Origin of the sequence: Rahnella sp. PD4 (assembly GCF_049199325.1) — a bacterium.
In the GTDB taxonomy this organism is placed as follows: domain Bacteria; phylum Pseudomonadota; class Gammaproteobacteria; order Enterobacterales; family Enterobacteriaceae; genus Rahnella; species Rahnella perminowiae.
In genome coordinates, this window is the sequence record NZ_JBLZQF010000013.1 from 57672 (window position 1) to 115342 (window position 57671).

The 57671-nt window shown below is 51.7% G+C and carries 53 protein-coding genes and 1 riboswitch (2 of these 54 cut by a window edge); of the genes, 26 read left to right on the top strand and 27 right to left on the bottom strand.

Translation table 11 applies throughout. The annotated features are described in order from the left end of the window. Both kbl and tdh read left to right on the top strand, forming a co-directional pair. Nucleotides 1-935 carry the 3' portion of a glycine C-acetyltransferase gene (kbl, locus tag ACOZIO_RS22750; RefSeq protein ID WP_129955283.1) on the top strand. Its footprint begins 262 nt before the window's first position, so 935 of the gene's 1197 nt are visible here — the last part of the coding sequence; its start codon lies off the left edge, out of view; the stop codon is at nucleotides 933-935. 9 nt (nucleotides 936-944) lie between these two features. Then, the gene (tdh, locus tag ACOZIO_RS22755; protein WP_129955284.1) at nucleotides 945-1967 is read left to right on the top strand and encodes an L-threonine 3-dehydrogenase; all 1023 of its coding nucleotides are present in this window, start codon (nucleotides 945-947) and stop codon (nucleotides 1965-1967) included. 67 nt (nucleotides 1968-2034) lie between these two features. On the opposite strand, the gene ACOZIO_RS22760 is transcribed toward tdh, so the two are convergent. From ACOZIO_RS22760 to gpmM, 5 genes are all read right to left on the bottom strand, one after another. Further along, nucleotides 2035-2964: a hypothetical protein gene (locus ACOZIO_RS22760; RefSeq protein WP_129955285.1), complete on the bottom strand. Its 930-nt coding sequence runs from the start codon at nucleotides 2962-2964 to the stop codon at nucleotides 2035-2037. Between the two features lie 2 nt (nucleotides 2965-2966). Further along, nucleotides 2967-4190 carry a glycosyltransferase gene (locus ACOZIO_RS22765; protein ID WP_129955286.1) on the bottom strand — a complete coding sequence of 408 codons (1224 nt, stop codon included), beginning with the start codon at nucleotides 4188-4190 and terminating at the stop codon, nucleotides 2967-2969. Between the two features lie 181 nt (nucleotides 4191-4371). After that, complete coding sequence (locus ACOZIO_RS22770; RefSeq protein ID WP_129955287.1) at nucleotides 4372-5301, bottom strand: divergent polysaccharide deacetylase family protein; 930 nt, start codon at nucleotides 5299-5301, stop codon at nucleotides 4372-4374. Nucleotides 5302-5303: 2 nt separating this feature from the next. Further along, on the bottom strand, nucleotides 5304-6569 hold the full coding sequence (envC, locus tag ACOZIO_RS22775; protein WP_370278366.1) for a murein hydrolase activator EnvC: 1266 nt from the start codon (nucleotides 6567-6569) through the stop codon (nucleotides 5304-5306). A 172-nt stretch (nucleotides 6570-6741) separates the two neighbouring features. Next, nucleotides 6742-8286, bottom strand: a complete 1545-nt coding sequence (gpmM, locus tag ACOZIO_RS22780; protein WP_421595745.1) for a 2,3-bisphosphoglycerate-independent phosphoglycerate mutase — start codon at nucleotides 8284-8286, stop codon at nucleotides 6742-6744. Nucleotides 8287-8589: 303 nt separating this feature from the next. On the opposite strand from gpmM, the gene ACOZIO_RS22785 reads away from it, so the two are divergent. The 5 genes from ACOZIO_RS22785 (at nucleotide 8590) to cysE (ending at nucleotide 11789) form a co-directional block, all read left to right on the top strand. Continuing rightward, nucleotides 8590-9021: a rhodanese-like domain-containing protein gene (locus ACOZIO_RS22785; protein ID WP_013577604.1), complete on the top strand. Its 432-nt coding sequence runs from the start codon at nucleotides 8590-8592 to the stop codon at nucleotides 9019-9021. Between the two features lie 53 nt (nucleotides 9022-9074). Next, complete coding sequence (gene grxC, locus ACOZIO_RS22790; protein WP_013577603.1) at nucleotides 9075-9326, top strand: glutaredoxin 3; 252 nt, start codon at nucleotides 9075-9077, stop codon at nucleotides 9324-9326. Nucleotides 9327-9390: 64 nt separating this feature from the next. Continuing rightward, nucleotides 9391-9861: a protein-export chaperone SecB gene (gene secB, locus ACOZIO_RS22795; protein ID WP_129955290.1), complete on the top strand. Its 471-nt coding sequence runs from the start codon at nucleotides 9391-9393 to the stop codon at nucleotides 9859-9861. Then, nucleotides 9861-10880: an NAD(P)H-dependent glycerol-3-phosphate dehydrogenase gene (gene gpsA / locus ACOZIO_RS22800; protein WP_129955291.1), complete on the top strand. Its 1020-nt coding sequence runs from the start codon at nucleotides 9861-9863 to the stop codon at nucleotides 10878-10880. Before secB ends, gpsA begins: the two co-directional genes overlap by 1 nt. Nucleotides 10881-10967: 87 nt before the next feature. Next, on the top strand, nucleotides 10968-11789 hold the full coding sequence (gene cysE / locus ACOZIO_RS22805) for a serine O-acetyltransferase (RefSeq protein ID WP_120133124.1): 822 nt from the start codon (nucleotides 10968-10970) through the stop codon (nucleotides 11787-11789). Nucleotides 11790-11841: 52 nt separating this feature from the next. Here cysE and trmL read toward each other — a convergent pair whose 3' ends face one another. From trmL to cpxR, 3 genes are read right to left on the bottom strand one after another with little or no spacing between them, the layout of a single operon-like run. After that, nucleotides 11842-12315 carry a tRNA (uridine(34)/cytosine(34)/5-carboxymethylaminomethyluridine(34)-2'-O)-methyltransferase TrmL gene (gene trmL / locus ACOZIO_RS22810; protein WP_129955292.1) on the bottom strand — a complete coding sequence of 158 codons (474 nt, stop codon included), beginning with the start codon at nucleotides 12313-12315 and terminating at the stop codon, nucleotides 11842-11844. Nucleotides 12316-12352: 37 nt separating this feature from the next. Then, entirely contained in the window at nucleotides 12353-13723 is a 1371-nt protein-coding gene (cpxA, locus tag ACOZIO_RS22815) for an envelope stress sensor histidine kinase CpxA (RefSeq protein ID WP_129955293.1), read from the bottom strand. Beyond that, a complete protein-coding gene (cpxR, locus tag ACOZIO_RS22820) occupies nucleotides 13720-14421 on the bottom strand; it encodes an envelope stress response regulator transcription factor CpxR (RefSeq protein ID WP_129955294.1) in 702 nt (233 codons plus the stop codon). Before cpxR ends, cpxA begins: the two co-directional genes overlap by 4 nt. Before the next feature lie 152 nt (nucleotides 14422-14573). On the opposite strand from cpxR, the gene cpxP reads away from it, so the two are divergent. From cpxP to ACOZIO_RS22835, 3 genes are all read left to right on the top strand, one after another. Next, the gene (gene cpxP / locus ACOZIO_RS22825) at nucleotides 14574-15083 is read left to right on the top strand and encodes a cell-envelope stress modulator CpxP (RefSeq protein ID WP_421595747.1); all 510 of its coding nucleotides are present in this window, start codon (nucleotides 14574-14576) and stop codon (nucleotides 15081-15083) included. A gap of 346 nt (nucleotides 15084-15429) precedes the next feature. After that, nucleotides 15430-16416: a 6-phosphofructokinase gene (gene pfkA / locus ACOZIO_RS22830; protein WP_015699196.1), complete on the top strand. Its 987-nt coding sequence runs from the start codon at nucleotides 15430-15432 to the stop codon at nucleotides 16414-16416. Nucleotides 16417-16599: 183 nt separating this feature from the next. Further along, nucleotides 16600-17589 carry a sulfate ABC transporter substrate-binding protein gene (locus ACOZIO_RS22835; RefSeq protein WP_129955296.1) on the top strand — a complete coding sequence of 330 codons (990 nt, stop codon included), beginning with the start codon at nucleotides 16600-16602 and terminating at the stop codon, nucleotides 17587-17589. A gap of 66 nt (nucleotides 17590-17655) precedes the next feature. Here the strand turns inward: ACOZIO_RS22835 and tpiA are convergent, their stop codons facing one another. Both tpiA and ACOZIO_RS22845 read right to left on the bottom strand, forming a co-directional pair. After that, nucleotides 17656-18423, bottom strand: coding sequence for a triose-phosphate isomerase (gene tpiA / locus ACOZIO_RS22840; RefSeq protein WP_129955297.1), 768 nt, complete (start codon nucleotides 18421-18423; stop codon nucleotides 17656-17658). Between the two features lie 127 nt (nucleotides 18424-18550). Further along, a complete protein-coding gene (locus ACOZIO_RS22845; RefSeq protein ID WP_129955298.1) occupies nucleotides 18551-19159 on the bottom strand; it encodes a DUF1454 family protein in 609 nt (202 codons plus the stop codon). Between the two features lie 158 nt (nucleotides 19160-19317). On the opposite strand from ACOZIO_RS22845, the gene ACOZIO_RS22850 reads away from it, so the two are divergent. Next, nucleotides 19318-19740: a DUF805 domain-containing protein gene (locus ACOZIO_RS22850; RefSeq protein WP_129955299.1), complete on the top strand. Its 423-nt coding sequence runs from the start codon at nucleotides 19318-19320 to the stop codon at nucleotides 19738-19740. Between the two features lie 14 nt (nucleotides 19741-19754). On the opposite strand, the gene fpr is transcribed toward ACOZIO_RS22850, so the two are convergent. Beyond that, entirely contained in the window at nucleotides 19755-20501 is a 747-nt protein-coding gene (gene fpr, locus ACOZIO_RS22855; protein WP_421595749.1) for a ferredoxin--NADP(+) reductase, read from the bottom strand. A 309-nt stretch (nucleotides 20502-20810) separates the two neighbouring features. Here fpr and emrD point away from each other — a divergent pair, with 309 nt between their 5' ends. Beyond that, on the top strand, nucleotides 20811-22004 hold the full coding sequence (emrD, locus tag ACOZIO_RS22860) for a multidrug efflux MFS transporter EmrD (RefSeq protein ID WP_421595750.1): 1194 nt from the start codon (nucleotides 20811-20813) through the stop codon (nucleotides 22002-22004). Nucleotides 22005-22058: 54 nt separating this feature from the next. On the opposite strand, the gene glpX is transcribed toward emrD, so the two are convergent. The 3 genes from glpX to ACOZIO_RS22875 all read right to left on the bottom strand — a co-directional run bounded on the left by glpX (nucleotide 22059) and on the right by ACOZIO_RS22875 (nucleotide 25632). Further along, nucleotides 22059-23069, bottom strand: a complete 1011-nt coding sequence (glpX, locus tag ACOZIO_RS22865) for a class II fructose-bisphosphatase (protein ID WP_129955302.1) — start codon at nucleotides 23067-23069, stop codon at nucleotides 22059-22061. Between the two features lie 145 nt (nucleotides 23070-23214). Further along, entirely contained in the window at nucleotides 23215-24738 is a 1524-nt protein-coding gene (gene glpK, locus ACOZIO_RS22870; protein WP_129955303.1) for a glycerol kinase GlpK, read from the bottom strand. Between the two features lie 45 nt (nucleotides 24739-24783). Continuing rightward, nucleotides 24784-25632 (bottom strand): MIP/aquaporin family protein, encoded by an 849-nt coding sequence (locus tag ACOZIO_RS22875; RefSeq protein WP_129955304.1) that lies wholly within the window; start codon nucleotides 25630-25632, stop codon nucleotides 24784-24786. Between the two features lie 577 nt (nucleotides 25633-26209). On the opposite strand from ACOZIO_RS22875, the gene zapB reads away from it, so the two are divergent. Beyond that, nucleotides 26210-26449: a septal ring assembly protein ZapB gene (gene zapB, locus ACOZIO_RS22880; RefSeq protein WP_129955305.1), complete on the top strand. Its 240-nt coding sequence runs from the start codon at nucleotides 26210-26212 to the stop codon at nucleotides 26447-26449. A 64-nt stretch (nucleotides 26450-26513) separates the two neighbouring features. Here zapB and rraA read toward each other — a convergent pair whose 3' ends face one another. From rraA to priA, 7 genes are all read right to left on the bottom strand, one after another. Next, nucleotides 26514-26999, bottom strand: a complete 486-nt coding sequence (gene rraA, locus ACOZIO_RS22885; protein ID WP_129955306.1) for a ribonuclease E activity regulator RraA — start codon at nucleotides 26997-26999, stop codon at nucleotides 26514-26516. Between the two features lie 120 nt (nucleotides 27000-27119). Then, nucleotides 27120-28046, bottom strand: coding sequence for a 1,4-dihydroxy-2-naphthoate polyprenyltransferase (locus ACOZIO_RS22890; protein ID WP_421595752.1), 927 nt, complete (start codon nucleotides 28044-28046; stop codon nucleotides 27120-27122). Nucleotides 28047-28143: 97 nt separating this feature from the next. Beyond that, nucleotides 28144-29478 carry an HslU--HslV peptidase ATPase subunit gene (gene hslU / locus ACOZIO_RS22895; protein WP_129992182.1) on the bottom strand — a complete coding sequence of 445 codons (1335 nt, stop codon included), beginning with the start codon at nucleotides 29476-29478 and terminating at the stop codon, nucleotides 28144-28146. A gap of 11 nt (nucleotides 29479-29489) precedes the next feature. Continuing rightward, nucleotides 29490-30020, bottom strand: coding sequence for an ATP-dependent protease subunit HslV (gene hslV / locus ACOZIO_RS22900; protein WP_015699184.1), 531 nt, complete (start codon nucleotides 30018-30020; stop codon nucleotides 29490-29492). 115 nt (nucleotides 30021-30135) lie between these two features. Then, nucleotides 30136-31071, bottom strand: a complete 936-nt coding sequence (gene ftsN, locus ACOZIO_RS22905) for a cell division protein FtsN (RefSeq protein WP_421595754.1) — start codon at nucleotides 31069-31071, stop codon at nucleotides 30136-30138. Nucleotides 31072-31170: 99 nt separating this feature from the next. Further along, nucleotides 31171-32199, bottom strand: coding sequence for a DNA-binding transcriptional regulator CytR (gene cytR / locus ACOZIO_RS22910; protein WP_129955312.1), 1029 nt, complete (start codon nucleotides 32197-32199; stop codon nucleotides 31171-31173). Nucleotides 32200-32402: 203 nt separating this feature from the next. Further along, nucleotides 32403-34598, bottom strand: a complete 2196-nt coding sequence (priA, locus tag ACOZIO_RS22915) for a primosomal protein N' (RefSeq protein ID WP_129955314.1) — start codon at nucleotides 34596-34598, stop codon at nucleotides 32403-32405. A 201-nt stretch (nucleotides 34599-34799) separates the two neighbouring features. Here priA and rpmE point away from each other — a divergent pair, with 201 nt between their 5' ends. Next, nucleotides 34800-35012: a 50S ribosomal protein L31 gene (rpmE, locus tag ACOZIO_RS22920; protein WP_129955316.1), complete on the top strand. Its 213-nt coding sequence runs from the start codon at nucleotides 34800-34802 to the stop codon at nucleotides 35010-35012. A gap of 152 nt (nucleotides 35013-35164) precedes the next feature. On the opposite strand, the gene metJ is transcribed toward rpmE, so the two are convergent. Next, nucleotides 35165-35482 carry a met regulon transcriptional regulator MetJ gene (metJ, locus tag ACOZIO_RS22925; RefSeq protein ID WP_004392248.1) on the bottom strand — a complete coding sequence of 106 codons (318 nt, stop codon included), beginning with the start codon at nucleotides 35480-35482 and terminating at the stop codon, nucleotides 35165-35167. 329 nt (nucleotides 35483-35811) lie between these two features. Here metJ and metB point away from each other — a divergent pair, with 329 nt between their 5' ends. The 3 genes from metB (at nucleotide 35812) to metF (ending at nucleotide 40597) form a co-directional block, all read left to right on the top strand. Further along, on the top strand, nucleotides 35812-36972 hold the full coding sequence (gene metB / locus ACOZIO_RS22930) for a cystathionine gamma-synthase (RefSeq protein WP_421595757.1): 1161 nt from the start codon (nucleotides 35812-35814) through the stop codon (nucleotides 36970-36972). A gap of 2 nt (nucleotides 36973-36974) precedes the next feature. Then, nucleotides 36975-39410: a bifunctional aspartate kinase/homoserine dehydrogenase II gene (locus ACOZIO_RS22935; RefSeq protein WP_129955319.1), complete on the top strand. Its 2436-nt coding sequence runs from the start codon at nucleotides 36975-36977 to the stop codon at nucleotides 39408-39410. A 278-nt stretch (nucleotides 39411-39688) separates the two neighbouring features. After that, the gene (metF, locus tag ACOZIO_RS22940) at nucleotides 39689-40597 is read left to right on the top strand and encodes a methylenetetrahydrofolate reductase (protein ID WP_129955321.1); all 909 of its coding nucleotides are present in this window, start codon (nucleotides 39689-39691) and stop codon (nucleotides 40595-40597) included. Nucleotides 40598-40668: 71 nt separating this feature from the next. On the opposite strand, the gene ppc is transcribed toward metF, so the two are convergent. Together ppc and argE are read right to left on the bottom strand one after the other, a co-directional pair. Further along, the gene (gene ppc / locus ACOZIO_RS22945) at nucleotides 40669-43314 is read right to left on the bottom strand and encodes a phosphoenolpyruvate carboxylase (protein ID WP_129955323.1); all 2646 of its coding nucleotides are present in this window, start codon (nucleotides 43312-43314) and stop codon (nucleotides 40669-40671) included. A 305-nt stretch (nucleotides 43315-43619) separates the two neighbouring features. Next, nucleotides 43620-44771 carry an acetylornithine deacetylase gene (gene argE, locus ACOZIO_RS22950; RefSeq protein WP_421595759.1) on the bottom strand — a complete coding sequence of 384 codons (1152 nt, stop codon included), beginning with the start codon at nucleotides 44769-44771 and terminating at the stop codon, nucleotides 43620-43622. A 137-nt stretch (nucleotides 44772-44908) separates the two neighbouring features. Here argE and argC point away from each other — a divergent pair, with 137 nt between their 5' ends. The 3 genes from argC (at nucleotide 44909) to argH (ending at nucleotide 48296) form a co-directional block, all read left to right on the top strand. Next, nucleotides 44909-45913: an N-acetyl-gamma-glutamyl-phosphate reductase gene (gene argC, locus ACOZIO_RS22955; RefSeq protein WP_129955326.1), complete on the top strand. Its 1005-nt coding sequence runs from the start codon at nucleotides 44909-44911 to the stop codon at nucleotides 45911-45913. A gap of 131 nt (nucleotides 45914-46044) precedes the next feature. Next, complete coding sequence (gene argB / locus ACOZIO_RS22960) at nucleotides 46045-46818, top strand: acetylglutamate kinase (RefSeq protein WP_129955328.1); 774 nt, start codon at nucleotides 46045-46047, stop codon at nucleotides 46816-46818. Between the two features lie 104 nt (nucleotides 46819-46922). After that, nucleotides 46923-48296, top strand: coding sequence for an argininosuccinate lyase (argH, locus tag ACOZIO_RS22965; protein WP_129955330.1), 1374 nt, complete (start codon nucleotides 46923-46925; stop codon nucleotides 48294-48296). Between the two features lie 113 nt (nucleotides 48297-48409). Here argH and ACOZIO_RS22970 read toward each other — a convergent pair whose 3' ends face one another. Beyond that, entirely contained in the window at nucleotides 48410-49171 is a 762-nt protein-coding gene (locus ACOZIO_RS22970; RefSeq protein WP_129955332.1) for a glutathione peroxidase, read from the bottom strand. Between the two features lie 160 nt (nucleotides 49172-49331). Between ACOZIO_RS22970 and oxyR the strand changes: the two genes are divergently transcribed. After that, the gene (oxyR, locus tag ACOZIO_RS22975; RefSeq protein WP_129955334.1) at nucleotides 49332-50255 is read left to right on the top strand and encodes a DNA-binding transcriptional regulator OxyR; all 924 of its coding nucleotides are present in this window, start codon (nucleotides 49332-49334) and stop codon (nucleotides 50253-50255) included. Here oxyR and sthA read toward each other — a convergent pair. After that, nucleotides 50238-51638: a Si-specific NAD(P)(+) transhydrogenase gene (gene sthA, locus ACOZIO_RS22980; RefSeq protein WP_015699169.1), complete on the bottom strand. Its 1401-nt coding sequence runs from the start codon at nucleotides 51636-51638 to the stop codon at nucleotides 50238-50240. The two genes, oxyR and sthA, sit on opposite strands and share 18 nt — an antisense overlap. A 212-nt stretch (nucleotides 51639-51850) precedes the next feature. Between sthA and fabR the strand changes: the two genes are divergently transcribed. The 4 genes from fabR to ACOZIO_RS23000 all read left to right on the top strand — a co-directional run bounded on the left by fabR (nucleotide 51851) and on the right by ACOZIO_RS23000 (nucleotide 55891). Further along, the gene (gene fabR / locus ACOZIO_RS22985; protein ID WP_165383770.1) at nucleotides 51851-52486 is read left to right on the top strand and encodes an HTH-type transcriptional repressor FabR; all 636 of its coding nucleotides are present in this window, start codon (nucleotides 51851-51853) and stop codon (nucleotides 52484-52486) included. A 20-nt stretch (nucleotides 52487-52506) separates the two neighbouring features. Continuing rightward, nucleotides 52507-52866 carry a YijD family membrane protein gene (locus ACOZIO_RS22990; protein WP_129955338.1) on the top strand — a complete coding sequence of 120 codons (360 nt, stop codon included), beginning with the start codon at nucleotides 52507-52509 and terminating at the stop codon, nucleotides 52864-52866. Nucleotides 52867-53140: 274 nt separating this feature from the next. Beyond that, entirely contained in the window at nucleotides 53141-54727 is a 1587-nt protein-coding gene (locus tag ACOZIO_RS22995; RefSeq protein ID WP_129955340.1) for an MFS transporter, read from the top strand. Nucleotides 54728-54751: 24 nt separating this feature from the next. Further along, complete coding sequence (locus tag ACOZIO_RS23000; RefSeq protein ID WP_129955342.1) at nucleotides 54752-55891, top strand: glycoside hydrolase family 88/105 protein; 1140 nt, start codon at nucleotides 54752-54754, stop codon at nucleotides 55889-55891. A 70-nt stretch (nucleotides 55892-55961) separates the two neighbouring features. Here the strand turns inward: ACOZIO_RS23000 and trmA are convergent, their stop codons facing one another. Beyond that, nucleotides 55962-57062, bottom strand: coding sequence for a tRNA (uridine(54)-C5)-methyltransferase TrmA (trmA, locus tag ACOZIO_RS23005; RefSeq protein ID WP_421595763.1), 1101 nt, complete (start codon nucleotides 57060-57062; stop codon nucleotides 55962-55964). Between the two features lie 141 nt (nucleotides 57063-57203). Next, nucleotides 57204-57476, top strand: a riboswitch (cobalamin riboswitch). 71 nt (nucleotides 57477-57547) lie between these two features. On the opposite strand from trmA, the gene btuB reads away from it, so the two are divergent. Then, nucleotides 57548-57671 carry the 5' end (the start) of a TonB-dependent vitamin B12 receptor BtuB gene (gene btuB, locus ACOZIO_RS23010; RefSeq protein ID WP_129992178.1) on the top strand. Its footprint extends 1754 nt past the window's final position, so the window shows 124 of its 1878 coding nt (coding positions 1-124); the start codon lies at nucleotides 57548-57550; the stop codon falls past the right edge of the window.

Sequence of the window (57671 nt, forward strand, 5' to 3'; positions counted from 1 at the left end):
CGCACAAAGAGCTCGAACACCGTCTGGCTGACTTTCTCGGTATGGATGATGCCATCCTCTATTCCTCCTGTTTTGATGCCAACGGCGGGTTATTCGAAACATTACTGGGTGAAGAAGACGCCATCATTTCGGATGCGCTGAATCACGCCTCAATAATCGACGGCGTCCGGTTATGCAAAGCCAGGCGTTACCGGTATGCCAACAACAATATGGCTGAACTGGAAACCCGTTTGCAGCAGGCAAAAGACGACGGTGCCCGCCATATTCTGGTGGCAACCGACGGTGTATTTTCGATGGATGGTGTGATTGCTAATCTGAAAGGCGTGTGCGACCTGGCTGAACGATTTGACGCGCTGGTAATGGTCGATGATTCTCATGCGGTTGGTTTTGTCGGAGCCGAAGGGCGGGGAACGCACGAATATTGTGATGTGATGGGGCGTGTGGATATTATCACCGGCACGCTCGGCAAAGCGCTGGGCGGTGCTTCCGGCGGCTATACCGCAGCGCGTCAGGAAGTGATCGACTGGCTGCGCCAGCGTTCGCGGCCTTACCTCTTTTCTAATTCTCTGGCACCGTCGATTGTCTCCGCCTCGCTTAAAGTGCTTTCCATGCTCGAAGAAGGCAACGACCTTCGTGAACGTTTGCTCAGCAACGCCAGACTGTTCCGTGAAAAAATGACCGCCGCTGGTTTCACGCTGGCGGGTGCCGATCACGCGATTATCCCGGTGATGCTGGGCGAGGCCCGTCTGGCTCAGGAATTTGCATCGCTTTTGCAGCAGGAGGGGATTTACGTCACCGGTTTCTTTTATCCGGTGGTGCCTCAGGGACAGGCGCGCATTCGTACTCAAATGTCAGCGGCGCACAGCACGGAACAGATCGAAAAGGCCGTTGAAGCCTTCACCCGTATTGGCAAAAAACTTGGCGTGATCGCCTGAGGAATGTCGATGAAAGCCTTAGCAAAACTCAAACGAGAAGAAGGCATCTGGATGACGGATGCGCCGGTACCTGAATTAGGGCACAACGATTTGCTGATCAAAATCCGTAAAACGGCCATATGTGGCACTGATGTGCATATCTACAACTGGGATGAGTGGTCACAAAAAACGATTCCCGTGCCGATGGTTGTCGGACACGAATATGTCGGCGAAGTGGTGGGTATCGGCCAGGAAGTTAAAGGTTTCAGTATCGGCGACCGGGTGTCGGGTGAGGGGCATATTACCTGCGGACATTGCCGTAATTGTCGCGGAGGACGCACACATTTGTGCCGCAATGCGCAGGGCGTCGGGGTAAACCGTCCGGGTGCTTTTGCGGAATATCTGGTATTGCCTGCTTTTAATGCGTTTAAAATCCCGGACAATATTTCCGATGATCTGGCTGCGATTTTTGATCCCTTCGGGAATGCTGTGCATACCGCATTGTCGTTTGATCTGGTCGGTGAGGATGTGCTGATCAGCGGGGCCGGCCCGATTGGCATCATGGCCGCTGCGATTTGTAAACACGTTGGTGCCCGCCATGTTGTCATTACAGATATGAACGAATACCGTCTGGAACTGGCGCGTAAAATGGGCGTAACGCGGGCAGTGAACGTCAGTCAGCAAAGCTTGCAGAATGTGATGGATGAACTGGGTATGACGGAAGGGTTTGACGTCGGACTGGAGATGTCAGGTGCACCGTCCGCATTTCGCAGCATGCTCAACGCCATGAATCACGGAGGCCGGATTGCGATGCTGGGCATTCCCTCCACTGAGATGGCGATCGACTGGAATCAGGTGATTTTCAAAGGGCTGTTTATTAAAGGCATTTACGGAAGGGAAATGTTCGAAACCTGGTACAAAATGGCCGCCCTGATTCAGTCAGGATTAGATCTTACCCCTCTCATTACCCACCATTTTCCTATTGATGAATTCCAGAAAGGGTTTGATGCAATGCGCTCCGGGCATTCAGGCAAAGTGATACTCAACTGGTAATCCGGTACGCCGGGAACGAAAAAAGCCCGCTGAAATAGCGGGCTTTTTGCTGAAAATGGCGCAGTTGTTACGCCGCAGGATCGGCCGTTTTTTTCTCGGCATCCGTCAGATAACGTACTTTACGGGTGTAATCCTGCCCTTTGAATAACAGTTCATTATCCGGTGAAGCCAGATACTTTTGCCATTCTGTCAGCGGGAAGCCGCCATGAGCGCCAATCACTTCTTTCGGGATAACCGATGGCGTACCGCCAATTTTTTTCGATACCGGCCAGTTCATCCAGTCGCCCAGATTGACGCTTTTGATATCCAGTGTATCCAGCATGGCGGCCAGAGGTAGCTGATCAGTCGGTGGCTGATTGTCTGGCAGAAGGTTCCAGGTATCTCTGAAAAACATAATCCACAGCGGGCACAAACGCTCCCAGGTTTTACGGGTGGCGGCTAAGAAAGCGCCGTTGACATGATCAACAATATAAGGGCGCACGCTGTTTTTGTAATACGCCGGGATTATCTCAGGATCACAACCGTCCAGTTTGGCAATCATCTTTCCCTGGCGGAAACTTGAGTAAATGTGATTTTCATGCAACTGAATTTCAGGCATTTTGAGTAAATTCAGATCGGAATCGATCATCAAAATACCGTCAGTCTTGGCCTGCAAAGGTGCCATCAGTTTGATCAGGCGACTGAGATAAATTTGTTTATAGCGATAATCACCGGATTTGGTCTCAGGGTTAAGCGTGACGATGCGGACTTTCTCAGGCAACGGGCGGAAATGGCTGGCATCCTGATCGGTAACAATCACGATTTCCTGTAATGCGGTCGCGAATTTATCGGCAAATTCTGCACACAGACACGCCTCTTCAATATAGTCGGCCCCTGCAGAAGGGATCACTACTGACGTAACACTGTTTTTGGGTTTGTCTGGCGTGACGGTATCGGGATACGGCAAATTATGGCGCGAAAGTATGTGACGATATTTTGGATTTAGAAATTTGAACATATTCAGCCTTGTTTCTTTTTCACACTGCTTAAAACGGTTTCAACGCCTGAGACATATTTTTCAATTGCAAATTTTTCGCGAACAATCAGGTTTGCCTGCTCTGCGATTTCATTTCTCAGATGGGCATTGAGATACAGTGTTTTCATATGGTTAAAGAGCATTTCAATATCGCCATACTCAAATAACATGCCGGTTTCTGCATTTTTAATCAGTTCGGCCGTTCCGGTGACATTCGATCCAATCACAGGTGTTTTTAGCAGCATCGATTCCAACACGACCCGTGGCAGGCCCTCACTTTTTGAACCCAAAATAAAGGTATCAAACGCGGACAGGTATTCCAGCGCATTGCTCTGAAAGCCTGTGAATATGACTTTATCCATCATATTCAGAGCCGAAGCTTGCTGAATGAGGCGGCGTAAGTTCGGGCCTTCACCCACAAACACCATTTTCCATTTAGCTTCCGGAAATGCGCGGTTAAATTTGTCCAGCGCCAGTAACGTGAAGTGATGGGCTTTGCGGTTAATCAGAGAACCGATACTGCCAAAGATGAACGTATCGTTGTCGGCCGCTAATTCTTCCCGGATTTTATTGCCGTCAGGCAATGGCTGATGAATATCAATGCCATTAAAAACGGTAAAACATAACTCCTTGCGTACACCGCGTTTGAGCAGTTGTTCCTGCACACCCTGAGAAACAGAGATAATGCTGTGGCAGAACTGGTTAACGATTCGCACAATTTCCCGGCTGAGCACCGGCTCAATACGACAATGTTGTACGATTTCTGTGGGTAAACCGGCAGTAGAATAATAGCCTTCAACATTCGAGCTGGGCTGATTATTCATATACAGAATGTCAAACTGACCGAGTTCAAGCAGGGAGTGAATTTTGCGGATGTTGGGGTTAATACGCCAGATTTTGTCGATGGAATAAATGGCTTTCTGACGCAAGTTACTGTTAAAGAAAAACAGCGTTCTTAATACTTCTTTGACGATTTTTGCCCAGGCAGGTTGTTTAACCTGCGGAATAAAGAATACCGGAACATTCAGTGAGTTTAAAATCTGGCCGATAGTTTCGCCGTTGTCCCGGGCATAATCGTTATAAAAGCAACAGCTGATTTCAAATTTTTCACGATCGATTCTTTTCAGCAGTTCTAACATACTGTTAGTACCGCCTCCCCATTCCTTGCCACTATCCAGTAGCAGAATTTTAGATCGATCTTGTCCCATCGGTTAGCGCCCTTGCTCAGTCCGGTCAAAAAAATATACAGCGCCTATTATATGAGGCAAAACCCAGAAGCTCTACTTTTTAGTTTGGCTCGTAAACTCATCTATATCAATAAGTTAGTTAATGGTAACGGAGATATGCTTACCATCAATATAATCAGGAAATCGTCAATGTGTGCGATTCCTAGTTTTGCGTAAAAGTTGTCATCACAGAATATTGCCGTTCCACAAACTCCAAGGCAGGTAAAGATTTCAGGCTTTCTCCCAGAACTTTAAACATGCTGTCCGCATAAATCTGCGGGATGGGTTGCCTGAGGCGACAGACACTGATGCCTTTACGCGATGATTTTACTGGCCCGATCGTGGCTTTGCGGGTTGCTGCGCTGCGCTGGGGTTCGTTCAGCAGATCGCTTGGCCTGACCAGAACGATATCGGCAGGTAAGTTTGGCAACATTTGCTGCAGCACTTTCACCGTAGTGGGATGTGGGTGCCCGATCGCGATGGCATAGCCATTCTTGCGTGCGAGTTGAATTGCACGTTCAAATTGACGGCGGATTTCCGTTTCATTCTGCACATCATCTAAAAAGACATTGCGTTTAATCACTTTCACCCGGGTGCCCTGAGCCGCTTTGACTGACTGGGTGTTGCCGATGGTCATACTATCAAGGAAAAACAGGTTGTGAGCATTCATTGCCTGCATGACATTTTCCATGCCGGTCAGGCTGGAGGTCATAGCGCTACCCATATGGTTATTGATACCAATCGCGTAGGGAATATTGCTGATCGCCTGATCGACAATGCGTTTCACTTCTGCGGCACTCATGGAAGGCGTGAGCGTATCTTTTTCCAGAGGTTGCTTGCTGAGCGGTGCCATCGGCAGGTGGATCAGAATCTCACGTCCCTGCTGGTGCGCTTTGTTCATCATCATCTGCGAATCGGGTGCATTGGGGAAAATCGCGACGGATACCGCTTTTGGCATCTGAAGTACCTGGTTTTCCTCATGCTGGCGATAACCGAAGTCATCGATCAGGATGGATAATTTCGCTGCCTGAACCTGACAGGCAAAGAACGCAGTACCGCAAACGGCAGCTAAAACGGACTTGTTATATCGCAATGCTATCTTCCCAACCACGGCTGTGGATTAACTGCCTGGCCCTGACGACGAATTTCAAAATACAGCGATGGCTGGCCCTGTCCGCCGCTGTTCCCAACTTTAGCAATGGCCTGACCGGTTCTGACCTGGTCGCCTACGCTGACCAGCGCATCCTGATTGTAGCCGTACAGGCTCATATCGCCTTTACCGTGATCGATAACCACAACCAGCCCGTATCCCTGTAACCAGTCCGCCAGAATGACCCGTCCGTCAGCAATCGCACGGACATCACTGCCTTCCCTTGCTGAGATCACCATCCCTTTCCAGCGTAGTTCACCCTGTAGCTGTTCGCCGAAGCGATGTATCAACGAACCATTAACAGGCCAGATATTTTGACCTGATGGTCTGCCCAGACCGCCGGTACGGGCCATCAGGGATTGCTCGCTTTGGGTTGGTTTGTAGGTGGAGCCGGATTTCTTCGCCTGTTGCTCTTTCGCTCTGACTGCCGCAGCTTCACGCGCTTCTTTTTCTGCGCGTGCTTTGGCGGCACGTTCAGCGGCTGCAATTTTGTTTTGCAGGCTGGATTCGTTGGCGCGCAGTTCAGTCAGGCTCTGCTCATCTTTTTGCAATGAGGATTCGAGCGCGGTCAGTGTTTGTTTGCGTGCGGCGCGTGCCTGTTCGAGTTTCTGCTGCTGGGTTTGCTGTTCATCCAACAGGCTTTTTTGCCGGGCTTGTTTAGATTGCAAAGACACACGCTGTGCCGCCAGCGTAGTGCGGGTCTGTTTCAGATCTTCGATGGTTTTCTGTCGTGCTTCATTCAGATAACCAAAATAAGCCAGGATCCTCTCGCTGCGTTCGCTCTCTTCGCTGCTCAGCAGTAATTGCAGGCCCTTATGCTGCCCGATGCGGAAGGCGGCATCGAGCTGCTTTGCCAGAATAGTTTCCTGCGTCTTTTGTTGTTTTTGCAATTTATCGATGGACGCATTCAGCCCGGAAATGTCTTTTCCCAAAGTGGCGAGGGTTGACTGTGTACTGCGCAACTGACTGCTGGCTGAAGCGATGGTTTTTTCCTGCGCCTGCAGTTGCTGCAGTAAAGTGCCGCGTTGCTGTTTCTGCTGTTTTACGCTTTTCTCTTTTTCCGCAATGTTTTGCTGAATGGTTTTGAGCTGATCTTTATTGTCGTCAGCATGCACGCTCACAGAGAGAGACAGCAGAGATACGCACAGTAATAAGGCTGGAGATGGGAAGGCAGATACGGCCTTGTCCTGAGCGGAAAGGCGGGTTCTCATCAGGCTGAAATGAATGAATTTGCTCAAACTTTTTTCCGCTTGTCGACCGTGGATGATAGACAATATGGCTGTCCCTTATCGTATCGTAACACTAATCAACAGGCTGATGCACAAACAAAAAAGGCGTACCAACGGAGGTCAGTACACCTTTTTTAACACGCTTTAACAGCAATTAGCGGGCGATAAACAGCGGTTTGCCGGTCATTTCCGTCGGAATTTCCATGCCCATCAGTGAAAGCATGGTTGGCGCGATATCAGATAATTTACCGCCTTCAACAGCCTGTGCATTTCCACCGATATAGATGAGCGGTACCGGCAGGCTGGTATGTGCGGTATGCGCCTGGCCGGTGGCAGGATCACGCATCTGTTCCGCATTGCCGTGGTCGGCTGTAATCAACAACTGACCACCGGCGGCTTTCACTGCGTCCACGACCTGAGCAACACATTTATCGAGCGCTTCAACGGCACTGACAGCCGCATCGTAAACACCGGTATGGCCGACCATGTCGCCATTTGGATAGTTACAAATGATGGCGTCATATTTACCGCTGCTGATTGCGCCGAGCAATTTTTCCGTCAGTTCAGCAGAGCTCATTTCCGGTTGCAGGTCATAAGTCGCCACATTAGGTGATTTCACCAGGATACGATCTTCGCCTTCAAATGAGTCTTCCATGCCACCGTTAAAGAAGAAGGTGACATGGGCATATTTTTCGGTTTCAGAGATACGCAACTGCGTTTTCCCGTGCGCCATCAACCATTCGCCCAGCGTATTTTTCAGGGATGCCGGTGGATAGGCACAGGCTGCATTGATGTCTGCAGCATATTCGGTCAGCATGATAAAATCGCCGAAATTAATCACTTTTTCGCGGGTAAAGCCCTCAAAATCCGGGCTAATGAAAGCACGGGTGATTTCACGTGCACGGTCTGCACGGAAGTTCATAAAGACCAGCGCATCGCCATCATTGATTGCGGCAGTTTCTTCGCCAGCGGCTTGCAACACAGTCGGTTTGACGAACTCATCATTTTCGTCGCGGGCATAAGCGGCTTGCAGACCTGCAAGGGCGTTATCGGCAGTGAATGCGCCTTTTGCCTGTGACATTAAGTCATAGGCCTGTTGCACACGATCCCAGCGGTTGTCGCGATCCATGGCGTAATAACGCCCCACGATTGACGCGACACGGCCTGTACCTATCTGTGCAAATTTTTCTGAGAAGCGTTTCAGGGCTGCTTCAGCACTGCGCGGTGGGGTATCGCGGCCATCCAGGAAGGCATGCAGATAAATGGCTTTCGCACCACGGCGTTGCGCCAGCTCAATCATCGCCATAATGTGATCTTCGTGACTGTGAACGCCACCCGCAGACAGCAGACCCATAATATGAACCGATTTGCCGGCGGCGATTGCATGATCAACAGCGCCAGTCAGTACGCTATTATTAAAGAAATCACCTTCTTTAATTTCTTTGTCCAGACGGGTGAGATCCTGATACACGATGCGACCGGCACCTAAATTGACATGGCCGACTTCGGAGTTACCCATCTGCCCGTCGGGTAAACCGACGTCCAGCCCGGATGCGGCGATGAGGGTGTGCGGATGAGTGGCCCACAAATTATCCATGACGGGGGTTTTGGCGTTCAGAATTGCATTATCTTGTTGTTCTTCACGATGCCCGTAGCCATCAAGAATCACCAGAACCATCGGTTTTTTGTTGCTCGACATGTCAATTGACCTCAGTTTGAAAGATGAAATGCTCATTAGGCTCGCCAGCTGAAACAGTCTGAACAGGCGCGGCTAAGGGCATTTAAGGCGGCTGATTTTACCTCAGCGCGGTAAGTGAATAGCCGGAGGAGATCAAAGATGAGGTGAGGTGAGGGTTAACTTTCGCTATAAAGGCGTGTTAATTTTCCGAGACGTGCCGCAGATTGTGGCAATCGCCGCGCTTACTGGCTGTATTTGCTCCGACGCGCAGGTATACTCTGAAGCCTTGAATTTTCCCCCAACTGACGGGAGTTGCTACACCCCATGCAAGATATTATGCCATTCATCAGTGCGCATCCGGTTCTCAGCCTGGCGTGGGTTGCGTTACTGATTGCAGTAATTGTAACCACTTTTAAAACACGTTTTTCTAAAGTAAAAGAGATCACCCGTGGCGAAGCAACCCGCCTGATTAACAAAGAAGACGCCATTGTTGTCGATGTCCGCGCGCGTGAAGAATTCCGCAAAGGCCACATCGCTGAATCACAAAATGTGTTGTCTGCCGACATCAAGAACAACAACCTGGGTGAACTGACCAAACATAAAGCACAGCCTGTTATCGTGGTTTGTGCCACAGGCCAGACTTCCCGCACTGCGGCTGAAGGCCTTATTGCTGCGGGTTTTGAACGCGTCTTTACACTCAAAGAAGGTATCAGCGGCTGGAGCAGTGAAAATCTGCCATTAGTGCGCGGTAAATAAGACATTAAGCAAACTGCTACGGCAATAAATTTTACGACTCTGAGGTGGAACCCATGGCCAAAATTGAAATCTACACCAAGGCAACCTGCCCTTACTGCCATCGTGCGAAGGCTCTCCTTAATAGTAAAGGGGCTTCATTCGATGAAATCGCTATCGACGGTGACGCGGATAAACGTGAAAAAATGATCGCCCGTAGCGGTCGTTCAACCGTTCCTCAGATTTTTATCGATGGGCAACACGTAGGCGGTTGTGATGATTTACATGCACTTGATGCACGCGGTGGCCTTGACCCAATGCTGGGTTAATAAAGGCGGCGCCTGTTTTCCATTAAGTGTTTAAAAGGACTATTAACCCGAGGGTACTACTCACATGTCAGAACAAAATAACACCGAGATGGCTTTCCAGATCCAACGTATCTACACCAAAGACATCTCTTTTGAAGCGCCAAATGCGCCTCAGGTTTTCCAGCAAGACTGGCAGCCAGAAGTTAAACTGGATCTTGATACTGCTTCCAGCCAGCTGGCTGACGGCGTATATGAAGTCGTCTTGCGTGTGACCGTAACGTCTTCCCTGGGCGACGAAACTGCGTTCCTGTGCGAAGTTCAGCAAGGTGGTATCTTCACTATCTCCGGTATTGATGGCAACCAGATGGCACATTGCCTGGGGGCATATTGCCCGAACATTCTGTTCCCGTATGCCCGTGAGTGCATCACCAGCCTGGTTTCCCGCGGTACCTTCCCGCAACTGAATCTGGCACCTGTTAACTTTGACGCTCTGTTCATGAACTATCTGCAACAGCAAGCTGAAGGCGAAGGTGCTGAACCGCATCAGGATGCCTGATGAAAACCGTCAATGCGTCAATGACAGTGATCGGTGCCGGCTCGTACGGCACCGCTTTAGCGATTACTCTTGCCAGAAATGGTCATCCCGTTGTGCTGTGGGGACATAATCCCGACCACATCAATGCGTTACAGCGCGCCCGTTGTAATCAGGAATTTCTTCCTGATGTTCATTTCCCCGATAATCTGTTGCTCGAAACCAATCTTTCTATCGCGTTAGCTGCCAGTCGTAATGTACTGGTTGTAGTGCCAAGCCATGTATTTGGTGACGTATTACGCCAGCTGAAACCGCATCTGCGCCCTGATGCGCGCGTGGTGTGGGCGACGAAAGGTCTGGAAGCCGAAACCGGACGTTTGTTGCAAGATGTCGCGCGCGAAGAACTCGGCGATGCAATTCCATTAGCCGTCGTTTCCGGGCCGACATTTGCTAAAGAACTGGCGGCCGGCATGCCAACGGCAATCTCACTGGCCGCAACGGATACCCGTTTTGCCGAAGATTTGCAGCAATTGCTGCACTGTGGCAAAAGCTTCCGTGTTTACAGCAACCCCGATTTTATCGGTGTTCAGCTGGGCGGTGCGATTAAAAATGTTATCGCGATTGGTGCCGGGATGTCTGATGGTATCGGCTTTGGGGCTAATGCAAGAACCGCGCTGATTACCCGTGGTCTGGCAGAAATGACCCGCCTGGGTTCCGCTTTAGGCGCTGACCCAGCCACATTTATGGGCATGGCAGGCTTGGGTGATTTAGTGTTAACCTGCACAGACAACCAGTCCCGCAACCGTCGCTTCGGCATTATGCTGGGGCAAGGCAAAGATGTTCAGACTGCTCAGGACACCATCGGCCAGGTTGTTGAAGGCTATCGCAATACAAAAGAAGTGCGGGCTCTGGCGCAGCGAAATAATGTTGAAATGCCGATCACGGAACAGATTTACCAGGTGCTGTATTGCGGTAAAGATGCGCGTGAAGCAGCAATCAGTCTGCTTGCCCGTGCGAGCAAGGACGAAAAACACAGCCACTGAAAGGCATTTGCAGAATAGCCACCTTGTTGGTATTCCCCACAGGGCGGCTTTTTATTACCCGAACTTGCAAAGTCGTAAGGAAAAGTGATGTCGTTAGAAGAATTAGAACTGGTCTGGAATAACATTAAATCAGAGGCGAGAGCGCTGGCTGAGTGTGAACCGATGCTGGCCAGTTTTTTCCATGCGACGTTGCTAAAACATGAAACGCTGGGCGGCGCGTTGAGCTACATTCTGGCCAACAAACTGGGCAATCCGATTATGCCTGCGATGGCGATCCGTGAAGTTGTCGAAGAAGCCTATCGCAACGACGAACAAATGATCCTGTCCGCTGCCCGCGACATTTTGGCTGTGCATCAGCGTGATGCCGCGGTCGACAAATATTCCACACCGCTGCTTTATCTTAAAGGGTTCCACGCGCTGCAGGCTTACCGCATCGGTAACTGGCTATGGAAGCAGGATCGCAAAGCGCTGGCAATTTATTTCCAGAATCAGATTTCAGTGTCATTTGGGGTAGATATTCACCCGGCGGCACGCATTGGCTGTGGCATCATGTTTGACCACGCCACCGGCATTGTCATCGGTGAAACGGCCGTGGTGGAAAATGACGTGTCGATTCTGCAATCTGTGACACTGGGTGGTACAGGGAAAACCTGCGGTGACCGACACCCTAAAATTCGTGAAGGCGTCATGATTGGTGCCGGTGCGAAAATCCTCGGCAACATCGAAGTGGGTGCTGGCGCAAAAATCGGTGCGGGTTCAGTCGTATTACAATCAGTTCCTCCACATACCACGGCTGCAGGCGTTCCGGCGCGTATTGTCGGGCGGCCGGAAAGCGAGCGGCCTTCCATGGATATGGATCAGCATTTCAACGGTATTGTGCAGGGTTTTGAATTCGGCGACGGCATCTGACAGGCTTTCAGATGGCATGAATCTGCATGCCATCCTCTTCACTTCCAATACGCTATTCTTTCAGCAATGCGCCCGGATATCCCAACTGACGCCAGGCTTCATAAACCACAACGGACACAGCATTCGACAAGTTCATGCTGCGGCTTTCTGCGCGCATGGGAATGCGGATTTTCTGTTGTGCTGGCAGGTTATCCAGTATGGATGCCGGCAAGCCGCGAGTTTCTGGGCCGAAGAGCAGGAAATCATCCTCCTGATAGCTGACGGCGCTATGTGCTGGCGTGCCTTTGGTTGTCAGTGCAAACAGGCGCTGTGGGTTTTCACTACTGAGAAAGGCATCATAATTAGCGTGATGCTTGATATTGGCGAATTCATGGTAATCGAGCCCGGCGCGGCGCAGACGTTTATCGTCCCAGCCGAAACCCAAAGGTTCGATGAGGTGAAGCTGGCATCCGGTGTTGGCACACAGGCGGATAATGTTGCCGGTGTTGGGCGGGATTTCTGGTTCAAATAAAACAATGTTAAGCATGCGTCCCCCTGATAGAGGGACGCAGAATAGCAGAAACTTAACGCTGGTGCAGCGGCAGCCAGATAATCAAACGAAGGCCGCCCAGCGGGCTGTCTTCGGCTTTTACCTTGCCTCTGTGCTGTTGAACAGCGGTATCGACGATAGCCAGCCCAAGGCCGGTACCGCCGGATTCCCGGTCACGCGCTTCATCAGTACGGTAGAACGGACGGAAAATCTGCTCACGATCTTCCTCACTTACGCCGGGGCCGTCATCATCTACGGTGATGGTGATCCCTTCGTTGTCGTGGGCGAAGTTCAGCACAATATGATGATTCGAATAACGCAGGGCGTTACGCACGATGTTCTCCAGCGCGCTGTCGAGCGCCGCCGCATTACCGATCAGTTTCCACGGGCCAGGTGGTGATGTGACTTCAAGTGTTTTGCCCATTTGTTCGGCTTCAAACTGTGCGTCGTCAATCACTCCAGCCCACAATTCGTGTGCCTTTAGGGTTTCGCGCGATAATTCATTTTTATGCTGGCTGCGTGACAACACCAGCAGGTCATTGATCATGCCATCAAGGCGCTGAGCTTCATTTTCGATGCGTTGCAGCTCTTTCCCTTCACCATGACGACGTCTCATCAACGCGGTTGCCAGTTGCAAACGCGTCAGCGGGGTACGGAGTTCATGTGAGATATCGGAAATCAGTCGTTGTTGCGCCGTGACCATCCGTTCGAGTGCGCTGACCATCTGGTTGAAGCTGGCACCGGTCGCGAGGAACTCCTGTGGCCCTGCTTCGAGTTCCGGATGCTGCTTAAGATTGCCGCGTGCAACGTCATCAGCGGCGTTTTTCAACTTGCGCGCCGGTTTCGCCAGGCTCCAGGCCAGCCAGAGCAACAGCGGGGCGCTGATCAGCATGGTGACGATTAACAGCAACAGCGGGCGGTCGAACATCAGGTTGATAAAATCAGACTGGGAACTGCTGGCTGGGCGCATCAGATAAAGCTGGTAATTGTCTTCGCCGTCACGAACGGAGAAAGGCCCCACCATTTCGACGCGGCCATATTTTTTCTTCTTCGGGCGATCTGAGTTATCAGACTGGCCGATAAAGTTACGCACGATCTGCATTTCATTGCGCTGAGCGCCAATCACCCGCCCTTCGCTGGTCACCAGCAACAGGCGCTGACCTGGCGGAGCCCATTTGTCGATGGCACGGAACAAGCGGCGCCACCACATCAGGTCATTTGCAGGATCGGTCGCCAGTTCAGCCTCAACGTGTTGTTCAATCATCAGGCCTTGCCGCTGCTCGTTATCGAGCAGCGGTGTAATCTGGCGTGAATCGAGTTTCGGCACCATTAATACCAGCATCAGCACTAAGGCTAATGTGAACCAGAAAATGGCAAAAATACGTGCCGTAAGGCTGTTTATCATGAAGCAGAAACCATCAGATAACCACGTCCACGCAGGGTTTTAAACCACGGATGACCATCCTGGCGATCGGGTAATTTACGGCGCAGATTCGAGATATGCATATCAATAGCACGGTCAAACGGCGTCAGACGTTTCCCCAGCACTTCCTGACTAAGGTGTTCGCGGGAAACAACTTGTCCAAGATGTTTTGCCAGTAAGTACAAAAGGGTGAATTCAGTGCCGGTTAAATCCAGCGCTTCCCCGTTAAAGCTGGCTTCCTGACGGCCTGGGTTCAGTTGCAGCCCGTCCACTTCGAGCGTCGGTGAGCCGCTGTTTTCATTGCTTTGCTGCTGTTCGCTCCAGTTAGAGCGACGCAACATGGCCCGGATACGAGCCACGAGCTCGCGGTCATTAAACGGTTTTGGCAGATAGTCATCGGCACCCAGCTCAAGGCCAAGAACACGATCTAATTCACTGCCACGAGCGGTTAACATAATCACTGGCGTCTGATGGCGCTGGCGTAATTCTTTAAGGGTTTCAATGCCGTTTTTCTTCGGCATCATCACGTCAAGTAACAGAAGATCGATGGTATTATCGATTTTCTCTAATGCCTGCTCACCATCGTAAGCCACTACAACATTAAAGCCTTCCATTTCGAGCAATTCTTTCAAAAGTGAAGTCAGTTCACGGTCGTCATCAACTAACAAAATTTTATTCATTGTATTTACCTCTAGACGCAAAATACGTCATCAATTGCCGCTATTCCATGACTTTACGTACTTTTACAAGCACTGACGCTTGTTTGCAGCAGCAGGTTTAGACTGCTTTTCAATGATTCGCGATGAAGCGATAAAGACTTTAGGAGTATGTGATGTTTAAGGCAGCTTCATTTGGTTTGGCCACGCTTCTGACACTCAGTTCAGGTGTCGTTTTAGCAGATGGCGCAAAACCAGTGTCGGCGATGCCAGCAGAAGATGATAGCACGATGTTGGAGAAGCCTCTGGAACGCAACACTATGTTTGATGGTGTTAATCTCACTGAACAGCAGCGCCAGCAAATGCGTGACCTGATGCACCAGGCTCGAAAAGATTTGCCTAATGTAAATGTAGAACAGATAGAAACGATGCACCGATTGGTTACCGCCGAAAAGTTCGATCAGGCCGCCGTCCGTGCGCAAGCTGAATTGATGGCTCAGGAGCAGGTGGATCGTCAGGTCGAAATGGCCCGCATCCGCAACCAGATGTTTAATCTGCTGACCCCTGAGCAAAAAAATGTATTGAACCAGAAACACGAGCAGCGCATGAAACAGATGCAAATGCAGTTATCTGGATTACAGCCCTCTTCTGCCCAGAAGACGAGTAGTACCAGCACGACCGAGTAAGATCCCTGTTTTTCCTTGCCATAGACACCATCCCTGTCTTCCCCCACCGAAAGGTGGGGTTTTTTTTGCCCTCAATTTGGGTGGGATCTGCAAATAGGAAATTTACAAGGTGGAAATCTGCGCGTAACGAACGGGAAATATCTTGTAAAAGCCGTATGAATCAGTAAATTGCGATGTACCGAGCGGTGTATGCGTATTCTTGCTGACTTGAATCAATTCAGCACCGGTGTTTTGTTATACTATAGGCTCAAACGCTAATAAGCCCTTTTGGCTGCATAAGAAAAATTCGCCCAACAGGCTGGCTCAAGATTCTTAAGAAATTGCATCTACAAGTTCAGAGGTAGTCATGATCAAAAAAATTGGTGTACTGACAAGTGGTGGCGATGCCCCAGGCATGAATGCTGCGATCCGTGGCGTTGTCCGCGCCGCTTTATCTGCAGATTTGGAAGTCTACGGTATTGAAGATGGCTACCTCGGCATGTATGAAAACCGCATGCGCAAACTGGATCGTTACAGCGTCTCCGATATGATCAACCGTGGTGGTACTTTCCTGGGTTCAGCACGTTTTCCGGAATTCCGTGATCCAGAAATGCGTAAAGTTGCCCTACAGAATATGAAAGACCGCGGTATTGATGGCCTGGTGGTTATCGGCGGTGACGGTTCATATGCGGGTGCAGACCTGCTGACGAAAGAAGGTGGCATCCGTTGTATCGGCCTGCCAGGTACCATCGATAACGATGTTGCCGGGACTGACTACACTATCGGTTTTTTCACCGCATTAGGCACTGTGGTTGAGGCGATTGACCGTTTACGTGATACCTCATCCTCACACCAGCGTATCTCTATTGTTGAAGTGATGGGCCGCTATTGCGGTGATTTGACTTTAGCGGCAGCGATTGCCGGGGGATGCGAATTTATCGCTATCCCTGAAGTTGAATTTAAACGTGATGATCTGGTTGCTGAAATCAAAGCCGGTATCGCGAAAGGTAAAAAACACGCGATTGTCGCCATCACCGAGAAGTTAGATAACATCGAAGAACTGGCTAAATACATCGAGAAAGAAACCTGTCGTGAAACGCGTGGCACTGTCTTAGGCCATATTCAGCGTGGCGGAGCACCGGTCGCTTATGACCGTATCCTGGCTTCCCGCATGGGTGCTTATGCTGTTGACCTGCTGCTGGAAGAAGACCGCGACTATTCTCAGGGCGGTTTCTGTGTGGGTGTAGAAAACGAGAAAATGGTTCACGAATTAATCTCGATTTGTATCGCGCCAGAGAACAAGAAAAGCAAGTTCAAAGAAGACTGGTACGACACGGCGAAAAAACTTTTCTGATTCAGTTTATTGCGTGTTTAGAAGAACCTCCCTGGCGGGAGGTTTTTTTTCGCCCGCCTTTTGTTTATTCCATAAAGTAATAGAAAAAAACCTTTTATTCTTTATGTGTTTCATTTTTATCTGGCACGCTCTCTTTAACGAACAAATAAATGAAATCCATAGAAACTATTTCGGGAGAGTACGATGCGTAAATGGGCTGCAGGTTTGGGATTACTGTTGGTAGCAACGGGAGCGATTGCCAAAGATATTCAGATTCTGAACGTGTCATACGATCCAACCCGTGAGTTCTATGAACAATATAATAAGGCGTTCAGCAAATACTGGCAGGGCAAAACCGGTGATACGGTTACTGTGCGCCAGTCGCATGGCGGCTCAGGCAAACAGGCTACGTCAGTTATTAATGGCATTGAAGCGGATGTAGTGACACTGGCGCTGGCTTATGACGTTGATGCCATTGCCGAGCGCGGTCGTATTGATAAAAACTGGATCACCCGCCTGCCGGACAATTCTGCGCCGTATACGTCTACCATTGTGTTCCTGGTGCGTAAAGGTAATCCGAAACAAATTCATGACTGGAATGATTTGATCAAACCGGGTGTGTCGGTGATTACGCCGAATCCTAAAACGTCTGGCGGCGCACGCTGGAACTATCTGGCTGCCTGGGGTTATGCGTTGCATCACAACAACAATGACAAAGCGAAGGCTCAGGATTTCGTGAAAGCATTGTATAAAAACGTGGAAGTGTTGGATTCCGGTGCTCGTGGCGCAACCAACACCTTCGTTGAGCGCGGTATCGGTGATGTGCTGATCGCATGGGAAAACGAAGCGCTGCTGGCGACCAAAGAAGTCGGCAAAGACAAGTTTGAAATCGTCACGCCAAGCGAATCAATATTGGCGGAGCCAACGGTTTCCGTAGTCGATAAAGTGGTGGATAAGCGTGGCACCCGTACAGTGGCGGATGCCTACCTGAAGTACCTGTATTCACCGGAAGGCCAGACCATCGCAGCAGAAAACTATTACCGTCCGCGTGATCCGCAAGTCGAGAAGAAATTCGCGGCTGAATTCCCGAAACTGAAACTGTTCACCATTGATCAGGTTGCAGGTACCTGGGCTCAGGCGCAGAAAGACCATTTCGCGACCGACGGAATTTTCGACCAAATCACCAAACGTTAATCGCGCTTTTACAGACAATAAAAAACCCCGGCATGCCGGGGTTTTTTATTGTGCGGAAGAAACAGCTTACGCTTGTTTAGCTTCAGCAGCGGCTTTGACGATCACAGCGAAAGCATCTGCTTTCAGTGACGCACCGCCAACCAGCGCGCCATCGATGTCTGGCTGGGTGAACAGTTCAGCAGCATTGGCCGCGTTAACAGAACCGCCGTACTGGATGATCACTTGCTCTGCAACCGCAGCATCTTGTTTTGCGATATGGTCACGGATGAATTTGTGAACCGCCTGAGCCTGAGCCGGGGTGGCAGACTTGCCGGTACCGATCGCCCAGACAGGTTCGTAAGCGATAACAGCGCCTTCGAATGCTTTTGCACCCAGAGTGTTCAGCACCGCATCCAGTTGTTTCGCGCAAACGGCTTCAGTCTTGCCTGCTTCGTTTTCTGCTTCGGTTTCACCGATGCACAGAACAGGAGTCAGGCCAGCGTCTTTCAGCACACCGAATTTTTTCGCGATGAACTCGTCGCTTTCTTTGTGGTAAGTGCGGCGTTCTGAGTGACCGATGATGATGTATTTCGCACCGATGTCTTTCAGCATGTCGGCAGAGATTTCACCAGTGAATGCGCCGGACAGGTTCGCATCAACGTTCTGAGCACCCAGCGCAATACGGCTGCCAGCCAGAGCGTGTTTAGCCTGTGACAGGTAAACTTCTGGTGGAGCAATTGCAACGCCACAACCTACAACTGTGCTCAGTTCAGTACGCAGAGCAGCAATCAGTTCGTTAACCATGTGGGTGCTGCCGTTAAGCTTCCAGTTACCCATCACTAATGGATGTCGCATGTTTTTTCCTCCAAAAGGGGACGCGAGTGTCGATTAAAATTTCTGCCAAATAAGCAGATTACCTGTGCAACAGTATAGAGATCATTGGTCATAAAGGCTTTGCTTTTTGTCATTAAAAACCGTCATCTCATGGCTCAGCAAGCGCCAGCTTGACCGGTTCAACGGCGAATGTCAGACCTTTTTCGCCATTGTCTGAAATGACAAAACGTACTGCGCCTACTTCCTGCTTATAAAACTGCTGACCTTTGCCTTTCTCGATCAGAGAAGCCACTCTCGCCACGCTTTGCTCAGTGGATAATGTGGCGTCGAACTGACGCATCAGGTTGGCCATATAGCTTATCGCCAGGGTGCGAGCGGCTTTTTCTTCAGCCCCCTGAATCGGCAGGTAAGTAATTTGCAGCGTTTTTATTTTGCCGGTGCCTTTTTCCAGCGCGGTCGACGCATACAGATTTTCGTTAATTTTGCTGGCAGCGCGGGTCAGGAAACTGTTGGGAGACTTATCGCTGATAGAACGGAACTCGCCAATCTGCTGAGTCGGATTAGCTTCATTATATCTGGCGCGAAAATTGATCAGCGTCGTTTCAAAGGTTGGCGCACCGGCAAGCAGGTAAGGGGCTTTTGGCATTTCTTCCGCGCCGGCGTGCTCTGCCGGCGGATCGGCCAGTGCAATATTCTGGCCGGTGAGCATAAGCAGCGCGGGAAGTGCCAGTCGTAATAAGGATTGAGCAACAGTCATAGGGCGTTTCTTATTTTATTTCAACAAACCGATTAAAGCGGGGAACGGGGGGTAATGTCAAAAGGAGTGCGTAAAGATTCTCGTCGTTGTTGTCCGTGGGGTACACTCCGGCTGGTTTAACAATTTACTCCCATTGTACTTTACGGAACGGACTGTCAATGACGTTACAGCATGCACTATTTTCTTTTAACGGCCGCCTGGGCCGACGTGATTTCTGGATGTGGATGGTCAGCTGGCTGATCCTGATGGTGGCTGACTTCTTTTTTGCCGCACAGGAATGGATTACCTATCAGTCCGCCGGATTCGCGCTGGTGGTTTTACTGTGGCCGACGGCGGCTGTGCTGGTGAAAAGATTACATGACCGTAATAAATCTGCCTGGTGGGCGCTGTTGTTTGTGCTGGCGTGGATGCTGGTGGCGGGGAACTGGGCAGCGGCGATGCCGCAGATATGGAGCTGGGTTCTGGGACGGCTGGCGCCTTCAGTGATTTTCATTATGTTGCTGATCGACTGCGGTGCGTTTACCGGCACGCCGGGCACAAATCGTTTTGGCCCGGAACCGGACGACGTTAAATTTCGCTAGTTTTCAGTCACTGCTTACCAGTAATGCTCGCTGGTCATATGACCCGGTTTACGTTTGAGGTGTTTGCGCATACCCCGCGTGTCTTTGAGTAACTGCTGTGTATCGCGAACCATCTGCGGATTGCCGCACAACATTACGTGGCTGTCCTCTGCCAGCATTTTCAGGCCGACAGTTGCTTCCAGCGCACCGCTTTCAATCAGCGCAGGAACTCGCCCGGTCAGCGAGCCTGAAATTTCCTCGCGACTGACCACGGTCTGTATATGCAGTTTGCCTTCATAACGGCGTTGCAGTTGCTGCATCAACGGCAGATAACTCAGATCGGCAGCAAAGCGTGCCGCATGAACCAGAACAATATTTTTGAACCGTTCCAGCCCCGTACCTTCCTGTAAAATCGACAGATACGGCCCGATGGCGGTGCCCGTTGCCAGCATCCATAAGGTTTCGCATTCGGGCACTTCTTCAATGACGAAAAATCCGGCGGCTTCCCTGGTGATGTTGATTTCATCTCCGGGCTGCATCACATGCAGATGCGGGCTGAGTTTTCCTTCCGGCACGTTGACCAGATAGAATTCCAGCTCACCGCTTGATGGCGGATTCACATAGGAATAAGCGCGCTGAACCCGCTCACCGTCAATATCCAGTGAAAGTTTGGCGAACTGGCCTGCGGTAAAAGGGTCAACGGGCGCATTGACCGTGATGCTGAACAAACTGTCAGTCCAGTGTTCAACTTTTTTGACTTTTCCTGTCACCCAATCAGCCATAAAAAACTCCCGTGGTTTCTGGTTTGTTCACGTGGTGCGAAATTATGTCCTGATTTTATTTCAAATTTTCCCGATCCCGTATCGGTTAAATGTTATCAGCCTGTTTATTACCGGTTAGTCAGTCTCGATTTCTGTACACCCAGCGTTACAGAAGTGGTTCCCGCCGCTGCCAGCGAACTGACAGAAGTCTTCCCCGCAGTACTCGCTTATTCATCTTAATTTGTTAACTTATGCGCCGCCGGTGTCTGGCTGAAATGATGGGTTATTTATTCTGCTCTTTTCCATACTTATCCGATAATGAACTGAAAAATGAAAAAACTGGAAAATATTCACCTGCTTATTATGCTCATTTTGCTGGTGGCTGTCGGGCAAATGGCACAGACCATTTATGTGCCGAATATTGCGGACATGGCCGTCAGTCTTGCCGTAAAACCCGGTGCCGTGCAGCGGGTAATGGCGGCATATCTGCTGACATACGGCGGCTCGCAACTGGTTTATGGTCCGCTTTCCGATAACGTTGGCCGTAAACCGGTGATCCTGACCGGCCTGATAATTTTCCTGCTTGGCGCGGCGGGCGCGATGATGTCAACGAGCCTGAATATGCTGATCGCTTTTGCAGCCATTCAGGGGCTGGGCACCGGCGTAGCAGGTGTGATGGCGCGAACCATGCCACGTGATTTATACAGCGGCGGCGCGTTACGCCATGCCAACAGTCTGCTGAACATGGGCATTCTGGTCAGTCCTCTGCTGGCACCGGTGATCGGCGGCGCTTTGTCGGCGTGGCTGGGCTGGCGTGCAAGTTTTGGGTTTCTGCTTATCCTGTGCGCAGGAGTGGCTTTTTCGATGTACCGCTGGTTGCCGGAAACCCGTCCTGAATTCACTGCCGATCATCCGCCGCGCAAAATGCTGGGCAGTCTGCGTTTATTGCTGGCCGATGCCAATTTCAGCCGTTATCTGGTGATGCTGGTCGGTGCGCTGGCCGGCGTGGCGGTGTTTGAAGCCAGTTGCGGAGTGCTGATGGGCGGCGTTCTCGGGCTGAGCGGTGTGATGGTCAGCGTCCTGTTTATCCTGCCGATCCCGGCAGCTTTCTTTGGTGCCTGGTATGCCGGGCGTACAGAGAAAAGTTTCCAGCAACTGATGTGGCATTCGGTCATCAGTTGTCTGCTGGCTGGTCTGGCGATGTGGATCCCCGGCTGGCTGGGTATCATGAATATCTGGACGCTGGTGGTGCCAGCTTCGCTGTTCTTCTTCGGCGCGGGTATGTTATTCCCGCTGGCGACCACCGGCGCAATGGAGCCTTTCCCGTATCTGGCAGGCGCTGCGGGTGCTCTGGTCGGTGGTTTACAGAATATGGGTTCAGGGCTGGTAGCCTGGATGTCAGCAATGCTGCCGCAAACCGGTCAGTTCAGTCTCGGGTTACTGATGTTTGCCATGGCAGTGCTGATTTTGCTGTGCTGGTGGCCGATGTCGAACCGCAGTCAGCATGAAGGGCATACGGCCTGATAGTGCAAAAGCAGGGCGCTGATGGCCCTGCTTTTTGATGACCGGAAGGAATGATTAGATAATAAATGCGTGCAACGCCGCGTCTTTACGGTCGAGGTAATGGGTGGAGCGGATACGGCGGATAGTGCGTGATTTACCCCGTATCAACAGTGTTTCGGTGGTCGCCATGTTCCCCTGACGGCTGATGCCTTCCAGCAGGTCGCCTTTAGTAATACCGGTCGCGGAGAAAATCACGTTATCGTTACGCGCCATATCATCAAGCAGCAGCACCTTACCGGCTTCAATTCCCATCACTTTACAGCGCGTCAGCTCTTCTTCGCCGATACGACGGTTTTCCGGTGTATCGCCTTTCACGTCATGCCGTGCCAGTAGCCGGCCCTGCATATCGCCATCCAGTGCGCGGATTACGGCGGCAGAAATTACCCCTTCCGGTGCGCCGCCGATGCCATACAGCACATCCACTTCGCTTTCCGGCATACAGGTCAGGATCGTCGCAGCCACATCACCGTCCGGAAACGCGAACACTCGCACGCCTGACGCCAGCATTTCGCGGATCGCATCGTCGTGGCGTGGTTTCGCTAAAACCGCGACAGTCAGTTCGGTGAGCGGCTTATTCAGCGCCTTTGCAATATTTGCGAGGTTTTCAGCCAGTGTCAGTTGCAGATCAATCGCCCCTTTCGCACCCGGCCCGACGGCAATTTTTTCCATGTACATGTCCGGCGCATTGAGGAAGGAACCTTTGTCGCCCACGGCCAGCACGGCCAGCGCGTTGGATTGCCCCATGGCCGTCATGCGTGTGCCTTCAATCGGGTCGACAGCAATATCTACCGCGTCGCCATTGCCGGTACCGACTTTTTCGCCGATGTATAACATCGGCGCTTCATCAATTTCCCCCTCACCAATCACGATGGTGCCATCAATATCAACTTTATTGAGCATGATACGCATGGACTGAACGGCAGCATTATCGGCAAGGTTTTTATCACCACGCCCCAGCCATTTGTAACCAGCCAGCGCAGCAGCTTCGGTCACGCGGGAGAACTCGATTGCTAATTCACGTTTCATTGGAAAGCCTGTAGAAAGAAAAAAGAGGTCGGTGAGACGAGGCTCATCTGTGCCGCAGATTTTAGCACAATGGGAAAAGGCACATAAAAAAACTCCCCAGGTGGGGAGTTTCAGAAAGAGGTGTTGGCGATAAAATACCCGGCGATTACTCGTCGTGATCTTCCCAGGAACGAACACGTGCCACCGCTTTTTGCCAGCCTTTATAGCGGACATTACGTTCCGTCGTTTCAATGCTTGGGCGGAATTCACGTTCGATAGTTGCTTTGCTGCGCACCTCTTCCAGATCGCTCCAGAAACCGACGGCCAGACCGGCGAGGTAGGCAGAACCCAGCGCGGTCACTTCCAGCACTTCAGGGCGCTCTACACGGGTGCCGAGAATGTCTGACTGGAATTGCATCAGGAAATTATTGGCAACCGCACCGCCATCCACTCGCAGCGCCTGCAGACGAGCGCCTGAGTCGGCTTGCATCGCATCCAGCACGTCGCGGGTCTGGTAGGCGATAGATTCCAACGTCGCGCGGATAATGTGGTTACTGTTCGCACCACGGCTCAGACCGAAGATAGCGCCGCGGGCATACGGGTCCCAATAAGGCGCGCCGAGGCCGGTGAAGGCGGGCACCACGTAAACACCATTGGTGTCTTTCACTTTCATGGAGAAATATTCGGAGTCGGTGGCATCGCTGAAAAGCTTCAGTTCATCTCGCAGCCACTGAATGGACGCACCGCCGACAAACACAGCACCTTCCAGCGCATAGTTCACTTCGCCGCGCGGACCGCAGGCGATGGTAGTCAGCAAACCATTTTTAGACGCTACCGCTTCAGTACCGGTATTCATCAGCAGGAAGCAACCGGTGCCGTAGGTATTTTTCGCCATACCCGGTTGGACACACAGCTGGCCATACAGGGCCGCCTGCTGGTCACCGGCGATACCGGCGATAGGGATACGCGTACCGCCTTTACCCCCGATGTTGGTCTGGCCGTAAATCTCAGAAGAAGGGCGAACTTCCGGCAGCATTTCACGCGGAATATCCAGCGCTTCAAGCATGCGCTCATCCCATTGAAGGTCATGGATGTTGAACAACATGGTACGTGAGGCGTTAGTGTAATCCGTCACGTGAACACGACCCTGCGTCATTTTCCAGACCAACCAGGTGTCGACGGTGCCGAACAGCAGTTCGCCGCGTTTAGCGCGTTCACGTGAGCCTTCAACGTGGTCGAGGATCCATTTCAGTTTGGTACCGGAGAAGTACGGGTCGATAACCAGGCCGGTGTTGTGGCGAATGTATTCTTCCAGACCGTCTTTTTTCAGCGTTTCGCAGATGTCAGCTGTGCGGCGGCATTGCCAGACAATCGCATTATAGATTGGCTTGCCAGTTTCTTTTTCCCACACAATGGTAGTTTCGCGCTGGTTGGTGATACCGATACCGGCAATCTGATCGGAATTAATGTCGGCTTTTGCCAACACTTCCACCAGCACCGAGCTTTGCGATGCCCAGATTTCCATCGGGTCATGCTCAACCCAGCCCGATTTCGGGTAGATCTGGGTGAACTCGCGTTGTGCCACGCTGACGATATTGGCATCGTGATCCAGAACTACGGCGCGTGAACTGGTTGTACCCTGGTCGAGTGCAACAATGTATTTTTTTTCGTGAGTCGTATCTGCTGACATAATATTCATCCTACGAATGAGTAAGCTGTGGAACAGTTTAGCCGATCAGGCCTTACGTTGTTTGGATGGCTGAGGTGCTTTTTCTTCTGCCGGTTCATTAATCTGATTTGGCAAATGGCGACCAATCAGCGCCTTGTAGGCGATGGCACCCAGAGAAGCCCCGAGCAACGGGCCAAAAATTGGCACCAGGAAATAAGGAATATCGCGCGCACCGGTGAAGGCAACCTTGCCCCAGCCAGCGAAGAAGGCGAACACTTTCGGACCGAAGTCACGGGCCGGGTTCAGGGCGAATCCGGTCAGTGGCCCCATGGATGCACCGATAACGGCGATCAGGATACCGATAAGCAGCGGTGCCAGCGGGCCACGTGGAATACCGTTGCCATCATCAGTCAGGCCGAGGATTAACGCCATCAGAATGGCTGTAATCACCGTTTCTACCAGAAACGCCTGCAATACGCTGATGTGCGGGTTCGGATAGGTAGAGAAAATACCGGCCAGATCCAGACTTTCGACGCTGCCGCGGACCATATTGTGGCTTTGCTCAAAATCGAAGAACAGATTGTAGTAAAGGCCATAAACCAGTGCAGCGGCGCAAAAAGCACCGGCGACCTGTGCCACGATGTAAGGCAGAACTTTGCGTCCTTCAAAGTTTGCAAACAAACAAAGTGCAACGGTCACCGCCGGATTCAGGTGTGCACCGGAGATGGCGGCTGTCAGGTAGATGGCCATTGCCACACCCAGACCCCAGATGATACTGATTTCCCACTGGCCAAAGGTTGCCCCGGCAAGTTTCATTGCTGCGACACAGCCCGCACCAAAGAAAATGATAAGCCCGGTACCCAGAAACTCAGCGATGCACTGACCTTTTAATGTGGAACTCATGGTTTGGCTCATAGTTTGATCCTGCTAAGGATGATGTTAATGGTTAGTTATAGTTTTTCTGTTATGTCGTTTGTGAACGTAATCGGATTTTGGCGTTCATCATTAAATGAGAACGTAATGTGAATTTATCGTTAACGAGCATAAACGAGAAATAGCGAAATCAAATTTTGTGTGTTGCGTCATAAAAATGAGCGATTTCGCGTATTGTCGGACCATGATGCCGCGCCAAAAGGCCTGGATTTAACATTTTCAGCGCGCGTTGCTGACAAACGAGCATCACTATTACGTGTTGCACGGTGGCTACGGTTATTCGGCATTAAAGGCTATTTCTGGCGTGTGACGCTGCTTTTTAGGCATTTCCTGATACCCGGCACTGTAAAATTGCAACAGACTGCGTGGATAGAGGGGTTGCGGGTAGACAGATCAAAGCTGGCTACATACAATCACCCGTTAAGACACCTGCCGGTTTTATGCAATTCTCTGATGAATTCGTTATAAAAATCGACGGAGTGCAGGAATTTTTGAGCCGTGTCCGGACGATGCGGCAGAACATAAGATGTGCGCCTTGCGAACATAAGGGGACCGAAAAATGTCATTTGAAGTATTTGAGAAATTAGAAGCTAAAGTTCAGCAAGCGATCGATACCATTACTCTGTTGCAGATGGAAATCGAAGAACTGAAAGAGCAGAACAACGCCCTGTCTCAGGAAGTTCAGCAAGCCAGCGGCAATCATGAGTCTCTGGTGCGTGAAAATGCGCAGCTGAAAGAAGAACAACACGTATGGCAGGATCGTCTGCGTGCACTGTTGGGAAAAATGGAAGAAGTTTAATGACTTCATATTCCAAATAAAAAAGGACGCCAAGGCGTCCTTTTTTGTTGTGCACAGAAGAAAATTATTCTATATCGAGCGGGTCTTCTGACAGCACGATACCGGTATTATCGGCATAAAGATGGTCGCCGGAGAAGAAGGTGACGCCGCCGAAATTGACACGAATGTCGCTTTCGCCGATTCCTTCACTGCCTGCGCCAGCCGGGATAGCCGCCATCGCCTGAATACCCAGGTCCAACTCTTCGAGATCGTCAACCTGACGGACTGCACCATAAATCACGATGCCTTCCCATTCGTTCTGGAACGCGAGGCGTGCCAGTCCGGCATCCAGCAGTGCGCGACGCACAGAACCGCCGCCATCAATCACTAACACACGGCCACGGCCGTTTTCTTCCAGCAGGTCATAAAGCAAGCCATTATCTTCGAAGCATTTCACAGTGGTGATTTGCCCGCCAAATGAAGTACGGCCGCCAAAGTTGGAGAACAAGGGTTCGACGACATTCACTTCTTCATGGTAGATGTCGCAAAGTTCGGAAGTATCGTATTTCATAGGTTTTCATCTGGTTGCTGCATGAATGCTCAGTATATCCCTTTCCGGCGGATGTTGGCAAAATCATCAATTGTTAAATGTGAAAAGTGACCTGATAAACGCACATCAGGCCAACTTTGTTCAATTGAGTAACAGTCCTACTGCAAACAAGACGTTAGTCAGCAACGCCGTTTTTACCATATGTTCCAGTAACGGGCGGACTTCGGTGGATGTTGTGGATTTCATCACCCGCGCCACATGTTTCGCCAGCATCGGAATCGCCAGAATAAACAGCCAGCCGGTCCAATGATGCAGGTATACGGCGGAGAAAATGACCAGACACAGCACGGCGGCGGTCAGGATGATAGTGTGATAACGGCGGGCGTTAACCGTCCCGAGGCGAACCGCCAGTGTATTCTTGCCATTGATACTGTCGGTTTCGATATCGCGCAAATTATTGATATTGAGCACGGCGGTGGAGAGCAAACCGGTTGCCGTCGCCGGAAGCATCACGATCCAGTCGAAATAGCCTGCCTGTAAATAAAACGTCCCCGCGACACTGATCCAGCCGAAGAAAATAAGAACGGAAATATCGCCAAGCCCCATGTAGCCATAAGGCCGTGTGCCGACGGTATAGGTAATCGCCGCACCAATCGACAGCAAGCCGAGAACCAAAAACCCGACCACATCACTGGGTTTATGGCAGGCCACGGCGATGAGCGCGATACCGCAAATTATGGTCAGCGCGATGGTCAGGATAATGGCGTGCTTCATCTGCGCAGCGGTAATCAGCCCCTTTTGCATTCCGCGCAGAGGGCCGACGCGATCCGGGGTATCGCTGCCTTTCTCTGCGTCCCCATAGTCATTCGCCAGATTCGACAGGATTTGCAGACAGCCGGCAGTCAGCAGTGCCAGCAATGCAATAAGCGGATGGAAGGTATTTTGCAGGCTGGCAATGGCAGAACCCATGACGATAGAGGCAAACGCCAGTGGCAAGGTTTTCGGGCGCAAGCTTTCCAGCCAGGCGCGGGCGGGCGTCGTCGGTGTGCAGGAAGTGATTATGCTCATAGATGATTTCGCTCAGGTGAAGAATCAGTCCGAAATCTAAAAAAAATCAGGGAGGCAAACGCCTCCCTGAAGATCACTTTCGGAACGTATGAGCAAATTATAAGATAAAACGGCTCAGATCTTCATCAGCTACCAGCTGGTCAAGGTGGCTTCTAACATAATCTGCATCAATGTTTATGGAGATTCCGTTACTTTCGCTGGCGTCGTAAGAGATATCTTCCATCAGACGCTCCAGAACGGTGTGCAGACGACGCGCACCGATATTCTCGGTGGTTTCGTTTACCTGCCATGCGGCTTCTGCAATGCGCCGGATACCGTCAGCGGTGAAATCAATGGTTACGCCTTCGGTCGCCATCAATGCTTTGTACTGATGTGTCAGCGAAGCACTTGGCTCGGTCAGGATACGTTCGAAGTCTTCAGTCGACAGCGCCTGCAGTTCCACACGAATGGGCAGACGACCCTGCAATTCTGGGATCAGGTCTGACGGACTGGCCGTCTGGAATGCGCCGGATGCGATGAACAGGATATGATCGGTTTTCACCATGCCATGCTTGGTAGACACCGTGCAGCCTTCCACCAGTGGCAACAGATCACGCTGAACACCTTCACGGGATACGTCAGGGCCTGAACTCTGACCGCCACGTTTACAGATTTTGTCGATCTCATCGATAAACACGATACCGTGTTGTTCAACGGCTTCGATCGCCTGTTCTTTCAGATCTTCCGGGTTCACCAGTTTCGCCGCTTCTTCTTCAATCAGCAGCTTCAGCGCTTCTTTGATTTTCAGTTTACGTGGTTTCTGTTTCTGAGCACCCATGCTCTGGAACATCGACTGCAACTGATTAGTCATTTCTTCCATGCCCGGCGGAGACATAATTTCAACGCCAATCGGGCCGGATGCCAGGCTGATTTCAATTTCTTTGTCGTCGAGCTGGCCTTCACGCAGTTTTTTGCGGAAGTTCTGGCGCGCAGCAGAAGGTTCCTGCGCTTCGTCAGGCTGCCCCCAGTTATTTTTAGCCGGCGGGATCAGTACGTCCAGAATACGTTCTTCGGCCAGTTCTTCAGCACGATAACGGTTTTTTTCAATAGATTGCAGACGCACCATTTTCACAGCGGAATCGGTCAGGTCGCGGATAATAGAATCCACTTCTTTACCCACATAACCGACTTCAGTGAATTTGGTCGCTTCTACTTTGATGAACGGCGCGTTAGCAAGTTTCGCCAGACGGCGGGCAATTTCGGTTTTGCCGACACCGGTCGGGCCGATCATCAGAATATTTTTCGGGGTGACTTCATGGCGCAGCGCTTCATCGAGCTGCATGCGGCGCCAGCGGTTACGCAAAGCAATGGCCACGGCGCGTTTCGCTTTATCCTGGCCAATGATGTAACTGTCTAATTCGCTGACAATCTCGCGCGGGGTCATCTCAGACATAATTTCGATCCTTACGCTTTAGAAGATAATTCTTCGATAGTGTGGAAATGGTTGGTATAGATGCAGATGTCACCGGCGATGCTCAGCGATTTTTCAACGATGTCGCGCGCTTCAAGCTCGGAATTTTCCAGCAATGCGCGTGCCGCGGCCTGGGCATACGGGCCACCGGAACCGATGGCGATCAGGTCGTTTTCCGGCTGGATAACATCGCCGTTACCGCTGATGATAAGCGACGCGTTTTCATCCGCGACGGCCAGCAAGGCTTCCAGACGTCGCAGCATGCGGTCGGTTCGCCAGTCTTTTGCCAGTTCAACGGCAGCTTTCACCAGATGACCCTGATGCATTTCCAGCTTGCGCTCGAACAGCTCAAACAGCGTGAAGGCATCAGCCGTGCCGCCAGCAAAGCCCGCAATCACTTTGTCGTTATACAGGCGACGTACTTTTTTGACGTTGCCCTTCATGACGGTATTTCCCAATGTGGCCTGGCCATCACCACCGATAACGACCTTGCCGTTGCGGCGTACACTTACAATTGTTGTCACGAGCGGTTCCTCGTTGCAGACTGAAAAGATCCCCGCAGGCTTGGGGGACACGTCGGGTGTCTCACAAGCTTACGAGGCATATTGAAAGTATAGATTGGGGAAGGATTACGGGTTTTCAACCCCCGGTTGCGAGGGGTATGCAACCGGAGATGCCTGCGCTCTTCAGGCGGGATAAGGTGCTGTCTGCACCGGAGCGATTGTTGTAAGGGCCGATCACCACGCGGTTCCAGCCACCGCCGGTAGTGATCCGGCCTTCAAAGCCTTCAAATGCCAGCTTCGCGCGCTGCGATTCTGCCTGTTCCGTACCTTTGAAAGAACCACACTGCACCATAAAGCGTTGGGTTTTTTCCTGTGCTTTTGGTTTTTCCGGCTCAGCCTGAGTAATGGCGGCTGGCTGTTGCGGTTTCGGTACTTCTTTCACCGGCTCTTTAACCTGTGGCTTCGGTTTTGGCTGCGCTTGCACCTGAGCTTGCGGCGCGCGTACCGGCTGCGTTTGTGGCGTATACGTCGGCTGCGGCTGAACCTGGCGCGGCTGAGTTTGCACCGGTTGTTGCTGTGCGTATGTTGGCTGCTGTTGTTGAACCTGGCGCTGATTATGTGCCGGCGCCTGCGCCACCTGGTTAGGGTCGTTATACGGCACTTCAGACAACTGTGTTGGCGTCTGGCGCATATCGGCCTGCATCTGTTCGAGAAGCTGGCGCTGTTCCGGCGTCAGTTGTGTTTTGGATTCGACCTGCCCGCCCGCTGTCGGTTCTGTCGGCGTGGTCACGCCCATCTGGCGGTTTTCCAATTCTTTAATGTAACGCCAGCGTTCTTCCGGTTTAGGCGGCAATCCATTACCCGGACGGACAGCGTGCGTTGGCAACACTGTCGCTTCTTCACGTTTATTGTGCGCAATAAAATAGAGGCCACCGACAAACACCACCAGTACCGCAACGGCTAACACCACCATGGTTTTGGAGATCGTTGTGGAACTGCGTTTTTTACTCCGGCTGGTACTTTTCCGCCGCGCTCCTGAGCGCCCACGGCTTACATAGTCTCTTTGTGCCACTATCGTTTCGCTGTGTCGTGATGAATGAAGAAGTGCGTCATGTTACTCAACCCTGAACATTTACTGAAACTAAAACTGTCGAAGAACATAAAAACGGACTCACGCTTTGGGGGCAGCGGTGCTTTCCCGCACCACCAGCTCGCTATCAAGCAACAGTGAACCGTTTTGTACCGGATTCCCCTGTAACTGCTCAAGTAATAATAACATGGCCTGACGGCCAAGCTGGAATCTCGGCTGCGCAACGGTGGTCAGCGGAGGATCGGTATACTGGCTGGCCTTAATGTCATCGAAACCGACAACCGACAAATCCTGCGGAATGCGCAGACCCATTTTTTTCGCCTGGAACATAGCGCCAATCGCCATCACATCGTTGTGACAGAAAATCGCCGTCGGCGGGACGGGCAGTGCCATCAGCTCGGTGACGGCTTGCGCCCCCGATTCATAGCTGAAATCGCCATCAATGGTCAGCGAACTCTCGACACTCAGTCCGTTGCGGCGCAGTGCCTGTACATAACCTTGCGAACGGTACTGGCACAACGGCATATGTTTCGGGCCGGCGATGCAGGCAATACGCTGATGCCCCAGTTTAAGAAGATAATGCACGGCTTCGAACGCGGCTGTCAGGTTATCAATATGGACTGTCGGCAGTTCAAGTTCCGGCGCAAATTCATTGGCCATCACCATCGGCGGTAAGTTGCGTTGTTCTTCTTTACTGGCATCGAAAGGTAAATCAGAGCCAAGCAGGAGCATACCGTCAATTTGCTTGGTAATAATCAGATTGATAAAGGTTTTCTCTTGCTGATTTTGGTGAGCACAATCTCCGATCAACACCAGATAACCGCTTTCGGCGGCTGTACGCTCGATCCCCTGGATCAGGTCGGCGAAAAACGGATCGCAAATGTCGGGGACGATCACCAGAATAGTGCGTGATTCATTACGTTTCAGATTGCGGGCCAGTGCATGAGGAGAATACCCTACGGCCATCACAGCCTGATCAACTTTCTGACGGGTCGCGGCGGAGACTTTCTCCGGATTCATTAACGCACGGGATACGGTTGCTGTTGAAACGCCTGCCTGTTCAGCCACATCTTTCATTGTTGCGGCGGGTAATTCTTTCTTGTGCTCCAACGTCTCTCTCCTTGCAACAGCATCAAACTGACACAACAACATCAACATTCCTCACCTGGCTACGCATGATGTGTAGCTCATCACATTCTAAACAGAATGTGAGTAGGATTTGTTACCTAATTTGCATTAAAAGTGTGACGCAGATGCTTTTTTCGATCCATCACGCAAAAAACCTGACTCTTTATGCATATTTGCTTTGGAGATCAGCTATCAATCGGATCGACATCCAGGGTCCATTTCACTTTTTTGGCTTGTGGCAGACTTAAAATCAGCGGCTGGGAGCTTTTGATCAGATGCTGCAAAACGCGACGTGAAGGGTGCTGCAATAAAAGCTGCCAGCGGAAGCGTCCGCTGCGTTTGGCTTGTAACGCAGGAACCGGCCCCAGGATCCACAGCGAATCATCTTTCAGCGGACTGGATTCGATCAGATTGCGTAACTGCTGAAGAAACAGCGCCGATTGCTGATTATCGTGGTCTTCCGAACGGATCATAATATGGCTGGTATAGGGAGGAAGAAAGACGCTTTTGCGCTCCGCCAGCGTCTGTCTGGCAAACTCGTCGTAGCCCTGTTGCAACAATACCTGCAGTAGAGGATGTTCGGGATGGTGAGTTTGTAATACCACTTCCCCTTGCTTACCTGCGCGACCGGCACGGCCTGACACCTGCGTATAAAGCTGGGCAAAGCGCTCGGCAGAACGGAAATCCGCTGAGAACAAGGCACCGTCTACATCCAGCAGTGATACCAGCGTGACGTCAGGGAAGTGATGCCCTTTTGCCAGCATTTGCGTACCGATAAGAATACGTGCGCCGCCACGATGGACTTCACTCAGATGCTGTTCCAGTGAACCTTTACGGCTGGTGGTATCGCGGTCAATCCGCGTGATAGGCGTATCCGGGAACAACGGTGCCAGTTCATTTTCCAGCTGTTCTGTACCGACGCCGACCGAGACCAGTTGTGTTGAGCCGCAATGCGGACACTGATGCGGCACGGCGCGCTGACTGTCACAATGGTGGCAGCGCAGCTGACGCTGATTCTGGTGCAGGGTGTAATAGTGATCGCAGCGCTGACATTCGGCTATCCAGCCGCACTCATGGCATAGCAGGGCAGGCGCATAGCCACGGCGGTTGAGGAACAACATCACCTGATTATCGGCCTTCAGGTGCTCCTGCATTTTCTGGATCAGCGGTTGAGACAGCCCGACTTTTAGCTGCAACCCTTTTAAATCCAGCAAATTTTGCCGGGCGAGTTTGGCATTTCCGGCTCGTTTGGTCAGTCTGAGCTGGCGATATTTTCCCCGTTCAACATTGTGCAGTGTTTCCAGAGCCGGGGTTGCCGAGCCCATAATAATCGGAATATTTTCAGCGTGAGCGCGGTATACCGCCAGATCACGGGCGTGATAGCGCCAGCCTTCCTGCTGCTTATAAGAACTGTCGTGTTCTTCATCAATGATAATGACACCAAGGCGTGCAAACGGCGTAAACAGCGACGAGCGGGTGCCAATCACAATGCCTGCTTCGCCATTGCGCGCCCGCAGCCAGACGGCGAGGCGTTCGCTGTCGTTCAGACCGGAATGGAGTACATCCACCGGCGCACTGAAACGCTCGCGAAAACGCGCGATGGTTTGCGGCGTCAGGCCAATTTCCGGCACCATCACCAGCGCCTGCCGACCTTGCGCCAGAATGTTTTCCAGCACACTCAGATACACTTCGGTTTTACCCGAGCCGGTCACACCGGCCAGCAACCAGGCGGAAAATTGTTGATCTTCACTGCGGATCGCACCGACGGCGGTGGCCTGCTCGGTATTGAGCCGTAAACGCTCACCGATCACCGAGAAATCCAGCCGCCAGTCGTGCGTGGCGGGCGCGATACTGCGTAAATCCGTCAGCCCTTTGGCACGGAGTGCCTGCAAGGCGGTATCAGTAAGATCCAGGTCGGCGACCTGATGACGATACAACGGTTTTTGCATCAGTGCGGCCATTGCCTGCTGCTGTTTGGGTGCCCGTTTCAGGCTGTCGAGCGGCGTGGCCCGCCCCTGCTCGGTGGCGAACCATTGCCACAGTGGCGTAAGTTCAGCGGCTTTTCCCTGACGTAATAACACCGGCAGCGCATGGAACAGCACTTCGCCGATCGGATAATGATAATAGTCGGCAGCCCAGAACAGGATACGCCACAAATCGGGGGTAAACAGGCTGGCACTGTCGAGGACTTCCCGTACCGGTTTCAGTTTTTCCAGGCCAAATTCGCTGAAGTCACTGACTTTGGTCACGATGCCGATGGCGTCACGTTTACCGAAAGGCACACTGACCCGGCAACCCGGTGAAACCTGCATATCAGGCGGCAACAGATAGTCAAAAGTACGGGCGAGCGGGACAGGTAAAGCAACGTGGGCAACAGGCATTGGGGGTCCAGACTATAAAAAAATGACGAGATAGTGTACACTGTGTCCTTCGAAATGCATGAACATCATTGCGCGGTACTCAGAGATTCTGTATGATTCGCCGCCTTTGGTGCATTTCGTACTCAAAGCCTATCATCCACTACGCGTGGTGTCTGACAGAACAGGGTTGGATAGCGACGCGGCCTTAAGAAGAGGTTTTCCATGAAACAAGGTATTCACCCTAAATATGTAGAAATTACTGCAACTTGCTCATGCGGTAATGTTATCAAAACTCACTCAACTGTGGGTCACGATCTGAACCTGGACGTTTGTGGCGAATGTCACCCGTTCTACACTGGTAAGCAACGTGAAGTGGCTACCGGTGGCCGCGTTGACCGCTTCAACAAGCGTTTCAGCGTTCCAAGCAGCAAATAAGCTTCGCTTGAGAGCAAAAAAAGGCGCCTTTGGCGCCTTTTTTGTTGCCTGCCGTTTCACTTCCTGACAAACAATTTTTTTCTCACAAAGATACTGAAAAAACGCGCGACGGGGTCGCACGGTCTTTTCAGCATATCTCTGCGTTGCAGCGATCAGTATTCCCAGGTATCAGGATCCACACCCAATTCACGCATCAGGATCTTCGCCGCTTCCGGTATTTCGTCACTGCGTTCTTTACGCAGGTCTTCGTCATTCGGCAAAGGCTGGCCGGTGAAGGCATGCAGAAAAGCCTCACATAATAATTCACTGTTGGTCGCATGACGCAGGTTGTTCACCTGCCGACGGGTGCGTTCATCGGTGAGAATTTTGAGGACTTTCAGCGGAATGGATACCGTGATTTTCTTAACTTGTTCGCTTTTCTTACCGTGTTCAGCGTAAGGGCTGACATATTCGCCGTTCCACTCAGCCATGGGACACCTTAAATTTATCAAAAAATAAAATTCTGAAAACCGCGTGATTATGCCCGATTTTCCCTGTTCTCACTAAGTAAATGTCGGAATTTAACAGGGATATCTCACGTTTTCCCTGCGGCACTGTTCATTTTGCTACCTTGCGCTTAAATCTTCCGGCGCGACACATCTGCCTGACATCTTCATTAATGGCATAATTTTAGCGGGTATTGCGCTGTTGCTCAATCTATACGCAAAGAAGTTTAGATGTCCAGATGTATTGACGTCTATATCTCCGGCGGTTACTCTTTCTATCCTCATCCTTCGCAATTCGTCAGGAATAAACGATTATGACGCACAAGCAAGCCACCATTGCCGTGGGCAGTGGCCTGAACAATGATCAGCAATATGGTTGTGTAGTTCCGCCAATCTACCTTTCCAGCACCTATAACTTTGAAGATTTCAACCAGCCAAGAGCGCATGACTATTCCCGTCGCGGCAACCCGTCACGCGATGTTGTCCAGCGGGCGCTGGCTGATCTGGAAGGCGGTGCCGGTGCGGTTCTGACCAGCAGTGGGATGTCTGCCATTCACCTGGTGTGTACGGTATTCCTGAAACCTGGCGATTTACTGATTGCGCCGCATGACTGCTACGGCGGTAGCTATCGTCTGTTCGACAGTCTGAGCAAACGTGGCGCGTATCGCGTACTGTTTGTGGATCAGGGTGATCCGCAGGCGCTGGCGGATGCGCTGAAAGAAAAACCGAAGCTGGTGCTGATTGAAACCCCGAGCAACCCTTTGCTGCGTGTGGTGGATATACAGGCGATTTGCGATGCCTCACGTGCCGCCGGTGCTCTGACGGTAGTGGACAATACCTTCCTCAGCCCGGCGTTGCAGAACCCGTTGCAGCTTGGTGCGGATTTAGTCGTCCATTCCTGTACTAAATATCTGAACGGGCATTCTGATGTGGTCGCCGGTACGGTAATATCTAAGACCGCAGAACACGCGACAGAGCTGGCATGGTGGGCGAACAACATTGGCGTGACCGCCGCAGCCTTTGACAGCTACCTGTTATTGCGGGGTTTGCGCACATTAGCGGTTCGTGTGAAACAGCAACAGGAAAATGCCCTGGCGATTGTGGCTTATTTACAGAAACAATCGCAGGTTAAAAAGCTGTATCATCCGTCGCTGCCGGAAAACCAGGGACATGAAATTGCCCGCCGTCAGCAACGTGGCTTCGGTGCCATGATCAGTTTTGAATTTAACGGAGATGAAGCTCAGTTGCGCCATTTCCTGAAAGAATTGAAGTTATTTACCCTCGCAGAATCACTGGGGGGCGTCGAAAGCCTGATTTCTCATACCGCGACCATGACACACGCTGGCATGGCGCCGGAAGCGCGCAAAGCCGCCGGGATTTCTGACAGCTTGCTCCGTATTTCTGTAGGTCTTGAAGACAGCGAAGATTTGATTGCTGATCTGGAAAATGCATTCCAGTCAGTGGCAACGAGGTAAGTATGAATGCAATAGCGGTTGCAGCGCCGGCGGGAAGCCGTCAGTTGCACAAGTTTGGTGGTAGCAGTCTGGCCGACGTGAAATGTTATCTGCGCGTCGCCGGTATTATGGCCGAGTATGCGAAGCCGGGTGACATGATGGTGGTGTCGGCGGCTGGCAGTACAACTAACCAACTGATCAGCTGGCTGAAGCTCAGCCAGACAGACAGACTTTCCGCGCATCAGGTTCAGCAAGCTTTGCGCCGTTATCAGAGTGATTTGATAACCGGCCTGTTGCCGCCGGAAATGGCCGAACCGCTTATTGCTTCTTTTATTCATGATCTCGAACGTCTGGCTGTTTTGCTTGACGGCAAAATGACCGATGCAATTTATGCTGAAGTGGTAGGGCACGGCGAAGTCTGGTCCGCACGCCTGATGTCTGCGGTGTTATGCAAACTGGAATTACCGGCCGCCTGGCTGGATGCCCGTGAATTTCTGCGGGCTGAACGTGCTGCACAACCTCAGGTTGATGAAGGCCGTTCTTACCCGCTGCTGCAACAACTTCTCGCGCAGCACCCTCAGCAATATCTGGTGGTGACCGGTTTTATTGCCCGCAGCGACGCGGGTGAAACCGTGCTGCTTGGCCGTAACGGCAGTGACTATTCCGCCACCCAGATTGGTGCACTGGCGAATGCCAGCCGCGTGACCATCTGGAGTGACGTGGCCGGCGTCTACAGCGCTGACCCGCGTAAAGTAAAAGATGCCTGTCTGCTGCCCTTGTTGCGTCTCGATGAAGCCAGTGAACTGGCACGCCTGGCCGCACCGGTTCTTCACACCCGTACTCTTCAACCGGTTTCCGGTAGCGATATCGATTTACAGCTGCGTTGCAGTTATCAGCCGGAGCAAGGATCAACGCGTATCGAACGTGTACTGGCTTCCGGCACCGGTGCGAAAATTGTCACCAGTCACGATGATATTTGTCTGATCGAAATGGTCATTCCGTCAGGTCATGATTTCGGTCTGGCGCAAAAAGATGTCGAACTGCTGCTCAAACGGGCGCAGATCAAACCGCTGTGTACCGGCATTCATCCTGATCGTAATTTACTGCAACTGTGCTACACCTCTGAAGTGGCGGGCAGTGCGTTGCAGGTTCTCGAAGATGCGGCCCTTCCGGCGCGTCTGACGCTGCGTGAAGGGCTGGCGCTGGTGGCGCTGGTCGGTGCGGGCGTGTGCAAGAACCCGCTGCACAGTCACCGTTTCTATCAGGAGATGAAAGATCAGCCGGTGGAGTTTATCTGGCAGGCCGAAGACGGTATCAGTCTGGTGGCCGTGCTGCGTATCGGCCCGACCGCGCACCTGATTCAGGGGCTGCACAAAACGCTGTTCCGTGCTGAAAAGCAAATCGGTCTGATGCTGTTTGGTAAAGGCAATATCGGTTCACGCTGGCTGGAACTGTTCGCCCGTGAACAAAAGAATATTTCTGCCCGCAGCGGTTTTGAGTTTGTACTGGCGGGTGTGGTTGACAGCAAGCGTAGCCTGCTCAATTACGACGGGCTGGACGCCAGCCGTGCTTTGGCTTTCTTTGATGATGAAGCGCAGGCACACGATGAAGAATCGCTGTTCCTGTGGATGCGTGCGCATCCTTATGACGATTTAGTGGTTCTCGATGTCACCGCCAGCGCTGAACTGGCAGATCAGTATCTGGATTTTGCCAGTTACGGTTTCCATGTTATCAGCGCCAATAAACTGGCGGGGGCATCGGATACGAATAAATATCGTCAGATCCGCGACGCGTTTTCCAAAACTGGCAGCCACTGGTTGTATAACGCCACGGTAGGTGCCGGTTTGCCGGTCAACCATACGGTGCGCGATTTACGTGAAAGCGGTGACAGCATTCTGGCCATCAGCGGAATTTTCTCCGGTACCTTGTCATGGCTGTTCCTGCAATTCGATGGCACGCTGCCGTTCACCGAACTGGTGGATTTAGCCTGGCAGCAGGGGTTAACGGAGCCTGATCCGCGTGATGATTTATCCGGTCAGGACGTCATGCGCAAGCTGGTGATCCTGGCGCGTGAGGCCGGGTATGATATTGAACCGACGCAGGTTCGTGTGGAATCGCTGGTGCCGGAAAGCTGTGTGACCGGATCGGTTGATCAGTTCTTCGAAGACGGTGAGGCGCTGAACCAGCAAATGCTGCAACGTCTGGAAGCGGCCCGCGAAATGGGTCTTGTGCTGCGCTATGTGGCGCGTTTCGATGCTAATGGCAAAGCGCGTGTGGGTGTTGAAGCCGTGCGCGACGACCATCCTCTGGCTGCGTTGCTGCCTTGCGATAACGTGTTTGCTATCGAAAGCCGCTGGTATCGTGATAATCCGCTGGTGATCCGCGGGCCGGGCGCAGGGCGTGACGTCACCGCAGGTGCGTTGCAGTCTGATCTTAACCGCTTGACGCAACTTCTGTAATTCCCTGCGCCTGTCCTTCTCATGGGAATGGGGGGCGAAGTGGTCTGCTAAACCCCCTCCCAGCCTCCCCTTCGCAGGGGGAGGAGCTTAATTCCCCCCAGCAAAACGTCCTCAAAATGAAATTCTTTCAGAAAGCGTGAATATTAATCATCCCCTGGCCTCATTTTAACGTTGACACTTTGCCCGCTTTCCGTCATTTTCTATCTATACGTTTAGACGTCCAAACGTCCATTATAACGAACCATAATCAAAACGCAGTGATCCATGAGGTAGTGTTTATGAGCTTTTTCCACGCAAACCAGCGCGAAGCGCTGAACCAGAATCTGGCAGAGTTACAGGGTCAGATTAACGTTTCTTTCGAATTTTTCCCGCCACGCACCAGCGAGATGGAAGATACGTTGTGGAGTTCTATTGACCGCCTCAGCAGCCTTAAGCCTAAGTTTGTTTCTGTCACCTACGGGGCAAACTCCGGTGAACGTGACCGTACACACAGCATCATCAAAGGCATTAAAGAACGTACCGGTCTGGAAGCTGCACCGCATCTGACCTGTATTGATGCCAGCCGTGATGAACTACGTCAAATCGCACAGGATTACTGGGAAAGTGGCATTCGTCACATTGTAGCTCTGCGTGGTGATTTACCGGCAGGCGGCGGCAAGCCGGAAATGTATGCCACCGATCTGGTAAAGTTGCTGAAAGAAGTGGGTGACTTTGATATTTCCGTTGCGGCCTATCCGGAAGTGCATCCTGAAGCTAAAAGCGCACAGTCAGATCTGATTAACCTGAAACGCAAAATTGATGCCGGTGCGAACCGCGCTATTACGCAGTTTTTCTTCGATGTGGAAAGCTATCTGCGTTTCCGTGACCGCTGCGCCGGTCAGGGGATTGATGTGGAAATTGTGCCGGGTATTCTGCCGGTGTCCAACTTCAAACAGCTGACCCGCTTTGCGACGATGACCAATGTGCGTGTACCGCACTGGATGAACAGCCTGTTCGAAGGGCTGGATAACGACGCCGAAACCCGCAAAATGGTTGGCGCCAACATCGCGATGGACATGGTGAAAATCCTCAGCCGTGAAGGTGTAAAGGACTTCCATTTCTATACCCTGAACCGTGCAGAAATGAGTTACGCAATTTGCCACACACTGGGTGTGCGTCCGGAAATTGACGTGCCGGTTCGCGCCTAATATTTTGCCCTACGCTGAATACAAAAAACCCGCGAATTCGCGGGTTTTTCTTTAGATAGCTTCAGCAGACACTAGCCGGTATTACGCATACCCGCTGCCACGCCGGCAATCGTCACCATCAACGCCTGCTCTACATTCGCATCCTGCTTACCGTCTTTTTCCAGCTCGCGGGAACGGTGCAGCAATTCAGCCTGCAATACGTTCAGCGGGTCAGTGTAGACGTTACGCAGGGCGATAGATTCCGCAATCCACGGTAAATCTTCCATCAGGTGATCGTCGTTAGAAATCGCCAGGATCACTTTAATGTCGCTTGCCAGCTGATCGCGCAGTTGCTGACCGAGCGGCCACAGCTCTTTCTCTACCAGACGATGATCGTAGTATTCCGCCAGCCACAGGTCCGCTTTCGCAAATACCATTTCCAGCATGCCGATGCGGGTGGAGAAGAACGGCCAGTCGCGGCACATGGTTTCCAGCTCGTCACGTTTCCCGCCATCGACCACGGCCTGTAAACCGGCACCGGCGCCCAGCCAGGCTGGTAGCATCAGACGGTTTTGCGTCCAGGCGAAAATCCACGGGATGGCGCGAAGGCTTTCGACGCCACCACTGGCTTTACGTTTCGCCGGTCGTGAACCCAGCGGCAGTTTCGCCAGTTCCTGTTCCGGAGTTGCTGCACGGAAGTAAGGCACGAAGTCTTTATTCTCGCGGATATAACCCCGGTACATTTTGCAGGACACGTCAGACAGCTGTTCCATAATATCTACCCAGGCTTGCTTCGGCTCAGGCGGTGGCAACAGGTTGGCTTCCAGAATCGCAGACGTGTACAGCGCCAGGCTGCTGATAGTGACTTCCGGCAATCCGAATTTGAAGCGGATCATTTCGCCCTGTTCGGTCACGCGCAGGCCGCCTTTCAGGCTGCCCGGAGGCTGAGATAACAACGCTGCCTGTGCCGGTGCACCGCCACGGCCGATAGAACCGCCGCGTCCGTGGAACAGTGTCAGGGCAATCCCGGCTTTCTCGCAGGTTTTGATCAGAGCATCCTGAGCACGGTATTGTGCCCATGATGCGGCCATCACGCCCGCGTCTTTTGCGGAGTCGGAATAGCCAATCATCACCATTTGTTTGCCCTGAATGAAACCGCGATACCAGTCAATGCTCAGCAACTGTTTCATGACATCGTCGGCATTGTTCAGGTCGTCGAGCGTTTCGAACAGCGGCGCGACAGGCATCGGGAACGGACAACCGGCTTCTTTGAGCAGCAGGTGTACGGCCAGCACGTCAGACGGTGTACGCGCCATCGAAATGACATACGCTGCAATCGAGCCTTCCGGTGCCTCGGCAATCACCTGACAGGTATCGAGCACTTCTTTGGTGTCGGCACTCGGTTCCCAGTGACGTGGCACCAGCGGACGTTTTGAATTCAGTTCACGGATCAGGAAAGCCTGTTTATCGGATTCTGACCAGCTTTCATAATCGCCCAGACCGAGATAGCGGGTGATTTCAGCGATAGCATCGGTGTGGCGGGTACTTTCCTGACGCACGTCGATACGCACCAGAGGCACGCCGAAGCAGCGCACGCGGCGCAGGGTATCCAGCAACTGGCCGTTGGCAATAATGCCCATATTGCAGGCTTGCAGCGACTGGTAACAGGCGTATAGCGGTGCCCACAGCTGGTCATTTTTCACCAATAAATCATGAGGGCGCGCAACGCGTTCGCCTTTCAGACGAGCTTCCAGATAAACCTGCGTATTGGTCAGCTGAGCACGCAGCTGTTTCATGATTTCACGGTAAGGTTCGATGATATCCGCCCCTCCCGCCAGCTCACGCAGTTCCGGCGTACATTCGGTCATCGACAATTCTGATACCAGCACCGCGATATCACGCAGGAACAGGTCAGTCGCTTTCCAGCGGCTCAGCAACAGTACGTGGCGGGTAATATCGGCCGTCACGTTCGGGTTACCGTCGCGGTCGCCGCCCATCCATGAAGTGAAGCGAACCGGCACGGCTTCCACGGGCATTTTATAATCCAGTGACGTTTCCAGTTGTTCGTTCAGTTCACGCAGGAAAGCAGGTACGCCTTCCCACAGGCTGTTTTCAACGACCGCAAAGCCCCATTTAGCTTCATCCACAGGAGAAGGCCGGTTTTTGCGGATTTCATCGGTGTGCCATGACTGCGCGATCAACTGACGCAAACGACGCATGATTTGTTTGCGTTCGTAATCGGCCAGATCGTTATGGTCGAGCTGCTTGAGGCAGTTATTCACTTCGACCAGTTTGTGGATCAGTGTGCGGCGGGCAATTTCTGTCGGGTGCGCGGTCAGTACCAGTTCAATAGAAAGCTGGTCGACAGCATCACGCAGCTGTTGTTCTGAGAGATTTTTGGATTTCAGGCGATCGAACAATTGTGCCAGGGCTTCAGGATTACTGGCCGCTTCGCCATGTGGCGAAATGCTGTGATATTGTTCAGCCACGTTGGCTAAATTCAGAAACTGGCTAAAAGCACGGGCAACAGGCAGCAGCTCATCATTGGAGAGATTTTGCAACGTTGACAGTAATTCTTGTCGATCCGCGTCGTTTCCGGCACGGGAGGATTTCGACAGCTTACGGATTTTCTCAACACGATCCAGGATATGCTCTCCCAACGTATCTTTGATCGTGTCGCCTAGCAATTTACCTAAGGTACTGACATTACTTCGCATTGCGGAATATTGTTCGTTCATATTACCTCTGACCCGTTCTCTCGTTTAATTTTTATATTCTGTAAATAACTTTCACCCGTCAGGCATTCTTGCCCCGTTCACCCTGCCAACCTGGCCATACTTTTAAATGCAGCACTTGTTTTAACCCAAAAACCCCTCATCACTCACGTGAAAAATGGTCTTTTTGGCCATGTCGCTGAAATTTAATTACAACCGCGACGATATCAGTTTGGCTAATCCTGCTTTTGTTCAATAGCAACGTTGTACAGTATCAAAGGGCGCCCGTAAGCGCGCTGTTTGTTTCTTCATCAGTGCGTCATTCAGTATCAGTGATAGCAGAAATGATGAACGACCTGAGAAATCAGCTCGCGAGTCGGTTTAATGAACGCCATATCAATATATTCATCTGGCTGATGCGCCTGATCGATAGAACCCGGTCCGAGTACCAGTGTCGGACACAGTTCCTGAATAAACGGTGCCTCGGTGCAGTAGTTAACAATTTCTGTTTCCACACCCAGCAGTTTTTCGACTACCTGTATCAGCGGGTGATCCGGCGGACATTCATAACCCGGGATGGGCGGATGCAGTTCTTCAATCTCAATACGTCCCGGCCAGCGTTCACTGACCGGGGCCAGCGCTTCGTTCAGCAGACCGTCAATCTCAGTCAGCGTCAGACCCGGCAGCGGGCGGATATCCATATGCATTTCGCAGCACGCGCAAATGCGGTTTGGCGCATCGCCGCCGTTGATATAACCAAAGTTCATGGTCGGGTACGGGATCACGAAACCACTGTGGTTGTAACGGCTTTTCAGCGTATTGCGCAGCGTCATTAAATGGGTAATCGATTCGTGCATCAGTTCAATAGCGTTCACGCCGCGGGACGGATCACTGGAGTGGCCGGACTGACCGGTGATACGAATAGCATTTGACAGATGTCCCTTGTGTGCACGAACCGGCTTGAGCGAAGTAGGTTCACCGATGATGGCGCAGTCAGGGCGGATCTTTGCGTTTTTGGAAAAATAACTGGCACCGGCCATCGTGGTTTCTTCATCCGCAGTCGCCAAAATATACAGCGGTTTAGTCAGTTTAGTCAGATCAACATCGCGCAGTGAATCGAGGATAAAGGCGAAGAAACCTTTCATGTCGGCAGTCCCTAAACCATAGAGCTTATTTTCATGCTCGGTCAGGGTGAAAGGATCACGTGTCCAGCGGCCATCATCGAACGGAACGGTATCGGTATGGCCTGCCAGCAGTAAACCACCCGCGCCTTCGCCAGTACTGGCTAACATATTGAATTTATGCCGTGTTCCTGGAACGGGTTGCACTTCGACTTTGAAGCCTAAATCACCGAACCAGCCTGCCAGTAAATTGATTAACGTTTCATTGCTCTGGTCCAGTGCAGCATCTGTCGCGCTGATGGAAGGGGTGGCGATTAACGCCCGGTAGAGCTCAATAAAAGGAGGTAATTTCATCTTCACTGTTGACAGCCTTTAGTTAGGGTAGTATTCATATTCATGCAATTATTGTGAATAAAAATACAATAAGCCAGCGCGTAAGGAAACCGGAAAAAAATTCATCCGGCCCTACCCCAAAATTGAGAAGGTGAACAAGCCCTATGTTGAATACGCTGATTGTTGGTGCCACAGGTTATGCCGGAGCTGAACTCGCTGCTTACCTGAATCGCCATCCACAGATGAACATAACCGGTTTAACGGTTTCAGCGCAAAGTGCAGATGCAGGAAAATTACTTTCTGATTTGCATCCTCAATTAAAAGGCATCGTCGATTTGCCTGTTTTGCCTCTGACTGATGTGGCTGAAGCAGCGAAAGGTGTCGATGTTGTTTTTCTGGCGACAGCGCATGAAGTCAGCCACGATTTAGCACCACAGTTTCTGGCGGCGGGCTGCGTGGTGTTTGACCTGTCCGGTGCTTTCCGCGTTAGCAAACCTGAGTTTTACACTGAATTCTACGGCTTTGAGCATCAGCATCTCGAACTGCTCGATCAGGCTGTATACGGTCTGGCCGAATGGCAGGCTGACAAATTAAAAGACGCACAGCTGATTGCTGTTCCGGGCTGTTACCCGACCGCGTCACAGCTGGCGCTCAAACCCCTTATCGACAATGGTTTGCTTAATGACAGCCAGTGGCCGGTCATCAATGCCACCAGCGGTGTCAGCGGCGCTGGCCGTAAAGCGACACTCGGCAACAGTTTCTGCGAAGTCAGTCTTCAGCCTTACAAACTCTTCAGCCACCGTCATCAGCCAGAAATTGCCGAACATCTTGGCGTGCCGGTGATTTTCACGCCGCATTTGGGCAATTTTCCGCGCGGTATTCTGGCGACTATCACCTGCCGTCTGAACGCGGGTGTGACGGAGCAGGACGTGGCGGAAGCCTTCCATAATGCGTATCACGATAAACCGCTGGTGCGTTTGTACACCAAAGGCGTCCCGGCGCTGAAAGATGTGGTCGGTCTGCCATTCTGCGATATCGGTTTTGCGGTGAAAGGTGAACATCTGATTGTGGTAGCGACGGAAGATAACGTGCTCAAAGGCGCGTCTGCTCAGGCAGTTCAGTGCATGAATATCCGTTTCGGCTTCCCGGAAACACAATCATTGCTTTAACCAGCCGTCAGATTGACTGTAAACAGAAAACAACCGCCCCTGAGCGTTTATTCAGACGCGCAGGGGTGTTAGATTAAATTAAACGTATTGTTATTAATTAACATTCTCAACCGGTCGGGGCGCGAACAGCTATGAATCCGTTAGTCATCAAGTTAGGTGGTGTGTTGCTGGACAATGAAGAAGCACTTGAGCGGCTGTTCATGGCAATAGTGGCTTATCGCCAGGAATATCACCGCCCGCTGGTTATTGTTCATGGTGGTGGCTGCCTGGTTGACGAGCTGATGAAAAAGCTGAATCTGCCTGTCGTGAAAAAAGCCGGTCTGCGCGTGACACCGGCTGATCAGATTGACATTATCACGGGTGCACTCGCCGGCAGCGCGAACAAAACTCTGTTGGCGTGGGCGGTCAAAAATCACATCAACGCGGTTGGCCTGTCTCTGGCTGACGGCGGCACCGTCAGCGTTACGCAACTGGATGCATCACTGGGCTTCGTCGGTAAAGCCGAAGCGGGTGATCCGGCGCTGATTAACACATTGCATGGCGCAGGCTACCTGCCGATTGTCAGTTCTATTGGCATCACCGCAACCGGTGAGCTGATGAATGTTAACGCCGATCAGGCAGCAACTGCACTGGCGGCCACGCTGGGCGCGGATCTGATCCTGCTGTCTGATGTCAGCGGAATTCTTGATGGCAAAGGCCAGCGTATTCCGGAAATGAGTGCAGAGAAAGCCGAACAGCTTATCGGGCAGGGTATTATCACCGATGGCATGATCGTCAAAGTTAACGCTGCGCTGGACGCTGCACGTTCTCTCGGACGTCCTGTGGATATCGCCAGCTGGCGTCACGCTGAGCAATTACCCGCACTGTTTAATGGCGTTGCGATCGGAACACGCATTCTGGGGTAATTCACCTCCCGGCAGGTTTAAATCTGACGCGCATTCGGTACACACTTTTGTCAGGGCGCAGCCATATTGCGCCCTTTTGCATAAAAAATTTCAGGAGCAGCAAAATGGCACTTTGGGGCGGACGTTTTACTCAGGCAGCAGATCAGCGGTTTAAAGAACTGAATGACTCACTGCGTTTCGATTACCGGCTGGCGGAGCAGGATATTGTGGGCTCGGTAGCCTGGTCCAAAGCGCTGGTGACTGTGAATGTATTAACCGCTGACGAACAGCTTCAGCTGGAAGACGCATTGACTGTGTTGCTGGAAGAAGTCCGTGCCAATCCCCGCGCTATTTTAGCCAGTGATGCCGAAGATATTCATAGCTGGGTTGAAGGCAAACTGATCGACAAAGTTGGCAATCTCGGTAAGAAATTGCACACCGGCCGCAGCCGTAACGATCAGGTCGCGACTGACATCAAACTGTGGTGTAAAACACAGGTGGTTGAACTGCGTGAGGCGCTGCATCATTTGCAGCAGGCGCTGGTCGCCACGGCCGAAGCCAATCAGGACGCCGTGATGCCGGGTTACACCCATCTGCAACGCGCCCAGCCGGTGACGTTTGCGCACTGGTGCATGGCGTATGTTGAAATGCTGGCGCGTGATGAAAGCCGCCTGAAAGACACGCTGGCTCGTCTGGACGTCAGTCCGCTGGGCTGTGGCGCACTGGCCGGTACTGCCTATCCGATGGATCGCGAACAACTGGCTGGCTGGTTAGGTTTCGCTTCTGCGACACGTAACAGCCTCGACAGTGTTTCTGATCGTGACCATGTTCTGGAGCTGCTTTCCAACGCGGCCATCAGCATGGTTCACCTTTCACGTTTTGCAGAAGACCTGATTTTCTTCAATACCGGTGAAGCGGCGTTTATCGATTTGTCCGATCGTGTCACCTCCGGCTCTTCCCTGATGCCACAGAAGAAGAATCCGGATGCACTGGAGCTGATCCGTGGTAAGTGTGGTCGTGTGCAGGGCGCGCTTACCGGTATGATGATGACGATGAAGGGTCTTCCGCTGGCGTACAACAAAGACATGCAGGAAGATAAAGAAGGGCTGTTCGACGCACTCGATACCTGGATGGATTGTCTGAACATGGCATCGCTGGTGCTGGATGGTATTCAGGTAAAACGCCCAAGGGCGAAAGAAGCCGCGCAACAGGGCTATGCTAACTCCACCGAACTGGCAGATTATCTGGTTGCCAAGGGTGTTCCGTTCCGTGAGGCGCACCATATTGTGGGTGAAGCGGTAGTGGAAGCGATTAATCAGGGCAAAGCGCTGGAAGAATTACCGCTGGCAGATTTGCAGAAATTCAGCAGCGTGATTGGCGACGATGTTTACGCCATTCTCGAACTGCAATCTTGTCTCGACAAACGAGCCGCTAAAGGCGGTGTTTCTCCGCAGCAGGTTGCACAGGCGATTGCTGATGCGAAGGCGCGTTTAGCGTAAATAAAAAAGGCGGATCATAGATCCGCCGAAAATTCACGTAGTCTTACTTTGCTTTTTTGTCGGTAATGCAGGGATTTCTTGCCTTACTTCTTACAGCAGATCCTTATTGACGCTTACTGTGCCACTTCGCACACGTCTTGTGTTTCTGAATGGAGGTAAACCTCCAGATCGTCACTTCCCCCGATGTGGCGTCCACCGATAAAGACTTGCGGCACTGTTGCCCGGCCCGTCACGGCGCGCAGGCTGACGGTGGTCGCGTCTTTACCTAATACAATTTCTTCATACTGAATGCCGCGTTCCTGCAACATTTGTTTGGCTTTCGCACAGAACGGACAGCCCGGTTTGGTGAATACGGACACGGATTCCTGCACTTTAAATTCTGGTGCCAGATACTTGAGCATGGTGTCAGCATCAGACACTTCAAACGGGTCGCCTGGCTTATTTGGCTCAACGAACATTTTCTCGACGACACCGTTGCGTACCAGCATGGAATAACGCCATGAACGCGGGCCGAAGCCTAAATCCGCTTTCTCTACCAGCATGTCCATCCCTTTGGTGAATTCACCGTTACCGTCCGGGATGAAAGTGATGTTGGAGGCGTTCTGTTCGGCTTTCCAGGCGTTCATCACGAAGGTGTCATTCACGGAAACGCACAGGATGCTGTCGACGCCGTGGTTTTTAAACACCGGAGCCAGTTCGTTGTAACGTGGCAGGTGACTCGAAGAACAGGTCGGGGTGAATGCACCCGGCAATGAAAATACGATCACTGTTTTATTTTTAAACAGATTGTCGCTGGAGAGATCTACCCATTGATCGCCCTGTCGGGTGTGAAAAGTAACGTGCGGTACGTGTCTACCTTCCTGGCTTGCAAACATGAATAACCTCTTAATTAATCAATAAAATAGAAAGTTTTTTCGGCATTTCTGCCTTGTTGGAAAGCATTATTCACGATAGTAGTTGATAGATATAATCGTTGATTGCTATCTTATCTATCGTTAACGACTATCGCATTGCCTTTTAGGGACTGGAGGAAAAATGAACATTCGTGATCTAGAGTATCTGGTGGCACTGGCTGAGTTTCGTCATTTTCGACGCGCAGCAGATTCATGCCATGTCAGCCAGCCGACATTAAGTGGTCAGATACGTAAACTGGAAGATGAACTTGGCGTTATGTTGCTTGAAAGAACCAGCCGCAAAGTGCTGTTTACGCAAGCCGGTTTGTTGCTGGTGGATCAGGCGCGCACGGTGTTGCGTGAAGTGAAAGTTCTGAAAGAGATGGCGAGCCAACAAGGCGAAGCGATGTCCGGCCCGATGCATATCGGCCTGATCCCGACAGTCGGGCCTTATCTGCTGCCTCAGATTATCCCCTCGCTGCATAAAACCTTCCCGAAACTGGAAATGTATCTGCATGAGGCGCAAACCCATCAGTTACTGTCTCAGCTTGACAGCGGAAAACTCGACTGTGCGATTCTGGCGCTGGTAAAAGAGAGCGAAGCGTTTATTGAAGTGCCGTTGTTTGATGAGCCGATGAGGCTGGCGATCTACGATGATCATCCGTGGGCATCGCGCGATCGTGTGGCGATGGCCGATCTGGCGGGTGAAAAATTACTGATGCTGGAAGACGGGCATTGCCTGCGTGATCAGGCACTCGGTTTCTGCTTCCAGGCGGGGGCGGATGAAGATACCCATTTCCGGGCAACCAGTCTGGAAACGCTGCGTAATATGGTGGCGGCGGGCAGCGGGATTACCTTGCTGCCATCCCTGGCTGTGCCCAATGAGCGCAGCCGTGACGGAGTGACGTATCTGACGTGTGACAAACCGGAACCGCGACGCACAATCGCGCTGGTATATCGTCCCGGTTCGCCACTGCGCGGGCGTTACGAGCAACTTGCGGAAGCCATCAAAGAGCACATGCAGCCTTACATGGACCGAACTGCAGTGTTAAAAAAGGCGGTTTAATCCGTTCAGTGCCGCAACGCGATAGGCTTCTGCCATGGTCGGATAGTTGAAGGTGGTATTAACGAAATACTCGATAGTATTACCTTCACCTTTCTGTTCCATAATCGCCTGGCCGATGTGAATAATCTCGGCCGCACGTTCACCAAAGCAGTGAATCCCCAGAATTTCTTTGGTATCCCGGTGGAACAGGAGCTTCAGGCTGCCCACGTTCATACCCGCAATTTGTGCGCGTGCCAGATGTTTAAACTGTGCGCGGCCCACTTCGTATGGCACTTTCATCGCCGTCAGTTCCTGCTCGGTTTTACCCACGGAACTGATTTCAGGGATGGTATAAATACCGGTCGGAATGTTTTCGATAAGGTGGACTTTCGCTTCGCCCTGAATCATGGCCTGCGCGGCAATCCGGCCCTGATCATAAGCCGCTGATGCCAGACTTGGATAGCCAATGACGTCACCTACCGCATAAATATGTGACAGCGCAGTCTGATACATGCTGTTCACTTTCAGCAGCCCGCGGCTGTCAGCTTCCAGACCAATATTCTCCAGACCCAGTTTATCGGTGTTACCCGTGCGTCCGTTGGCATACAGCAGCGCATCAGCCTTCACTTTTTTACCGGATTTGAGGTGCATGATCACACCGTCTTCCACGCCTTCGATCATCTCGAACTCTTCGTTGTGGCGGATGACCACACCGTTATTCCAGAAGTGATAGGACAGCGCATCTGACATTTCCTGATCGAGGAAAGACAGCAGGCGGTCACGGGTATTGATTAAGTCTACTTTGACGTTCAGACCGCGGAAGATTGACGCATATTCGCAGCCGATCACCCCCGCGCCGTAAATAATCACGTGGCGTGGCTCATGGCTCAGTTCGAGGATCAAATCGCTGTCGTAAATGCGCGGATGACCAAAATCGACATTGGCAGGCCGGTACGGGCGCGAGCCGCAGGCAATCACAATGTTATCTGCGGTAATCACTTCGTGTGTGTTATCGGCGTAGCGGATACTGATGGTATTGGCATCCACAAAACTGGCATCACCCGAGAACAGCTGGCATTGGTTTCTCTCATAGAAACCCTGGCGCATACGTGTTTGCTGATTAATCACTGAATCGGCGTGACGCAGGATGTCCGGGAAAGTGGAGCTCATTGTGCGGGAGTTATCGCTGTAGAGCGGGTTTTGGTTAAATTCGATGATTCTGCTGACGGCGTGGCGCAATGCTTTGGAAGGGATGGTTCCCCAGTGAGTACATCCGCCACCGACATTGTTATAGCGTTCGATGACAGCAACCCGGGCGCCTTGTTTAACCAGTCCCATGGCAGCGCCTTCTCCGCCAGGACCTGAGCCAATGATGATGGCATCAAAATGTGAGTGCTGTGGCATAGTTCGAAACCTATTTTTATACAAAATCACAACGAGAAAGTAACATATTACACCTATTTACCCCACATGCAGTTGTCATTTAATGGTAATGCAGCAACATTCTGACCCACTTTATGCTGTTGTATCTTTGGCTCCGACCGCTAAAAATTTTGATATAGTGAAGCGATATCAGGCGAATAATCAAAAAGAAGAATACTATCCGGATGAAGGTTATGGGCGTAAGAGCACAACAAAAAGAGCGCACGCGTCGTTCACTGATTGAGGCGGCTTTCAGCCAGCTCAGTGCCGAGCGCAGCTTTGCGAGTCTGAGTCTGCGTGAGGTTTCCCGCGAGGCAGGCATCGCGCCAACCTCCTTTTACCGGCATTTTCGCGATGTGGATGAACTGGGCCTGACAATGGTTGATGAAAGCGGGCTGATGCTGCGTCAGCTGATGCGCCAGGCACGCCAGCGCATTGCGAAAGGTGGCAGCGTGATCCGCACCTCAGTCTCCACATTTATGGAATTCATCGGTAACAATCCCAACGCATTTCGTCTGTTGTTGCGTGAACGCTCCGGTACGTCATCGGCGTTTCGTGCCGCCGTCGCCCGCGAAATTCAGCATTTTATTGCGGAACTTGCCGATTATCTGCAACTCGAAAACCATATGCCGCGCAGTTTTACCGAAGCGCAGGCTGAAGCGATGGTTATCATCGTTTTTAACGCCGGTGCGGAAGCGCTGGATGTGGATATTGCACAGCGCCGCCAGCTGGAAGAGCGGCTGGTATTGCAGCTGCGGATGATTTCCAAAGGCGCATATTACTGGTATCGCCGTCAGCAGGAACGGACGGCCGTGACTCCCCCTCAATAATATGACCAGAGGTAAAGAAAATGACCGAACAACCGAACCAGGATAATGGCACTCTGGTTTTGGCTTTGATTGCCGGGCTGTCGATTAATGGCACTTTCGATGCGTTATTCAGTTCTGTCGTAACGTTTTCGATCTTCCCGATCATTTCTCTGGTGTTAGCGGTGTATTGCCTGCACGTTCGTTACCACCGCAGTGAAATGCCGAAAGGGTTACCGGTTTTAGCCGCGGCTTGCTTTCTGCTGGGGCTGTTGCTGTACAGCACCATTGTGCGCGCGGAATACCCTGAACTGGGCTCGAACTTCGTGCCGTCGGTGATTTGTGTGGCGCTGATCTTCTGGATAGGTCTGAAGCTTAAAAAACGTAAGTCTTCCTCGCAGTAGTCCCTTTCTGATAACCCAACGAGGCAATCTGCGGATTGCCTTTTATTATTTCCCGCCAGTTAATGAACTGTCATTTCATTAATATCAAACCGATGTTCAATATTTAGAGATTGATCGCCCACTTCTTCATTTTTTTGCCATAAAGTTCGCTTGAGTGGCAAAAACCAAAAGGTTTTCATTCCTGCTCCCCGTTAATTTGAATCATGGCCGGACGAAATATTTTCGTTCGCATTCCGCCTACGCCTATAGGTGATTTAACAGAGGCAACACGGCAATGAAAACACGTAAAATCGGATTCTTTAATTACATCGCCTACGGGTCAGGCGATTTTCTGGGGGCGGGGACGACAGCCCTGACCGCAGCGTGGCTGCTCTATTTTTACACCACGTTCTGCGGGCTCTCGCCCATCGAAGCGACATTTATTTTTGCCACCGCACGCGTCGCTGATGCCGTGCTGAGTCCGCTGATGGGGTATCTCACCGATAACTTCGGCAATACCTGGCTCGGTAAGCGATTTGGTCGCCGCAAATTCTTCATCCTGTTAGGCATTCCCTGTGTGTTCAGCTACAGCTTTATGTGGGTGGGCGATATGGGATATGCCTATTATCTGCTGACCTATCTGCTGTTTGATATTGTTTACACGATGATTCTGGTGCCGTATGAAACATTGGTGCCGGAAATGACCGATGATTTCAAACAGAAAACTAAATTCTCCGGCGCCCGTATTGCTTTGGCACAGTTGTCAGCGATTCTGGCGGCCTTCCTGCCGGGTATTCTGTTGCAGCATTTTGGTAAAGATAACGCCATCTCCTTCTTCTATTCGAGCCTGGTCTTTGCCGTAATCTGCGCATTCGTTCTGACGCTGGTGTATTTCTTTACCTGGGAAAGACCGGAAGAGCTCAAATCTGAAGCCACGAAGAAAATTGAGCGCGAACGTCAGCAACTGACCCTGGCGCAAAGCCTGAAACGCCTGAAAGTCGAATTATCCTCGACGCTGCGCATCAAAATTTTCCGTCAGCATCTGGGGTTATATCTGGGCGGGTATATCGCGCAGGACGTGTTTAACGCCGTGTTCACCTATTACGTGGTGTTCGTGCTGATGCAAAGTGCTGCCACGGCCTCCAACCTTATGGGCATGATGGCCATCCTGCAATTTGTGGCGGTGATCGGCATGATCCCACTGTGTATCCGCTTTGGCCCTGCACCTTCTTATCGTCTGGCTGTTTCTCTGTTCGGGCTGGCCGCTATCTCTTACGGCTTACTCTATTACGCAGGCATGAATGACTCGATGTCATTATTGTTGTTAATTTCCGCGCTGGCCGGTCTGGGCCGTGGGGGGATCAACTACGTGCCGTGGAACATTTACACCTATATCGCTGACGTTGATGAAACTATCACCGGCCAGCGCCGCGAAGGGATTTTCGCCGGCGTGATGACACTGACCCGTAAGGCGTCACAGGCCGGTGCGGTGATGCTGGTGGGTATTATCTTACAACTGGCCGGGTTTGTTTCCGGACAAAGCCAGCAAGTTCCGGCAGTCGGTCATACTATCCTTGGCGTGTTGGTGGTGGGTTCCCTGCTGATGCTCAGTATCGGTTTCACCATCTCTCTGTTCTTCCGTCTTAACCAGAAAACACACGGCGTGCTGACCCGCGAAACGCAGAAAATGCGTGATGCTAACCGTATCGTGCCGGAGCAAATTACGCCGGAAGACCGCGCTACGGTCGAAATGCTGACGGGGATGAAATATGAATCGCTGTGGGGTAATAACAACATCGGTTATCTGCATCGCAATAACCCGCCCCCTGAAAAGCTTACCCGTGAAAATACTGCCGAAATGCCGGTCCAGGGACGTTTATAAATTTTGAGTTCACAGGAGAACACCATGAAAGTTTTTGAAGTTAAACACAGTGCTTTGCTGCGACAGCCGGAACATTTCATTTCTCGCGGGGAACTGAAATCGCTGATCCACAACGTGACCAACAATCTGGTGAATATCGAAGATAAAACCGGTGAGTTCCTGCTGCGGTTGGACGATGGCCGCGTGATTGATACCAAAGGCTGGGCGGGCTGGGAATGGACGCACGGCATCGGGCTTTATGGAATTTATCAGTATTATCAACAGACCGGCGACGAAAAAATGCGTGCGGTGATAGATGACTGGTTTACTGCGCGTCTGGCGGAAGGTACACCGACCAAGAACGTTAATACCATGAGCCCGTTTCTGACGCTGGCGTATCGCTACGAGGAAACCGGCAATGCGGCATGGCGTCCTTATCTGGAGCGCTGGGCTGAATGGGTAATGTACGAAATGCCGCGCACAGACAAAGGTGCGATGCAGCACATTGTTTATAACAACGAAAATCATCAGCAAATGTGGGACGACACGCTGATGATGAGCGTGCTGCCGCTGGCGAAAATCGGTACATTGCTGGGTCGCCCGGAGTTTGTCGAAGAAGCGACGTATCAGTTCCTGATGCACGTGCAATATCTCATGGATCGCGAGACTGGTCTGTGGTTCCACGGCTGGACATTTGACGGCCATCATAACTTTGCTCAGGCCCGCTGGGCGCGCGGTAACAGCTGGCTGACGATTGCTATCCCGGAATTTCTTGAACTGGTGGATTTGCCGGAAAACAACGCCACCCGCCGCTATTTATTGCAGGTGCTGGAAAGTCAGGTCAGTGCGCTGGCAAAATGTCAGGACGATAGCGGTTTGTGGCATACGCTGCTTGATGACCCGCAGTCTTATCTTGAAAGCTCAGCGACTGCCGGTTTCGCCTACGGCATTCTGAAAGCCGTGCGTAAACGCTATATTGACGCGTCATATGCGCCGGTAGCGGAAAAAGCCATTCAGGGCGTAATTAAGCACATCAATCCCGCAGGGGAACTGACGCAAACGTCATTCGGTACGGCGATGGGTAACGATCTCGATTTTTACCGTGAAATCGCGCTGACCTCAATGCCTTACGGGCAGGCGATGGCTATCCTGTGTCTGTCAGAATATATGCGTGTTTATTTATAATATTGTGGATAACGGAATGATATAAAAACGGGCACTCAGAAGGTGCCCGTTTTTGTTTTTCCATTCGCTGTCAGAATTTTTCCAGCAGCACACCCGATTCCATATGGTGGGTGTACGGGAACTGATCAAACAACGCCAGACGCGTGACGCGGTGCGTTTTGCTCAGGGTTTCCAGATTTGCACACAGTGTTTCCGGATTGCAGGAGATATAAAGAATACGTTCGTAGCCCGCGACCATTTTCACGGTTTCGTCATCCAGTCCGCTGCGTGGCGGATCGACAAAAATCGTGTTGCATTCATATCCGCTTAAATCCACCTCCTGCAGACGACGGAATTCGCGCACCCCATTGAGCGCCTGGGTAAAATCTTCAGCCGCCATGCGGATAATTTGCACATTATCAATCTGGTTAGCTGCAATGTTGAATTGTGCAGCAGCCACGGAAGGCTTGGCGATTTCTGTTGCCAGCACCCGGCGGAAGTTACGCGCCAGAGCCAGCGAGAAGTTGCCGTTACCGCAGTAAAGCTCAAGCAAATCGCCGGTCGAGTTTTCCGTGGCCTTCAGCGCCCATTCCAGCATCTGAATATTCATCTCAGCGTTTGGCTGGGTGAAACTGTTTTCCACCTGACGATAAATCATATCGCGGCCAGCCACCGGAAGGACCTCGTCGACATAATCCTGGTCGAGCATGATTTTGGTTTTGGCGGCACGGCCAATCAGATGGATATCAAATCCCTCGGCGCGCAGGTGGTCGCGCAGAGTACTGGCAGCCTGCTGCCATTCGTCATCAAGCTTACGGTGGTAAAGCAGCGAGGCGATGATTTTGCCGCTGCGGGTCGATAAATAGTCGATCTGAAAAATCTTGCGGCGCAATGCCGGATCCTGCCTGATGGCCGCGATAAGCACTGGCATCAGACGGTTAATCAATTCGCTGGCGATCGGGAACTGATCCACACGCACGCGGGCTTTGGTCTGCGGATCGAACATGATGTGGTACAAATCGCCTTCATCATGCCAGACGCGAAACTCGGCGCGCATACGGTAATGGCTGACAGGAGAACGGAAAACGTCAGGCTGCGGCGCATTAAAAGGCGACATCATCGCCGTGAGACGTGCGGTCTTTTCCGCCAGCTGGTCGTCGTAGTGTTCAATGGGCAGGTTTTCAGGCGTCATCGGTTATCTCGTCTAACAGGAAGTAAATGGGCAAACTTTGCGGGGGATTGTAGGGAAAGTCTCCCCTATGTCTACCTTTGTTGTATTTATATCAGGAAAGTTCATCCGACATTACGGATGTCTGGATTTCCAAATGGGTTGATCGTAGGATTGCGTTTCGGCCTCATTGACTGAGTTAAAAGGGAATCCGGTGTGAATCCGGAACTGGCGCGCAGCGGTATGGGGAAATCACGGCGATAGCATTCTTTATTATGCAGACACTGTTTCTTTTTTCTCTTTCCCTTTTTATATAAAGGCAAGAGGGAAGAGGAAATGGGAAGTCATCGCCCGGTGCGGATATTTTAATTGATTACGATGTAATTAATTAGCCTGCAAATCCTAAGTCCGAAGACCTGCCGATGTTACGTCGCATTAATCATCGTCGTCGCGAAATACCGTCGGTGATCCTCTGCGGCATCCGCCAATTAAGTTTGGATGCTCGATTTATGACAATTAAAAAGCATGTGCTGCTGACGGCATTATCCGTCACGGCTTTTTCAGGGTGGGCGCAGGACAACACTTCCACAAACAGCAGCGATGACATGGTCGTTACTGCCAACCGTTTTCCAC

Coding starts and splice junctions, on each gene's coding strand:
- tdh (WP_129955284.1), top strand. CDS start 945: ATGAAAGCCTTAGCAAAACTCAAACGAGAAGAAGGCATCTGGATGACG.
- ACOZIO_RS22760 (WP_129955285.1), bottom strand. CDS start 2,964: ATGTTCAAATTTCTAAATCCAAAATATCGTCACATACTTTCGCGCCAT.
- ACOZIO_RS22765 (WP_129955286.1), bottom strand. CDS start 4,190: ATGGGACAAGATCGATCTAAAATTCTGCTACTGGATAGTGGCAAGGAA.
- envC (WP_370278366.1), bottom strand. CDS start 6,569: ATGAGAACCCGCCTTTCCGCTCAGGACAAGGCCGTATCTGCCTTCCCA.
- gpmM (WP_421595745.1), bottom strand. CDS start 8,286: ATGTCGAGCAACAAAAAACCGATGGTTCTGGTGATTCTTGATGGCTAC.
- ACOZIO_RS22785 (WP_013577604.1), top strand. CDS start 8,590: ATGCAAGATATTATGCCATTCATCAGTGCGCATCCGGTTCTCAGCCTG.
- grxC (WP_013577603.1), top strand. CDS start 9,075: ATGGCCAAAATTGAAATCTACACCAAGGCAACCTGCCCTTACTGCCAT.
- secB (WP_129955290.1), top strand. CDS start 9,391: ATGTCAGAACAAAATAACACCGAGATGGCTTTCCAGATCCAACGTATC.
- gpsA (WP_129955291.1), top strand. CDS start 9,861: ATGAAAACCGTCAATGCGTCAATGACAGTGATCGGTGCCGGCTCGTAC.
- cysE (WP_120133124.1), top strand. CDS start 10,968: ATGTCGTTAGAAGAATTAGAACTGGTCTGGAATAACATTAAATCAGAG.
- trmL (WP_129955292.1), bottom strand. CDS start 12,315: ATGCTTAACATTGTTTTATTTGAACCAGAAATCCCGCCCAACACCGGC.
- cpxA (WP_129955293.1), bottom strand. CDS start 13,723: ATGATAAACAGCCTTACGGCACGTATTTTTGCCATTTTCTGGTTCACA.
- cpxR (WP_129955294.1), bottom strand. CDS start 14,421: ATGAATAAAATTTTGTTAGTTGATGACGACCGTGAACTGACTTCACTT.
- cpxP (WP_421595747.1), top strand. CDS start 14,574: ATGTTTAAGGCAGCTTCATTTGGTTTGGCCACGCTTCTGACACTCAGT.
- pfkA (WP_015699196.1), top strand. CDS start 15,430: ATGATCAAAAAAATTGGTGTACTGACAAGTGGTGGCGATGCCCCAGGC.
- ACOZIO_RS22835 (WP_129955296.1), top strand. CDS start 16,600: ATGCGTAAATGGGCTGCAGGTTTGGGATTACTGTTGGTAGCAACGGGA.
- tpiA (WP_129955297.1), bottom strand. CDS start 18,423: ATGCGACATCCATTAGTGATGGGTAACTGGAAGCTTAACGGCAGCACC.
- ACOZIO_RS22845 (WP_129955298.1), bottom strand. CDS start 19,159: ATGACTGTTGCTCAATCCTTATTACGACTGGCACTTCCCGCGCTGCTT.
- ACOZIO_RS22850 (WP_129955299.1), top strand. CDS start 19,318: ATGACGTTACAGCATGCACTATTTTCTTTTAACGGCCGCCTGGGCCGA.
- fpr (WP_421595749.1), bottom strand. CDS start 20,501: ATGGCTGATTGGGTGACAGGAAAAGTCAAAAAAGTTGAACACTGGACT.
- emrD (WP_421595750.1), top strand. CDS start 20,811: ATGAAAAAACTGGAAAATATTCACCTGCTTATTATGCTCATTTTGCTG.
- glpX (WP_129955302.1), bottom strand. CDS start 23,069: ATGAAACGTGAATTAGCAATCGAGTTCTCCCGCGTGACCGAAGCTGCT.
- glpK (WP_129955303.1), bottom strand. CDS start 24,738: ATGTCAGCAGATACGACTCACGAAAAAAAATACATTGTTGCACTCGAC.
- ACOZIO_RS22875 (WP_129955304.1), bottom strand. CDS start 25,632: ATGAGCCAAACCATGAGTTCCACATTAAAAGGTCAGTGCATCGCTGAG.
- zapB (WP_129955305.1), top strand. CDS start 26,210: ATGTCATTTGAAGTATTTGAGAAATTAGAAGCTAAAGTTCAGCAAGCG.
- rraA (WP_129955306.1), bottom strand. CDS start 26,999: ATGAAATACGATACTTCCGAACTTTGCGACATCTACCATGAAGAAGTG.
- ACOZIO_RS22890 (WP_421595752.1), bottom strand. CDS start 28,046: ATGAGCATAATCACTTCCTGCACACCGACGACGCCCGCCCGCGCCTGG.
- hslU (WP_129992182.1), bottom strand. CDS start 29,478: ATGTCTGAGATGACCCCGCGCGAGATTGTCAGCGAATTAGACAGTTAC.
- priA (WP_129955314.1), bottom strand. CDS start 34,598: ATGCCTGTTGCCCACGTTGCTTTACCTGTCCCGCTCGCCCGTACTTTT.
- rpmE (WP_129955316.1), top strand. CDS start 34,800: ATGAAACAAGGTATTCACCCTAAATATGTAGAAATTACTGCAACTTGC.
- metJ (WP_004392248.1), bottom strand. CDS start 35,482: ATGGCTGAGTGGAACGGCGAATATGTCAGCCCTTACGCTGAACACGGT.
- metB (WP_421595757.1), top strand. CDS start 35,812: ATGACGCACAAGCAAGCCACCATTGCCGTGGGCAGTGGCCTGAACAAT.
- ACOZIO_RS22935 (WP_129955319.1), top strand. CDS start 36,975: ATGAATGCAATAGCGGTTGCAGCGCCGGCGGGAAGCCGTCAGTTGCAC.
- metF (WP_129955321.1), top strand. CDS start 39,689: ATGAGCTTTTTCCACGCAAACCAGCGCGAAGCGCTGAACCAGAATCTG.
- ppc (WP_129955323.1), bottom strand. CDS start 43,314: ATGAACGAACAATATTCCGCAATGCGAAGTAATGTCAGTACCTTAGGT.
- argC (WP_129955326.1), top strand. CDS start 44,909: ATGTTGAATACGCTGATTGTTGGTGCCACAGGTTATGCCGGAGCTGAA.
- argB (WP_129955328.1), top strand. CDS start 46,045: ATGAATCCGTTAGTCATCAAGTTAGGTGGTGTGTTGCTGGACAATGAA.
- argH (WP_129955330.1), top strand. CDS start 46,923: ATGGCACTTTGGGGCGGACGTTTTACTCAGGCAGCAGATCAGCGGTTT.
- ACOZIO_RS22970 (WP_129955332.1), bottom strand. CDS start 49,171: ATGTTTGCAAGCCAGGAAGGTAGACACGTACCGCACGTTACTTTTCAC.
- oxyR (WP_129955334.1), top strand. CDS start 49,332: ATGAACATTCGTGATCTAGAGTATCTGGTGGCACTGGCTGAGTTTCGT.
- sthA (WP_015699169.1), bottom strand. CDS start 51,638: ATGCCACAGCACTCACATTTTGATGCCATCATCATTGGCTCAGGTCCT.
- fabR (WP_165383770.1), top strand. CDS start 51,851: ATGGGCGTAAGAGCACAACAAAAAGAGCGCACGCGTCGTTCACTGATT.
- ACOZIO_RS22990 (WP_129955338.1), top strand. CDS start 52,507: ATGACCGAACAACCGAACCAGGATAATGGCACTCTGGTTTTGGCTTTG.
- ACOZIO_RS22995 (WP_129955340.1), top strand. CDS start 53,141: ATGAAAACACGTAAAATCGGATTCTTTAATTACATCGCCTACGGGTCA.
- ACOZIO_RS23000 (WP_129955342.1), top strand. CDS start 54,752: ATGAAAGTTTTTGAAGTTAAACACAGTGCTTTGCTGCGACAGCCGGAA.
- trmA (WP_421595763.1), bottom strand. CDS start 57,062: ATGACGCCTGAAAACCTGCCCATTGAACACTACGACGACCAGCTGGCG.